At 69.7% G+C, this 55,761-nt stretch carries 54 protein-coding genes and 1 riboswitch (2 of these 55 running past the window's edge); of the genes, 29 read left to right on the forward strand and 25 right to left on the reverse strand.

The features are described from left to right. The 3 genes in view from AB0F56_RS07515 to AB0F56_RS07525 are tightly spaced (each overlapping or abutting the next) and all read right to left on the reverse strand, a layout consistent with a single transcriptional unit that may run on beyond the window. On the reverse strand, positions 1-359 hold the start of the coding sequence (locus tag AB0F56_RS07515) for an ABC transporter ATP-binding protein (protein WP_362005239.1). Its footprint begins 553 nt before the window's first position; 359 of the gene's 912 nt are visible here — the first part of the coding sequence; the start codon lies at positions 357-359; its stop codon lies beyond the left edge, outside the window. Further along, positions 356-1,252, reverse strand: a complete 897-nt coding sequence (locus AB0F56_RS07520) for an ABC transporter permease (RefSeq protein ID WP_362005241.1) — start codon at positions 1,250-1,252, stop codon at positions 356-358. The genes AB0F56_RS07515 and AB0F56_RS07520 overlap by 4 nt, the downstream gene beginning before the upstream one ends. Beyond that, a complete protein-coding gene (locus tag AB0F56_RS07525) occupies positions 1,249-2,217 on the reverse strand; it encodes an ABC transporter ATP-binding protein (protein WP_362006098.1) in 969 nt (322 codons plus the stop codon). The genes AB0F56_RS07520 and AB0F56_RS07525 overlap by 4 nt, the downstream gene beginning before the upstream one ends. Positions 2,218-2,466: 249 nt before the next feature. Between AB0F56_RS07525 and AB0F56_RS07530 the strand changes: the two genes are divergently transcribed. From AB0F56_RS07530 to AB0F56_RS07560, 7 genes are all read left to right on the forward strand, one after another. Further along, on the forward strand, positions 2,467-3,315 hold the full coding sequence (locus tag AB0F56_RS07530; protein WP_362005244.1) for a M24 family metallopeptidase: 849 nt from the start codon (positions 2,467-2,469) through the stop codon (positions 3,313-3,315). A gap of 2 nt (positions 3,316-3,317) precedes the next feature. After that, positions 3,318-5,093 (forward strand): SDR family oxidoreductase, encoded by a 1,776-nt coding sequence (locus AB0F56_RS07535; RefSeq protein ID WP_362006100.1) that lies wholly within the window; start codon positions 3,318-3,320, stop codon positions 5,091-5,093. Positions 5,094-5,192: 99 nt separating this feature from the next. After that, positions 5,193-6,167, forward strand: coding sequence for a MerR family transcriptional regulator (locus tag AB0F56_RS07540; protein ID WP_362005246.1), 975 nt, complete (start codon positions 5,193-5,195; stop codon positions 6,165-6,167). A 146-nt stretch (positions 6,168-6,313) separates the two neighbouring features. After that, positions 6,314-6,856: an RNA 2'-phosphotransferase gene (locus AB0F56_RS07545; RefSeq protein ID WP_362006103.1), complete on the forward strand. Its 543-nt coding sequence runs from the start codon at positions 6,314-6,316 to the stop codon at positions 6,854-6,856. A 105-nt stretch (positions 6,857-6,961) separates the two neighbouring features. Beyond that, entirely contained in the window at positions 6,962-7,414 is a 453-nt protein-coding gene (locus tag AB0F56_RS07550; RefSeq protein ID WP_362005249.1) for a hypothetical protein, read from the forward strand. Between the two features lie 106 nt (positions 7,415-7,520). Then, positions 7,521-8,423: an LLM class flavin-dependent oxidoreductase gene (locus AB0F56_RS07555; protein WP_362005252.1), complete on the forward strand. Its 903-nt coding sequence runs from the start codon at positions 7,521-7,523 to the stop codon at positions 8,421-8,423. Positions 8,424-8,526: 103 nt separating this feature from the next. Continuing rightward, positions 8,527-9,384, forward strand: a complete 858-nt coding sequence (locus AB0F56_RS07560; protein ID WP_362005255.1) for a Cof-type HAD-IIB family hydrolase — start codon at positions 8,527-8,529, stop codon at positions 9,382-9,384. Between the two features lie 37 nt (positions 9,385-9,421). Here AB0F56_RS07560 and AB0F56_RS07565 read toward each other — a convergent pair whose 3' ends face one another. The 4 genes from AB0F56_RS07565 to AB0F56_RS07580 are packed head-to-tail and all read right to left on the reverse strand — an operon-like array spanning position 9,422 to position 17,361. Further along, complete coding sequence (locus AB0F56_RS07565; protein WP_362005257.1) at positions 9,422-11,134, reverse strand: GAF domain-containing protein; 1,713 nt, start codon at positions 11,132-11,134, stop codon at positions 9,422-9,424. A 20-nt stretch (positions 11,135-11,154) separates the two neighbouring features. Further along, positions 11,155-14,811 carry a thiol reductant ABC exporter subunit CydD gene (gene cydD / locus AB0F56_RS07570; RefSeq protein WP_362005260.1) on the reverse strand — a complete coding sequence of 1,219 codons (3,657 nt, stop codon included), beginning with the start codon at positions 14,809-14,811 and terminating at the stop codon, positions 11,155-11,157. A 15-nt stretch (positions 14,812-14,826) separates the two neighbouring features. Continuing rightward, complete coding sequence (cydB, locus tag AB0F56_RS07575; protein ID WP_362005262.1) at positions 14,827-15,834, reverse strand: cytochrome d ubiquinol oxidase subunit II; 1,008 nt, start codon at positions 15,832-15,834, stop codon at positions 14,827-14,829. A gap of 18 nt (positions 15,835-15,852) precedes the next feature. Beyond that, positions 15,853-17,361 carry a cytochrome ubiquinol oxidase subunit I gene (locus AB0F56_RS07580; protein ID WP_362005265.1) on the reverse strand — a complete coding sequence of 503 codons (1,509 nt, stop codon included), beginning with the start codon at positions 17,359-17,361 and terminating at the stop codon, positions 15,853-15,855. A gap of 206 nt (positions 17,362-17,567) precedes the next feature. Here AB0F56_RS07580 and AB0F56_RS07585 point away from each other — a divergent pair, with 206 nt between their 5' ends. Next, on the forward strand, positions 17,568-17,948 hold the full coding sequence (locus tag AB0F56_RS07585; RefSeq protein WP_362005268.1) for a cyclophilin-like fold protein: 381 nt from the start codon (positions 17,568-17,570) through the stop codon (positions 17,946-17,948). Positions 17,949-18,055: 107 nt separating this feature from the next. On the opposite strand, the gene hisC is transcribed toward AB0F56_RS07585, so the two are convergent. Continuing rightward, positions 18,056-19,153, reverse strand: a complete 1,098-nt coding sequence (hisC, locus tag AB0F56_RS07590) for a histidinol-phosphate transaminase (protein WP_362006106.1) — start codon at positions 19,151-19,153, stop codon at positions 18,056-18,058. A gap of 396 nt (positions 19,154-19,549) precedes the next feature. On the opposite strand from hisC, the gene AB0F56_RS07595 reads away from it, so the two are divergent. The 3 genes from AB0F56_RS07595 to AB0F56_RS07605 all read left to right on the forward strand — a co-directional run bounded on the left by AB0F56_RS07595 (position 19,550) and on the right by AB0F56_RS07605 (position 23,139). After that, positions 19,550-20,656, forward strand: a complete 1,107-nt coding sequence (locus tag AB0F56_RS07595; protein WP_315894917.1) for a LacI family DNA-binding transcriptional regulator — start codon at positions 19,550-19,552, stop codon at positions 20,654-20,656. 225 nt (positions 20,657-20,881) lie between these two features. Next, positions 20,882-22,105, forward strand: coding sequence for a metallophosphoesterase (locus AB0F56_RS07600; RefSeq protein WP_362006108.1), 1,224 nt, complete (start codon positions 20,882-20,884; stop codon positions 22,103-22,105). Between the two features lie 161 nt (positions 22,106-22,266). Further along, complete coding sequence (locus tag AB0F56_RS07605) at positions 22,267-23,139, forward strand: hypothetical protein (RefSeq protein WP_362005271.1); 873 nt, start codon at positions 22,267-22,269, stop codon at positions 23,137-23,139. Positions 23,140-23,250: 111 nt separating this feature from the next. Here the strand turns inward: AB0F56_RS07605 and thiC are convergent, their stop codons facing one another. Continuing rightward, entirely contained in the window at positions 23,251-25,041 is a 1,791-nt protein-coding gene (gene thiC / locus AB0F56_RS07610) for a phosphomethylpyrimidine synthase ThiC (RefSeq protein ID WP_362005273.1), read from the reverse strand. After that, positions 25,035-25,182: riboswitch (TPP riboswitch) on the reverse strand. (Overlaps the previous gene by 7 nt.) A gap of 71 nt (positions 25,183-25,253) precedes the next feature. On the opposite strand from thiC, the gene AB0F56_RS07615 reads away from it, so the two are divergent. After that, positions 25,254-26,657: a YibE/F family protein gene (locus AB0F56_RS07615; protein WP_362005275.1), complete on the forward strand. Its 1,404-nt coding sequence runs from the start codon at positions 25,254-25,256 to the stop codon at positions 26,655-26,657. Between the two features lie 4 nt (positions 26,658-26,661). Here the strand turns inward: AB0F56_RS07615 and AB0F56_RS07620 are convergent, their stop codons facing one another. The 4 genes from AB0F56_RS07620 to AB0F56_RS07635 all read right to left on the reverse strand — a co-directional run bounded on the left by AB0F56_RS07620 (position 26,662) and on the right by AB0F56_RS07635 (position 28,949). After that, on the reverse strand, positions 26,662-27,096 hold the full coding sequence (locus AB0F56_RS07620) for an SsgA family sporulation/cell division regulator (protein WP_315894956.1): 435 nt from the start codon (positions 27,094-27,096) through the stop codon (positions 26,662-26,664). 138 nt (positions 27,097-27,234) lie between these two features. Continuing rightward, positions 27,235-28,005, reverse strand: a complete 771-nt coding sequence (locus AB0F56_RS07625; RefSeq protein WP_362005278.1) for a helix-turn-helix domain-containing protein — start codon at positions 28,003-28,005, stop codon at positions 27,235-27,237. Between the two features lie 276 nt (positions 28,006-28,281). Beyond that, positions 28,282-28,500, reverse strand: coding sequence for a DUF5326 family protein (locus AB0F56_RS07630; protein WP_362005281.1), 219 nt, complete (start codon positions 28,498-28,500; stop codon positions 28,282-28,284). A gap of 131 nt (positions 28,501-28,631) precedes the next feature. Beyond that, positions 28,632-28,949 (reverse strand): cupin domain-containing protein, encoded by a 318-nt coding sequence (locus AB0F56_RS07635; protein ID WP_362005284.1) that lies wholly within the window; start codon positions 28,947-28,949, stop codon positions 28,632-28,634. Between the two features lie 51 nt (positions 28,950-29,000). Between AB0F56_RS07635 and AB0F56_RS07640 the strand changes: the two genes are divergently transcribed. The 5 genes from AB0F56_RS07640 (at position 29,001) to AB0F56_RS07660 (ending at position 32,691) form a co-directional block, all read left to right on the forward strand. After that, the gene (locus tag AB0F56_RS07640; protein WP_362005286.1) at positions 29,001-29,378 is read left to right on the forward strand and encodes a phage holin family protein; all 378 of its coding nucleotides are present in this window, start codon (positions 29,001-29,003) and stop codon (positions 29,376-29,378) included. A 9-nt stretch (positions 29,379-29,387) separates the two neighbouring features. Continuing rightward, positions 29,388-29,876 carry a low molecular weight protein-tyrosine-phosphatase gene (locus tag AB0F56_RS07645; protein WP_362006111.1) on the forward strand — a complete coding sequence of 163 codons (489 nt, stop codon included), beginning with the start codon at positions 29,388-29,390 and terminating at the stop codon, positions 29,874-29,876. Between the two features lie 38 nt (positions 29,877-29,914). Next, positions 29,915-31,057 (forward strand): cystathionine gamma-lyase, encoded by a 1,143-nt coding sequence (locus tag AB0F56_RS07650; RefSeq protein ID WP_362006114.1) that lies wholly within the window; start codon positions 29,915-29,917, stop codon positions 31,055-31,057. Positions 31,058-31,279: 222 nt separating this feature from the next. Further along, positions 31,280-32,176 carry a LysR family transcriptional regulator gene (locus AB0F56_RS07655; RefSeq protein WP_362005289.1) on the forward strand — a complete coding sequence of 299 codons (897 nt, stop codon included), beginning with the start codon at positions 31,280-31,282 and terminating at the stop codon, positions 32,174-32,176. A gap of 35 nt (positions 32,177-32,211) precedes the next feature. Further along, entirely contained in the window at positions 32,212-32,691 is a 480-nt protein-coding gene (locus tag AB0F56_RS07660) for an NUDIX hydrolase (protein WP_362005292.1), read from the forward strand. 69 nt (positions 32,692-32,760) lie between these two features. Here the strand turns inward: AB0F56_RS07660 and AB0F56_RS07665 are convergent, their stop codons facing one another. Together AB0F56_RS07665 and AB0F56_RS07670 are read right to left on the reverse strand one after the other, a co-directional pair. Continuing rightward, positions 32,761-33,921 carry a globin domain-containing protein gene (locus AB0F56_RS07665; protein ID WP_362005295.1) on the reverse strand — a complete coding sequence of 387 codons (1,161 nt, stop codon included), beginning with the start codon at positions 33,919-33,921 and terminating at the stop codon, positions 32,761-32,763. 107 nt (positions 33,922-34,028) lie between these two features. Then, complete coding sequence (locus tag AB0F56_RS07670; RefSeq protein WP_362005298.1) at positions 34,029-34,682, reverse strand: HAD-IB family phosphatase; 654 nt, start codon at positions 34,680-34,682, stop codon at positions 34,029-34,031. A 77-nt stretch (positions 34,683-34,759) separates the two neighbouring features. Between AB0F56_RS07670 and AB0F56_RS07675 the strand changes: the two genes are divergently transcribed. From AB0F56_RS07675 to AB0F56_RS07690, 4 genes are all read left to right on the forward strand, one after another. Further along, a complete protein-coding gene (locus AB0F56_RS07675; RefSeq protein ID WP_362005301.1) occupies positions 34,760-35,287 on the forward strand; it encodes a DUF2269 domain-containing protein in 528 nt (175 codons plus the stop codon). Positions 35,288-35,292: 5 nt separating this feature from the next. Next, positions 35,293-36,156: a GNAT family N-acetyltransferase gene (locus AB0F56_RS07680; protein ID WP_362005302.1), complete on the forward strand. Its 864-nt coding sequence runs from the start codon at positions 35,293-35,295 to the stop codon at positions 36,154-36,156. Between the two features lie 121 nt (positions 36,157-36,277). Continuing rightward, entirely contained in the window at positions 36,278-36,736 is a 459-nt protein-coding gene (locus AB0F56_RS07685; RefSeq protein WP_362005305.1) for a MarR family transcriptional regulator, read from the forward strand. A 62-nt stretch (positions 36,737-36,798) separates the two neighbouring features. Further along, the gene (locus AB0F56_RS07690) at positions 36,799-37,251 is read left to right on the forward strand and encodes a GNAT family N-acetyltransferase (protein ID WP_362005308.1); all 453 of its coding nucleotides are present in this window, start codon (positions 36,799-36,801) and stop codon (positions 37,249-37,251) included. A gap of 66 nt (positions 37,252-37,317) precedes the next feature. Here the strand turns inward: AB0F56_RS07690 and AB0F56_RS07695 are convergent, their stop codons facing one another. Beyond that, positions 37,318-38,700: a serine hydrolase domain-containing protein gene (locus AB0F56_RS07695; RefSeq protein ID WP_362005311.1), complete on the reverse strand. Its 1,383-nt coding sequence runs from the start codon at positions 38,698-38,700 to the stop codon at positions 37,318-37,320. Between the two features lie 265 nt (positions 38,701-38,965). Here AB0F56_RS07695 and AB0F56_RS07700 point away from each other — a divergent pair, with 265 nt between their 5' ends. After that, a complete protein-coding gene (locus tag AB0F56_RS07700; protein WP_362005314.1) occupies positions 38,966-39,643 on the forward strand; it encodes a DUF4232 domain-containing protein in 678 nt (225 codons plus the stop codon). 72 nt (positions 39,644-39,715) lie between these two features. On the opposite strand, the gene AB0F56_RS07705 is transcribed toward AB0F56_RS07700, so the two are convergent. Both AB0F56_RS07705 and dnaB read right to left on the reverse strand, forming a co-directional pair. Continuing rightward, positions 39,716-40,219, reverse strand: a complete 504-nt coding sequence (locus AB0F56_RS07705; protein ID WP_362005317.1) for an HAD domain-containing protein — start codon at positions 40,217-40,219, stop codon at positions 39,716-39,718. Between the two features lie 11 nt (positions 40,220-40,230). Next, positions 40,231-41,718: a replicative DNA helicase gene (dnaB, locus tag AB0F56_RS07710; RefSeq protein WP_362005318.1), complete on the reverse strand. Its 1,488-nt coding sequence runs from the start codon at positions 41,716-41,718 to the stop codon at positions 40,231-40,233. A 424-nt stretch (positions 41,719-42,142) separates the two neighbouring features. On the opposite strand from dnaB, the gene AB0F56_RS07715 reads away from it, so the two are divergent. Continuing rightward, the gene (locus AB0F56_RS07715) at positions 42,143-43,480 is read left to right on the forward strand and encodes an MATE family efflux transporter (RefSeq protein ID WP_362005320.1); all 1,338 of its coding nucleotides are present in this window, start codon (positions 42,143-42,145) and stop codon (positions 43,478-43,480) included. Between the two features lie 89 nt (positions 43,481-43,569). Here AB0F56_RS07715 and rplI read toward each other — a convergent pair whose 3' ends face one another. The 4 genes from rplI to rpsF form a co-directional block, all read right to left on the reverse strand. Next, the gene (gene rplI, locus AB0F56_RS07720; protein ID WP_158988579.1) at positions 43,570-44,016 is read right to left on the reverse strand and encodes a 50S ribosomal protein L9; all 447 of its coding nucleotides are present in this window, start codon (positions 44,014-44,016) and stop codon (positions 43,570-43,572) included. 18 nt (positions 44,017-44,034) lie between these two features. Beyond that, entirely contained in the window at positions 44,035-44,271 is a 237-nt protein-coding gene (rpsR, locus tag AB0F56_RS07725; protein ID WP_005315025.1) for a 30S ribosomal protein S18, read from the reverse strand. 58 nt (positions 44,272-44,329) lie between these two features. Continuing rightward, complete coding sequence (locus tag AB0F56_RS07730; RefSeq protein ID WP_362005323.1) at positions 44,330-44,917, reverse strand: single-stranded DNA-binding protein; 588 nt, start codon at positions 44,915-44,917, stop codon at positions 44,330-44,332. A 74-nt stretch (positions 44,918-44,991) separates the two neighbouring features. Next, positions 44,992-45,282 (reverse strand): 30S ribosomal protein S6, encoded by a 291-nt coding sequence (gene rpsF, locus AB0F56_RS07735; protein WP_004950685.1) that lies wholly within the window; start codon positions 45,280-45,282, stop codon positions 44,992-44,994. A gap of 285 nt (positions 45,283-45,567) precedes the next feature. On the opposite strand from rpsF, the gene AB0F56_RS07740 reads away from it, so the two are divergent. From AB0F56_RS07740 to AB0F56_RS07750, 3 genes are all read left to right on the forward strand, one after another. After that, positions 45,568-45,867, forward strand: coding sequence for a hypothetical protein (locus AB0F56_RS07740; protein ID WP_362005326.1), 300 nt, complete (start codon positions 45,568-45,570; stop codon positions 45,865-45,867). Positions 45,868-45,995: 128 nt separating this feature from the next. Beyond that, on the forward strand, positions 45,996-47,114 hold the full coding sequence (locus AB0F56_RS07745; protein ID WP_362005329.1) for a peptidoglycan bridge formation glycyltransferase FemA/FemB family protein: 1,119 nt from the start codon (positions 45,996-45,998) through the stop codon (positions 47,112-47,114). 97 nt (positions 47,115-47,211) lie between these two features. Beyond that, a complete protein-coding gene (locus tag AB0F56_RS07750; RefSeq protein WP_362005331.1) occupies positions 47,212-48,243 on the forward strand; it encodes an alanine racemase in 1,032 nt (343 codons plus the stop codon). Here AB0F56_RS07750 and AB0F56_RS07755 read toward each other — a convergent pair. The 3 genes from AB0F56_RS07755 to AB0F56_RS07765 form a co-directional block, all read right to left on the reverse strand. Then, on the reverse strand, positions 48,240-49,766 hold the full coding sequence (locus AB0F56_RS07755) for a glycosyltransferase 87 family protein (protein WP_362005334.1): 1,527 nt from the start codon (positions 49,764-49,766) through the stop codon (positions 48,240-48,242). The two genes, AB0F56_RS07750 and AB0F56_RS07755, sit on opposite strands and share 4 nt — an antisense overlap. A gap of 124 nt (positions 49,767-49,890) precedes the next feature. Next, positions 49,891-52,263 carry a transglycosylase domain-containing protein gene (locus AB0F56_RS07760; protein WP_362006117.1) on the reverse strand — a complete coding sequence of 791 codons (2,373 nt, stop codon included), beginning with the start codon at positions 52,261-52,263 and terminating at the stop codon, positions 49,891-49,893. Continuing rightward, complete coding sequence (locus AB0F56_RS07765; protein WP_362006191.1) at positions 52,260-52,439, reverse strand: hypothetical protein; 180 nt, start codon at positions 52,437-52,439, stop codon at positions 52,260-52,262. Before AB0F56_RS07765 ends, AB0F56_RS07760 begins: the two co-directional genes overlap by 4 nt. A 534-nt stretch (positions 52,440-52,973) precedes the next feature. Here AB0F56_RS07765 and AB0F56_RS07770 point away from each other — a divergent pair. The 3 genes from AB0F56_RS07770 to AB0F56_RS07780 all read left to right on the forward strand — a co-directional run. Then, positions 52,974-53,654: a helix-turn-helix transcriptional regulator gene (locus tag AB0F56_RS07770; protein ID WP_362005335.1), complete on the forward strand. Its 681-nt coding sequence runs from the start codon at positions 52,974-52,976 to the stop codon at positions 53,652-53,654. A gap of 48 nt (positions 53,655-53,702) precedes the next feature. Then, complete coding sequence (locus AB0F56_RS07775; protein WP_362005338.1) at positions 53,703-54,785, forward strand: inositol-3-phosphate synthase; 1,083 nt, start codon at positions 53,703-53,705, stop codon at positions 54,783-54,785. 77 nt (positions 54,786-54,862) lie between these two features. Continuing rightward, positions 54,863-55,761, forward strand: the 5' portion of a protein-coding gene (locus AB0F56_RS07780; RefSeq protein ID WP_362005341.1) for an MFS transporter. Its footprint extends 361 nt past the window's final position; 899 of the gene's 1,260 nt are visible here — the first part of the coding sequence; it begins with the start codon at positions 54,863-54,865; its stop codon lies beyond the right edge, outside the window.

A 55,761-nucleotide genomic window follows, 5' to 3' on the forward strand; every position in this document is an offset into this window, starting at 1 on the left:
TACTCCATCTCGACCGTGGCGAGCGCGTGCTGGGCCTCCTTGGCGCCCAGGCCGTGCAACTCTGCGTTGGCGATGACGAATTCGCGGCCGGTGAGGAAGTCGTACATCGCTTCCCGCTCCGGTACGACGCCGATCTGCGTGTAGACGGACTCGTTCTTCCAGATCGGCTGCCCGTCGAGGGTGACGGTGCCCGTGGAGGGGGCGAGGAAGCCGCCCATCATGTTGATGAGGGTGGACTTTCCGGCGCCGTTGGGGCCGAGGAGTCCGGTGACACCGGGGCCGATCGTCATCGTCACGTCGTTGACGGCGACGACGTTGCCGAACCACCGAGAGGTGTGGTCGATGTTCAGGACAGTCACAGCCCGACCTTTCGGTAGCGGCGCATCAGCACTCCGTACGAGCCGGCGATGAGCGCGAGGACGACCAGCAGATAGACGACTCCGACGCCGGCGCCCGGCCCGACGCCTTCCCCTCCGGGGAAGGCGGTGCTGGCGCCGAGGAACGCGGTCTGCACGCCGTCGATCAGGGTGATCGGGGAGAACAGGCCCAGCCACTGGATGGCGTCGGCGTTGTCCGTGCTGTACGCGATGCCCTGGAGGGTCGAGACGGCGCCGTAGGAGATCACGAGGGTGGCGATGACGGCGGCGACGCCGAAGCCGCGGCGCGGGGTCAGCGCGGCCATGACCAGGCCGATGCCGCCGAAGAGCACCGAGAGCAGGGCGACGGAGACCAGGCCCTGGCCGAACTCGGCCGTCTGGTCGGCGAAGTTCATCTTCGCGAGCAGGGAGCCGATCCAGAGGATCAGCAGCGGGATCGCGGTCAGGACGAAGAGCGCCGAGGCCATCGCGCCGTACTTGGCGAGGACGTAGTCGACGCGCTCGATGGGGCGCGAGAAGTACAGCGGGACGGTCTTGAAGCGCAGGTCTCGGGAGACGGATTGGGGCGCCTGGGAGGCCAGGAAGAGCCCGATCACCGCCTGCATGATGATCGCGTACCGGGTGTAGTCGACCGGCAGGTCCTTGCTCTTCATGGTGACCGCGACAGCGACGATGATCAGCGCCGGGACGCACATCACAGTGAAGAGGATCATCGGCAGCACCTTGGACTTGGCGCTGCGGCCGAGTCCGTAGGAGCCGCGCAGGGACTGCGAGAAGAGTGCCCGGCGCGCGTAGGCGCGGCCGAAGCGGGGGCCGTCGTAGTTGCGGTACCCGATGTTGTGGATCTGTGTGGTCTCGGGGGCCGGGGTGCTCATCGCGCCGACACCTCCTCCTGCTTCTGCGACTGCGCGTCGGGCCGGAAGACCTCGGCGATGTGGTGGCGGCGCTGTTCCATCCGGACCAGGCCGAGACCGAGGTCGGCGACGGTGTCGCGGACCAGGTCGTACGTCTCCTCGCCGGCCGCCTCCACGAGGAGGATGTGGCCGGCACCGGGCAGACCCTCCTCCTCGCTCGCGTGGAGCGTGACACCCGCCGAGGCGAGGGCCGTGCGGAGCGCGGCCGTGCCGTCGGGGTGGGTGTCGGAGTCGGTGACCTCGACCGCCAGGGTCGTGGTGATCTGCGTGAAGTCACTGGTGGAGCTGGAGCGCAGCAGGGTCCCGCCGTCGATGACGACGACGTGGTCGCAGGTCCGCTCCAGCTCGCCGAGGAGGTGGGAGGTGACGAGGACGGAGATGCCGAAGTCGGTCCAGACCCGGCGGATCAGGCCGAGCATCTCGTCGCGGCCCACCGGGTCGAGGCCGTTGGTCGGCTCGTCGAGGAGGACCAGCTGCGGGTCGTGGACCAGCGCCTGGGCCAGCTTCACCCGCTGCTTCATGCCCGTCGAGTAGCCGCCGATGGGGCGGTAGCGCTCCTCGTACAGGCCGACGTGGCGCAGGGTGTCGGCGGTCCGCTCGCGGGCGGCGTCGGCCGGCAGGCCGGACATCCGCGCCATGTGGACGACGAACTCGGTGGCCGAGACGTCCGGCGGGAGGCAGTCGTGCTCCGGCATGTAGCCGACGCGCTCACGGATCTGGGCGCCGGACGTGGCGACGTCGAGACCCAGGACCTCGGCGCGGCCCTCCGTGGCGGGGGACAGACCGAGCAGGATCTTGATCATCGTGGACTTGCCGGCTCCGTTGGCACCCACAAGTCCGGTCACACCGGGCCCGATGTCCAGGGAGAGCCGGTCAAGAGCGGTCACCCGGGGGAACCGCTTGCTGAGGCTTTCGGTAGCGATCACAGTCACATTTCGAAGGTAGTGGTCTGCGCCACAGCAGTCGTCAGCCCAACGGCTCGATCCGTATCCGACTCCAGACGTACAAGCCCGTAGGGGAGTCGAGACCAAAGTCTTTCGCCGGACCCCGCGCGGCGAGTTTTCCACAGGGGCTCATGCACACCCCTTGACGCAGCCGCCAGGCATTGTCACATTCATCAGTGTCACGTTACGGGCACGTAGCGCACACGGATGTTCACGGGACGGACGGGTGGCATGACCTCAGCAGTGGCAAGCGAACTGACCGCGGAACTGCGCGGGTTCAGAGAAGTGCAGCGCCTGTCGTACGCGTGCGCGGAAGCCGTCGCGGCGCAGCTGCGACCGGGCGTGACCGAGCGCGAGGCCGCGAAGATGCAGCGCGACTGGCTGCACGAGCGGGGTGTGCGGGACTGGTTCCACCGGCCCTTCGCCTGGTTCGGCGACCGCACGGCCTTCGTCGACTTCAAGATCCCGCTGCAGTTCTTCCCCACGAACCGGCGCCTCGAAGCGGGGATGCCCTTCATCCTCGACATGGCGCCCGTCTTCAAGGGCTACACCTCGGACATCGGCTACTCCGGCTGCCTGGGCCTCAACCCGGTCCACGACAAGCTGCTCGCCGATCTGCGGGCCCACCGGGAGCTGATCCTGACCGAGGTGCGTGAGCGCCGCTCGCTGCGCGAGATCTACGAGGACGTGGACCGGCTCATGGTCCGCCAGGGGTACGCCAACCGGCACCGCGCGTATCCGTTCGGCGTGATCGCCCACAAGATCGACCGGGTCAGGGAGCGCCGTTGGTCGCCCACGCTCTTCGGCTTCGGCACCCAGTCGCTGAAGGGTCTGGCGAGCGACGCGATCCACGGCCACCGCGACGGCTGGTCGCCGCTCTGGTCGCCGTACACGTTCTCCGACCACCCGCCCCAGCCGGGCCTGTGGGCGGTCGAACCGCACCTCGGGTTCCGGGGTACGGGCGCGAAGTTCGAGGAGATCCTCGTGGTCACCGACTCGAAGGACCCGCAGCAGAGCGCTTTCTGGCTGGACGACGACCTGCCGCACGTGCGGCGCTGGAACGAGGAGGGGGCGGCATGAGCGTGGGACTGACGGGGGCGCGGGAGCGCTGGGTCCGTACGGGCGGGATCGAGCTGTGCGTGGCCGAGCTGGGCGACGCCGACCGGCCGACGGTCCTCCTGGTGCACGGGTACCCGGACTCCAAGGAGGTCTGGTCGGAGGTCGCCCACCGGCTCGCGGAGCGGTTCCACGTCGTGCTGTACGACGTCCGGGGCCACGGCCGGTCCACGGCGCCGACGCCGCTGCGGGGCGGGTTCACGCTGGAGAAGCTGACGGACGACTTCCTGGCCGTCGCCGACGCGGTGAGCCCGGACCGGCCGGTGCACCTGGTCGGACACGACTGGGGCTCGGTGCAGTCCTGGGAGTTCGTGACCGTGCCCCGCACCGAGGGTCGCATCGCCTCCTTCACCTCGATGTCCGGCCCCTCCCTCGACCACTTCGGGCACTGGATCAAGCAGCGCATGACGAGGCCCACCCCGCGCAGGGTCGGCCAGCTCCTCGGCCAGGGCGCCAAGTCCTGGTACGTGTACATGCTGCACACCCCCGTCCTGCCCGAGCTGGCCTGGCGCGGACCGCTCGGCAAGCGGTGGCCGAAGCTCCTGGAGCGGGTCGAGAAGGTCCCGGCCGGCGACTATCCGACGCCGTCGCTGCCGAACGACGCGGCGCACGGAGCCTGGCTCTACCGCGACAACGTCCGCCCGCGGCTGAGCCGGCCGCGCGCCGACGCCTACGCCCACGCGCCCGTGCAGCTGATCACGCCCACCGGCGACGCGTTCCTGTCCGAGCGGCTCTACGACGACCTCGCCACCTGGGTCCCCGAGCTGACCCGGCGCTCCCTGCCGGCCAAGCACTGGGTCCCGCGCACCAGGCCCGACCAGCTGGCCGCCTGGATCGGCGAGTTCGTCCGGGCGAACGAGGACCCGGCGACCAAGGCCCCGGTCACGGCCGCGAAGAGCACGGCCGACCCGGTGTACGCGGAGCGGTTCGGCGGCCAGTTGGTGCTGGTCACGGGAGCGGCCAGCGGCATCGGCCGGGCCACCGCCTTCGCCTTCGCCGAGGCGGGCGCGCGGGTCGTCGCGGTCGACCGGGACGGCGAGGGCGCGGCGCGCACGGCCGAGATGGCCCGGCTGATCGGCGCACCGGAGGCCTGGGGGGAGACCGTCGACGTCAGCGACGAGCAGGCCATGGAGAAGCTGGCGGCGAAGGTCGCGAGCGAGTACGGCATCGTGGACGTCCTCGTCAACAACGCGGGGATCGGCCTCTCGGGCTCGTTCTTCGCGACGACGAGCGAGGACTGGAAGAAGGTCCTCGACGTCAATCTCTGGGGCGTCATCCACGGTTGCCGGATCTTCGGCGGTCAGATGGCCGAGCGCGGCCAGGGCGGCCACATCGTCAACACCGCCTCCGCCGCCGCCTTCCAGCCGTCCCGCGCCCTGCCCGCGTACAGCACGTCCAAGGCGGCCGTGCTGATGCTGAGCGAGTGCCTGCGCGCCGAGCTGGCCGGCCAGGGCATCGGCGTCTCGGCGATCTGCCCGGGCATCGTGAACACCAACATCACGGCGACGGCCAAGTTCGCCGGAGCCGGCGAGGAGGAGCAGAGCCGCCGCCAGAAGAAGGCCTCCCGGCTGTACGGGCTGCGCAACTACCCGCCGGAGAAGGTCGCGGACGCGATCCTGCGCGCCGTCGTGCGCGACGAGGCCGTCGTCCCTGTCACCCCCGAGGCACGCGGCGCCCACGTCCTGTCCCGCCTCGCGCCCAGGGCCCTGCGGGCGATAGCCCGCCTCGAGCCGCCCGCGTGAGGGTCGTACGGGCGGTGTAGGGACCGTACGATCCCTGGCGGGCGGCCCCGGGTGTGAGAGACGCGATCGGGCGGCAGGAGCGAGCGGGTGGGAGCGGACGTGACGGAGCAGACGGCACAGGGGGCGCCTTCGGCGCAGACCTCCCCGGTGGAGTACCGGATCGAGGACCTCGCCCACCACAGCGGTGCCACGGTCCGCACGATCCGCGCCTACCAGGACCGCGGCCTGCTCCCCCGCCCCGAGCGCCGGGGCAGGTCCAATGTGTACGGGGACACCCATCTGGCCCGGCTCCGGCAGATCGCCGACCTGCTGGACCGCGGCTACACCCTGGCTTCGATCAAGGAGCTGCTGGAGGCCTGGGACGCGGGCCGCGGGCTCGGCGGCGTCCTGGGTCTGGTCGCCGAGGTCGACGGGCCGTGGACGGACGAGAAGGCCGACCGGATCTCCCGCGCGGAGCTGGACGCCACGTTCGGCGGCAAGCCCGACGAGGACGCCATCAGGGAGGCGATCGAGCTCGGCGTCCTGGAGCGAATCCCGGACCGCGAGGACGAGTTCCTGGTGCCGAGCCCCCAAGAGCTCGCGGTGGCGGCCGAGTTGTACGAGGCGGGTGTTCCGCTGACCGCGATCTCCGGACATCTGAGGGAACTTCGCGTCCAGGTCGAGCACATCGCCTCGCGCTTCCTGGAGTTCACGACCGAGCACGTCTTCGCCCGCTATCTGGAGCACCGGCCGCCGACGGACGCCGACGCCTCCGAGGCGGCGGCGATGGTGCGCCGTCTTCGACCGCTCGCCCAGCAGACCGTGGACGCGGAACTCGCGCGCGCGATGCGCCTGTTCGCCACCCGGCACCTCCAGCACCACCTGTCGCCCGAGCCTCCGCCTCTCCGCGAGAACGACCCGCGCCCGGTGGTGCTCCCGTCCGGAACGATTCGGGCCGTACAGCGGCTGGTTGGCGCGGAGAACGTGGCGGCGTTCGTCGCTGCGGCCGCTGAACGGGAGGTACAGACGCGGACATTGGACACCCTTGCGTCAAATCACGCAGAAATCAGCGAAATAGATCAAGTCATCCGATAGCGCAAGGATGTTGTCCACAGAATCGCCAAATCCCCTGTGGATAACTCAAGTTGGCTGTGGATCAAACATCCGAGCCGAATTCATCCGAACCGAAATCAATGGCCGCCCGATCCGAGCTCCGTCATGCTGGCGCCATGAACGGACCCATGGACGAGAGACGCACTGTGAAGGTGTCCAAGTACCTCTCGAAACACCTGCGGCACCAACCCGAGCGGATCGGCCTGGTCCTCGATCCGAACGGCTGGACCGAGATCGACGCCCTCCTGCGCGCGGCCCGCGAGCACGGCTTCCCGATCACCCGCGCCGAGCTGGACCACGTCGTCGCCGCCAACGACAAGAAGCGCTTCGCCATCGACGGCAGCCGGATCAGGGCCAGCCAGGGCCACACCGTCCAGGTCGACCTCGACCTGCCACCCGCGCAGCCGCCCGCGTACCTCTACCACGGTACGGTCGCCGCCAGTCTGGACGGCATCCGAGCCGAGGGCCTGCGCCCCATGGCCCGCCACCACGTCCACCTCTCCCCCGACCGGGAGACCGCGACCCGCGTCGGAGCACGCCGGGGCCGTCCCGTGGTCCTCAGCGTGGACGCGGGCGCGATGCACCGGGCCGGCCACGTCTTCCACGTCAGCGCCAACGGCGTCTGGCTGACCGACGCCGTACCCCCGGAGTTCCTCCGCTTCCCCGGCTGATCCCCAAGCTGATCCCTGACCGATCCCTGGCTGATCCCTGACCAGTCCCTGACTGATCCCCGGTCGACCCAGCCGGAACCGGTCCCCTCGGGCATGATCGATCCCATGGCACATCCGCACCTGCCCACCACCGAATCGGCCGTCACCGTGCTCCGCGAGATCGCCCGCGAGTTCAACCTGGAGATGACGGTCACCGACGACATCGGTGCCGACCAGACATCCCGCCGGATCTCCTCCGGCGCCTTCGCCGTTCTCGACGCGGACGGCACGCTCCCGCACGAGGCCTTCGTCGAACTCGGCGGCAGCCCGGCGGTGACCGTCCAGCTCTTCCCGGAGGACGACGCGAAGATCGATGTCGACGGCGTGGAGTTCGCGGACGTCCCCCGCGACGCCGTCCCCGCCTTCGTACACTCCGTCCACGGCGGGCTCGCGTACGTGAAAGGCAAGTTCTTCCCGCCCGGCTGGTGGCTGGTCGTGCCCGTTCCCGGCGACGAGACGTACAAGGAGCTCGTCCTGCGCGGCACGCTGACCCCCTGGATGAGCCGACAGGTCCGCTGACGGGACCGGGCTGGGCCGCGCCCCCACCGGCGCCCGCCTCCTGGGCGCCTGTGCGGCGTCTCCGCCGCCCTGCGAGCTGCCCGGGCCCCGCCGTAGGCTCGTGGGCATGACCTTGCGCCTGAGCACCGTGATCCTTCCCGTCCACCGCTGGCACGACGGCGGCCGCGAGCGCTGGCAGCGTGCCGAGGAGCTCGGCTTCCACGCCGGCTACACCTACGACCACCTGTCCTGGCGGACCTTCCGCGACGGCCCCTGGTTCGGCGCCCTGCCCACGCTCACCGCCGCCGCGACGGCCACCGAGCGGCTCCGCCTCGGCACCCTGGTCACCTCGCCCAACTTCCGCCACCCGGTGACGCTCGCCAAGGAGCTGATCTCCCTCGACGACATCTCGGACGGCCGGGTCACGCTCGGCATCGGGGCCGGCGGCGACGGCTTCGACGCGACCGTGCTCGGGCAGGACAAGTGGACGCCGAAGGAGCGGGCCGACCACTTCGGCGAGTTCCTGCCCCTGCTCGACCGGCTGCTCACCGAGGACGCCGTGACCGAGCGGGGGACGCACTACTCGGCCGACGAGGCCCGCAACATCCCCGGCTGCGTCCAGCGTCCGCGCCTGCCCTTCGCCGTCGCGGCGACCGGGCCGCGCGGCCTGAAGCTCGCCGCCCGGTACGGCCAGGCCTGGGTGACGACCGGTGACCCGAAGCTGTACGAGAACGGCACGCCCGAGGAGTCCGTCGCGGCCATCCGGGGCCAGGTCGAGAAGCTCGGCAAGGCGTGCGCGGAGATCGGCCGGGACGTGGCCGAGCTGGACAAGATCCTGCTCACCGGCTTCACCCCGGACCGGAGCCGGCCTCTGGAGTCCGTGGGCGCCTTCGTCGACTTCGCCGGACGGCACAAGGAGCTCGGCTTCACCGAGATCGTGATCCACTGGCCGATCCCCGACTCGGACTTCGCCGCCGACCAGCGCGTCTTCGAGCAGATCGCCACCGAGGCCCTCGCCCAGCTCGTGTGACGAGCGGCCGCACCCGTCACGCGCATCTGAGAGGGCCCGGTCCGGCCCTCTCAGATGTGCGCCCCTTCGCACGCCCGTGCACAGAGTGCGGAACAATGGATCGGTGACCTCACCCCACTCCGCGCGCAGCGCCGCCCCGGCCCCCCGACTCATCGCCACCGACCTCGACGGCACCCTGCTGCGCGACGACAAGTCCGTGTCGGAGCGCACGGTCGCCGCGCTCGCCGCCGCGGAGCGGGCTGGCATCGAGGTCTTCTTCGTCACCGGGCGCCCGGCCCGCTGGATGGACGTCGTCAGCGACCACGTCCACGGCCACGGCCTCGCGATCTGCGCCAACGGCGCCGCCGTCGTCGACCTGCACTCCGGGGGCACGTTCGTGGAGGTGCGCCCGCTGGCACGGGAGATCGCGCTCGACGTCGTGGCGACGCTGCGCGCCGCGGCCCCCGGCACGTCCTTCGCCGTCGAGCTGACCACCGGAATCCACTACGAGCCGCAGTACCCGCCGTTCTTCCTCGACCCGGGCGCCACCGTCGCCTCCGCCGAGAAGCTGCTCTTCGAGGAGGTGCCGGGCGCCGCCGCCCCGGTCCTCAAGCTCCTCGCCCAGCACCCGGACCTCGACCCCGACGCCTTCCTCGCCACCGCCAAGGCGGCCGCGGGCACGCTGGCCTCGTTCACCCGGTCCAGCCCGACGGCCCTCCTGGAGATCAGCGGCCCCGATGTCTCCAAGGCCTCCACCCTGGCCCTCTGCTGCGCCGAGCGCGGCATCTCCGCCGAGGAGGTCGTCGCCTTCGGTGACATGCCCAACGACATCGAGATGCTCAGCTGGGCCGGCCGTTCCTACGCGATGGGCAACGCGCACCCGGACGTGATCGCCGCAGCCTCCGGCCGCACGGTCGCCAACAACGAGGACGGCGTGGCCGCCGTCATCGAGCGGATCCTCGCGGGCACGCTCGACGACTGAGCGGCAGCCTCCTGGCAAGGGCGCCGGCAGGGGCCGCCTACAGCGGCGCCTGCCACACCACCGTCGTACCGCCGCCGTCCTCGCCGATGCCCGGTCCGCACCAGCTCGAACCGCCCAACGACTCCGCGCGTCGGGCGAGGTTGCGCAGTCCGCTGCGCCGCCCGCCCTCCGGGATGCCGACGCCGTCGTCCGCGACCGAGAGCCGGACACCGGGGGTGCCGTCCGGAAGTTCGACGCCCGAGTCGACCACCACCTCGATCCTGGTGGCGTGCGCGTGCCGGAAGGCGTTGGAGAGGGCCTCGCGCAGGGCCGCGATGAGGTTCTTGCCGGTGAGTTCGCCGACCGTCGAGTCGATCACGCCGAGGAAGCGGTGCGCGGGCTTGAAGCCGAGTGGCACGGCGGCCATGTTGATCTCCCGCAGCACGCGGGTGCGCAGCCCGGAGGGCGCCTCGGCGGGCCCCTGCTGGAGGGCGAAGATCGCGGTACGGATCTCCTGGATGGTCACGTCGAGTTCGTCGACCGCCTTGCCGACGCCCTCGCGCACCGCGGGCACGATCGACTTCCGCTGGGCGCTCTCCAGCATCATCCCGGTGGCGAAGAGCCGCTGGATGACCAGATCGTGCAGGTCACGGGCGATCCGGTCGCGGTCCTCGTAGACGGCGAGCCGCTCCCGGTCGCGCTGGGCCTCGGCCATCATCAGGGCGAGCGCCGCCTGCGAGGCGAACTGCGTCCCGAGCGTCCGCTCGGCCTCCGTGAACGGCCGGGCGCCACGCGCGCGTGGCGTGGCGAGCGCGCCGAGCACCCGTCCGCCGCTCTGCAGGGGCAGCAGCATGCTGGGTCCGTACTCGGCGGCGACGCGGCTGACCATGCGCGGGTCGGTGGAGGCGTCCTCCACGAACACCGCCTCGCCCTCCAGGAGTCGGTCCACCACGGCGCTCTCGGGCGGGATCACCACGCCCAGCGACTTGGTCGGTGCGTCGGAGGAGACGGCGACGATCTCCAGGCCGCCGTCCTCGGCCGGCAGCAGGACGATCCCGGCCGCCGCGTCCGCGAGCCTGCGGGCCTGCTCGGCGACCACGGTCAGGGCGTCGTCCGCGTCGCCGCCGGAGAGCAGGGCGGTGGTGACGGCCACGGAACCGTCGATCCAGCGCTCGCGCTGCCGGGCCGCCTCGTAGAGCCGGGCGTTGCCGATGGCGATGCCCGCCTCGGTCGCCAGGACCCGGACCATGTGGACGTCGTAGTCGTTGAACTCGCCGCCGTCGGTCTTCTCCGCCAGGTAGAGATTGCCGAAGATCTCGCCCTGGACCCGGATCGGGACCCCGAGGAAGGTCCGCATCGGAGGGTGGCCGGGCGGGAATCCGGCGGAGCGCGGATCGGTGGACAGATCGGCGAGCCGGATCGTCTGGGGGTCCCGGATCAGCGCCCCGAGCAGCCCCGCGTGCCCGTCGGGGCGCCGCCCGATCCGGCGCGCGACCTCCTCGTCGACACCGAAGGTGACGAAGTCGGAGAGGCCCTTGCCCTCCTCGTCGACGACTCCGATCGCCGCGTAGCGGGAGCCGGCGAGTTCGGCCGCCGTCTCGCAGATGCGGTCGAGCGTGGAGTGCAGTTCGAGCCCGGTGCCGACCGAGCGCATGGCCTCCAGGAGCTGCGGCACGCGCGCGGTGAGCTCCGTGGAGAGCCCCTGGAGGCTGCGGGTGGCCTGGGTGGCGGCTTCCAGGGGGTCCGGGAGATCGGGCACGGCGGCGGTCATGGGCTTGAGCCTAGTAAGTCCTATTTGGCGAGAAAAGTCGGGCGCTCCGATGTCGCACCCGCCGCCTGCCCCGGGGTCTGTCCCAATGCCCCCGAAGCCCGCCCCTCAGGTCCTCCGACAGGCCCTCCTGGAGTCCGTCCCACCGGTCCTCCCGGCGCGACCAGCAGGTCCGTCTCGCGCTCCTGCTCCAGCATCCGCCGCAGCGGCCCCTCGGCCCGCGCCAACTCCGCGTACGTTCCGCGCTGCACCGTACGGCCCTCGGCCAGGACCACCACCTCGTCGACCGCGTCGAGGCCGTGCAGCCGGTGGGTGATGAGGACCGTCGTACGGCCCTCGGTGGCCCGCAGCAGGTCGTCGGTGAGCGCGTCCGCCGTGGCCAGGTCGAGGTGCTCGGCCGGCTCGTCCAGGACGAGGACCGGGAAGTCGGCGAGGAGCGCGCGGGCGAGCGCGAGGCGCTGCCGCTGCCCGCCGGAGAGCCGCGAGCCGTGCTCGCCGACCAGCGTGTCGAGACCGTCCGGCAGGCCCTCCACCCAGCCCAGGAGCCGCGCCCGGCCCAGGGCCGCCCGCAGCTCGTCGTCGCTCGCGCCGGTACGGGCCAGCCGGAGGTTCTCGCGGATGGAGCTGTCGAAGATGTGGGCGTCCTGCGCGCAGAGCCCGACGAGGCGGCGGACGTCGTCGCCGTCGAGATCGGTCGCCTCCACTCCGCCGATCCGGTACGAACCCGACTCGGCGTCCAGGAAGCGGAGCAGCACCTGCGCGAGCGTGGTCTTGCCCGAGCCGGACGCCCCGACGACGGCGACGCGCCGCCCGGCCTCCAGGGTCAGGGCGAAGCCGCTGAGCGCCTCGGCCTGTTGCCCCGCGTGGCGCGCGGAGAGACCGGCGACCTCCAGCGGGAAGGGGTTCGCCGGCGGTGCGGCGGGCCGCTCGGGCTCGCGCACGGGGACGGGGGCGTCCAGGACCTCGTACACCCGCTCGGCGCTGCGCTTGACCCGCTGGCGGTACTGGACGGCGAGCGGCAGCCCGGTGACGGCCTCGAAGGCGGCGAGCGGGGTCAGGACGACGACGGCGAGCGTCACACCGTCGAGGCGGCCGTCGCGCACCGCCTGGACACCGACGAACGCGGCCGCGGCCACCGTCAGACCGCAGGCGAGCGCGGAGAGCCCGGCCCCGATCGCGGTCGCGGCGGCCTGCCGGGAGGCGATGGAGGTGAGCGTACGGTCGGCCCCGCGGGCCCGGTCGATACGGCCCTTCAACGCTCCGGCGACCGTCAGTTCGGCGCACCCGCGCAGCAGGTCGACGACCGTGACGGTGAGGGCGCCCCGGGCGGGGGCGAGCTGACGCTCGGCACGACGGGCGATCGCCCCGCTCAGCAGCGGTACGGCCACACCGGCGGCGAGCAGGCCCACGGCGAGGACGGCCCCGGCCTCGGGCAGCAGCCAGGCGGTGAACCCGACGGAACCGACACCCACGACGAGGGCCGCGACCGCGGGCAGCAGCCAGCGCAGCCAGTAGTCCTGGAGCGCGTCGACGTCCTGGACGAGCCGCGACAACAGGTCACCGCGCCGGCTGCGCCGCAGCCCGGCGGGGGCGATGCGCTCCAGGCGCCGGTAGACGGCGACCCGCAGCTCCGCGAGCATCCGCAGCACGGCGTCGTGCGACACGATCCGCTCGGCGTACCGGAACACGGCCCTGCCGATGCCGAACGCCCGCGTCGCCGTGACGGCCATCATCAGATAGAGCACCGGGGGCTGTTCGGAGGCCCGGGAGATGAGCCACCCGGACACCGCCATGAGCCCCACGGCCGAACCAAGGGCAAGACTGGCGAGCAGGAGGGCAAGCCCCATCCGCCCGCGCAGCTCCCCGGCCATGGCACGGACCCGCCCGAAGACCGAACGCGCGCCACGCGCGCCCGCCCCGTCGCCGGGGCCACCTGCGGCGGACACCTCGGCATCGACAGAACCGGCGGGACCGGCTGAACCGGTAGCAGCGGCAGGCGCGTCCTCATCGCCCCGCTCGGGCTCCCGCAGCTCCTCCGGACCACCCGCACGCCCCAGTTCGACCACCCGGTCCGCGACCGCGAGGAGGGCCGGGCGGTGGACGACCAGCAGGACCGTGCGGCCGGCCGTGAGTCGGCGGACCGCGTCGACCACGGCCGCCTCGGTCTCGCCGTCCAGCGCCGCCGTGGGCTCGTCCAGGAGCAGCAACGGCCGGTCGGCCAGGAACGCGCGGGCCAGAGCGAGCCGTTGCCGCTGACCGGCCGAGAGACCCGCGCCGTCCTCGCCGAGCAGGGTGTCCACGCCCTCCGGCAGAGACCCGACGAACCCGTCCGCACCGGCGTCCCGCAGGGCCTCCCCTACCGCCTCGTCGGAGGCGTCCGGGCGGGCCAGCCGGATGTTCTCGGCGATGGTGCCCGCGAAGAGGTACGGCCGTTGCGGCACCCAGGCGATCCGCGACCGCCACTCCTCCACGTCCAGCGAGCCGAGCTCCAGGCCCCCGACGCGGACCGAACCGCCCGCCTCAGGTGCGGCGAACCCCAGCACGACATCGAGGAGCGTCGACTTGCCGACGCCGCTCGGCCCCACCAGGGCGACCGTCTCACCGGGCTCCACCACCAGCGAGGCCCGGTCCAACGAGGCCTCGGAGCGTCCCGTGTGACGAACGGTCACGTTCTCCAGCTCGAGACGGGTCGAGGACGGCACCGCGCTCGAGCCGTGCTCGGGCGCCGGGTTCTCCAGTACCTCGAAGATCTCCTCGGCAGCCGCCAACCCCTCCGCCGCCGCGTGGTACTGCGCCCCCACCTGGCGGATGGGCAGGTAGGCCTCGGGCGCCAGCACCAGGATGACCAGACCCGTGTACAGGTCGAGCTCACCGTGGACCAGCCGCATGCCGATCGTGACGGCGACCAGTGCCACCGAGAGCGTCGCGAGGAGTTCCAGGGCGAAGGAGGAGAGGAAGGCGATGCGCAGCGTCTTCATCGTCGCCCGCCGGTACTCCGACGTGATGGCGCGGATCGACTCGGCCTGCGCCTTGGCGCGGCCGAAGACCTTGAGCGTCGGAAGCCCCGCCACCACGTCGAGGAAGTGACCCGAAAGACGTGACAGCAGCTTCCACTGCCGGTCCATCCGGGCCTGGGTGTACCAGCCGATGAGGACCATGAAGAGCGGGATGAGCGGCAGGGTGACGACGATGATCGCCGCCGAGATCCAGTCCTCCGTGACGATCCGCGCCAGGACCGCCACCGGCACGACCACCGCGAGGCCCAGCTGCGGGAGATAGCGCGAGAAGTAGTCGTCGAGCGCGTCGACTCCGCGCGTCGCGAGGGCGGCGAGCGAGCCGGCCTTCTGGCCGCTGAGCCATCCCGGCCCCAGCGCGGCCGCCCGGGCCAGCAGCCGGCCCCGCAGTTCGGACTTGACCGCCGCGCTGGCCCTATGGGCGGCCAGCTCGGTCAGCCAGGAGACCAGGCCACGCCCCGCAGCCACTCCGGCGAGCAGCAGCAGGGGCGTGGTCAGGTCGGAAACCGACAGGCCCTTCTGGAAGGCGCCCACCACCACTTCGGCGATGAGCATGGCCTGGGCGACGACCAGCGCCGCCCCAGCCAGGCCGAGCGCCACGACCGCTCCGAGGAAGAAGCGGGTGGCCCTGGCGTACCGGAGCAGACGCGGATCGATCGGTTTCACGTGAAACATCCCCCACTAGTGAGCGGCGTCGGGCGCGATGTGCTGCGCCCCGATCCGCTTACGGAACACCCAGTACGTCCAGCCCTGGTAGAGCAGCACCAGCGGGGTGGCGATCGCGGCACACCAGGTCATGATCTTCAGGGTGTACGGGCTCGACGACGCGTTCGTCACGGTAAGACTCCACTCGGGGTTGAGCGAAGACGGCATGACGTTCGGGAAGAGCGTGAAGAAGAGCATCGCCACTGCGGCGGCGATCGTGATGCCCGAGAGCGCGAACGACCAGCCCTCGCGCCCCACCTTGATCGCCCCGATGGCACCGACCAGCGCCACCACCGCGACGAGCATGGCACCCAGGCTCCAGCCGTCGCCCTTGTCCGCCTGGGTCCAGATCAGGAAGCCCAGCGCGAGGACGGCCGTGACCAGACCCAGCTTCAGCGCGAGCGAGCGGGCCCTGGCCCGGATGTCCCCCACCGTCTTGAGCGCGGCGAAGACCGTGCCGTGGAAGGTGAAGAGGGCGAGCGTGACCAGGCCGCCGAGGATCGCGTACGGGTTGAGCAGGTCGAAGAAGGTGCCGACGTACTCCTTCTCCGCGTCGATCTTCACCCCGCGCACGATGTTGCCGAAGGCGACGCCCCACAGCACGGCGGGGATCAGGGAGGTCCAGAAGATGGCCTCCTCCCAGTTGCGCTGCCAGTTCTCCTCGGGCCGCTTCGCCCGGTACTCGAAGGCGACACCGCGGACGATCAGACAGACCAGGATGATCAGCAGCGGCAGGTAGAAGCCGGAGAAGAGCGTCGCGTACCAGTCGGGGAAAGCGGCGAAGGTCGCGCCGCCCGCGGTCAGCAGCCACACCTCGTTGCCGTCCCAGACGGGCCCGATGGTGTTGATCAGGACCCGCTTCTCCGTGCGGTCGCGGGCGAGCAGCTTCGTGAGGACGCCGACCCCGAAGTCGAATCCCTCCAGGAAGAAGTAGCCGATCCAGAGGACGGCGATGAGTACGAACCAGACGTTGTGGAGTTCCATGCCTCGATCTCCTGAGCCTCAGTACGAGAAGGCCATGGGCCGGTCGGGGTCACGGTCGTCCCCGCCGATCTTGGTGGGCGGGTTGAGGTCGGCCTCGGTGAGCTCGGGCGGTCCGGCCTTGACGTACTTCACCAGCAGCTTGACCTCGATCACGGCGAGGACCGCGTAGAGCAGGGTGAAGATGATCATGGAGGTCAGGACCTCGCCCTGCGAGACACCGGGGGAGACCGCGTCCCGGGTGCGCAGCACGCCGTAGACGACCCAGGGCTGCCGGCCCATCTCGGTGAAGATCCAGCCCCACGAGTTGGCGATGAGCGGGAAGGCCATGGTCCAGAGGGCGACGATCCAGTACCACTTGGTGAACCGTGGGCTGAGCGCCTTCCGCTTGAACAGGACGAGGTTCGGCACCTCGTCCTCACCGGTCCGCATCCCCGGCGCCAGCATGAACTTCTTCCTGGTCAGCCAGAGGCCGACCATGCCGATGGCCAGCGAGGCCATGCCGAAGCCGATCATCCAGCGGAAGCCCCAGTACGCGACGGGGATGTTGGGCCGGTAGTCGCCGGGGCCGAACTTCTCCTGCTCGGCCTTGTTGATGTCGTTGATGCCCGGGACGTACGAGCTGAAGTCGTCGTTCGCCAGGAACGACAGCAGCCCGGGAATCTCTATGGCCACCTTGTTGTGACCCTTGTCGACATCGCCGTAGGCGAAGATCGAGAAGGGAGCGGGTGCCTCGCCGTCCCACAGCGCCTCGGCGGCGGCCATCTTCATCGGCTGCTGCTTGAACATGACCTTGCCGAGCAGGTCGCCGCTGATGGCCGTGCCGAGTCCGGCGATGATCAGGGTGATCAGGCCGAGTCGCAGCGAGGTCCGCATGACCGGGACGTGCTTCTTGCGGGCCAGGTGGAAGGCGGAGATGCCCACCATGAACGCGCCACCGACCAGGAACGCGGCCGTCATGGTGTGGAAGAACTGGGTGAGCGCGGTGTTCTGCGTCAGGACCAGCCAGAAGTCGGTGAGCTCGGCCCGCCCGCGCTCCTCGTTGATCCGGTAGCCGACCGGGTGCTGCATCCAGGAGTTGGCTGCGAGGATGAAGTACGCGGAGAGGATGGTGCCGATCGAGACCATCCACATGCAGGCCAGGTGGATCCTCTTCGGCAGCTTGTCCCAGCCGAAGATCCACAGGCCGATGAACGTGGACTCGAAGAAGAACGCGATCAGCGCCTCGAAGGCGAGCGGCGCGCCGAAGATGTCTCCGACGAAGCGCGAGTAGTCGGACCAGTTCATGCCGAACTGGAACTCCTGGACGATGCCGGTGACGACACCCATCGCGATGTTGATCAGGAAGAGCTTGCCCCAGAACTTCGTCGCCCTGAGGTACTTCTCCTTCTCCGTCCGCACCCAGGCCGTCTGGAGACCGGCGGTGAGCGCGGCGAGAGAGATCGTCAGAGGGACGAAGAGAAAGTGGTAGACGGTGGTGATGCCGAACTGCCATCGCGCCAGAGTCTCTGGCGCCAGAGCTAGGTCCACGTCGTCAATCTCCTTACATCGCCGTGGTCACAACGGCAGTTTGCCCCTTTAATCCCACCTATTACGGGAGGAATAGAGACACGCTTGTGAACGCGTTCACATTCACAAGCATTATGGCTCATACGAAATCCGTACGTAAGACCGGGGTACCCCTACTCGAAGGTCACCCCTTCCCCAGGCCTTCAACATATTGTTGAATCTGGGGCATGACCTTTCGGATCCGCATCTCATGGCCCGCCGGACACACCACGGCGACCCTCGAAGAAACCCCCACGAGCACGGCGCTCGCGGGGGCACTCCCGATCGTCTCCACCGCCCGCACCTGGGGCGAGGAGGTCTACTTCGACACTCCGGTCTCCACCGCCGTCGAGGCCGGCGCGCGGCAGGTGGTGGAGCCGGGCACTGTCGCGTTCTGGACGGAGGGCGACGCCCTCGCGCTCCCCTACGGCCCCACCCCGATATCCCTGGGTGACGAATGCCGGCTCGCCAGCCCGTGCAACGTGCTGGGCGCGCTCGACGGCGACCCCCGCGTCCTGGCCACTGTCAGGGACGGCGACCCGATCCGCGTGGAGCGCGCCGAGGCCTGACCGCACCGACCGGCCGACCGGCCGACCGGCCGACCGCCTGACCCGAGCCGACCGGCCAACCCCAGCCGGCACGCTCCCCAGCCGGCACGCTCCCGAGCCGACCCCTGTCAGACGTCCCTGCGGAAGCCCTCCGCCGTCTTCAGAAACAGGTCGTTCGCCTCACTCTCACCGATCGTGACGCGCACGCCCTCCCCCGCGAACGGCCGCACCACCACGCCGTGCCGTTCGCACTCCGCCGCGAAGTCCAGCGTCCGCTCACCGAGCCGCAGCCAGACGAAGTTCGCCTGGGTGTCCGGCACGGTCCAGCCCTGGGCCACGAGCCCCGCGTGGACCCGCTCGCGCTCGGCCACCAACGAGCCCACCCGTCCGAGCAGTTCGTCCTCGGCCCGCAGCGAGGCCACCGCCGCGTCCTGCGCCAGCTGACTCACGCCGAACGGCACCGCCGTCTTGCGCAGCGCCGCCGCCACCGGCTCATGGGCGATCGCGAAGCCGACCCGCAGCCCCGCCAGGCCGTACGCCTTGGAGAAGGTGCGCAGCACCGCCACGTTCGGACGGTCGCGGTACAGCTCGATGCCGTCCGGGATCTCCGTGTCCCGGACGAACTCGCGGTACGCCTCGTCGATGACCACCAGGACGTCGGAGGGCACCCGGTCCAGGAACCGCTCCAGCTCGGCCCTGCGGACCGCGGTGCCCGTGGGGTTGTTCGGGTTGCACACGAAGATCAGCCGGGTGCGGTCGGTGATCGCCTCGGCCATCGCGTCGAGGTCGTGCACCTCGCCGTCGGTCAGCGGCACCTGCACCGAGGTCGCCCCGCTGATCTGCGTGATGATCGGGTACGCCTCGAAGGACCGCCAGGCGTAGATGACCTCGTCGCCCGGGCCCGAGGTGGCCTGGATCAGCGACTGGGCGACGCCCACCGAGCCCGTGCCGGTGGCCAGGTGCGCGAGCGGCACCCCGAAGCGGTCCGCGAGCTCGTTCATCAGGCCGGTGCAGGCCATGTCCGGGTACCGGTTGAAGGCACCGGCGGCGGCCACCGCGCTCTCCATCACACCGGGCAGCGGCGGGTACGGGTTCTCGTTGGAGGACAGCTTGAAGGCGACCGGACCGCCCGCGGCGGCCGGCTTGCCCGGCTTGTAGGTGGGGATGCCGTCCAGCACGGAGCGCAGCTTCGGGCCGCCCTCGCCCGTCCCGTCCGTACCGCCCACTCCTGCGGTGTCGCTCACTGCGCTCACTGTGGTCCTCCTCGACCGTCCGTACCACCAATGCTCCTCACCTTATGAGGATTCGCCTCCGCTGCGAATGGGCTGTGGACAACGGATGGCGGATGCTGTGGACAACTGGGGGAGCGCGCGATCGGGTGGCGCGCGCTGGTGGCGGGCGCCGTGGCGCGCGTCGCCCGTAGAGGTGAGTTGAGACCTCTTCGAGACATGGGCTCCCTGGCAGGCCCATACGGGTCGACAACCATAGATCGCACGCGAGACCCCTTAACCCCCTTTCCTTCGAAGGCAATTGAGGGTTCTCGATCATGCAGAAACGTGCCTGTCAACGAGTGAATATGCGAGCGTCCCAACCACCCGCCCTCGCCCTACTATCGGCTCGCCATGACAGCAGCAGGGAAGCACCAGGTGAGCCGGGCACAGACCCGGGGAAGCCGGCAGGGGCGAGCGGGCATCCGGGATGTGGCCGCCGCCGCCGGGGTCTCCATCACGACTGTCTCCGACGCGCTCAACGGCAAGGGCCGGCTCCCGGACGCCACCCGCCGCCACGTCCGCGAGGTCGCAGATCGGCTGGGCTACCGCCCATCCGCGGCGGCCCGCACGCTCCGCACCGGCAAGTCGGGCCTCATCGGCCTGACCGTGACCACATACGGGGATGAACCTTTCACCTTCACCGAATTCGCGTACTTCGCGGAGATGGCCAGAGCCGCCACATCGGCCGCGCTCGCCCGGGGCTACGCCCTGGTCATCCTGCCCGCGACCTCCCGCCATGACGTCTGGTCGAACGTCGCCCTCGACGGCACCGTCGTCATCGACCCCTCCGACCACGACCCGGTCGTCACCGAGCTCGTCCGCCAGGGCCTGCCTGTCGTCTCCGACGGACGCCCCGCCGGCACCCTCCCGGTGACCGCCTGGGTCGACAACGACCACGAAGCCGCCGTCCTCGACCTCCTCGACCACCTCGCCGACGCCGGCGCCCGCCGGATCGGCCTTCTCACCGGCACGACCACCGACACGTACACCCGCCTGTCCACCACCGCGTACCTCAACTGGTGCGAGCGGGTCGGCCAGGACCCCGTCTACGAGGCCTATCCGGCGCACGATCCGTGCGCGGGCGCCGTCGCGGCCGACCGGCTGCTCGCCCGCCCCGACCGTCCCGACGCCGTCTACGGCCTCTTCGACCCGAACGGAACCGATCTGCTGGCGGCCGCCCGCCGCTACGGACTGCGCGTACCGGACGATCTGCTGCTGGTCTGCTGCAGCGAGTCGACCGTCTACGCCAACACCGAACCGCCCATCACGACCCTCTCGCTCAAACCGCGCCGGATCGGCACGGCCGTCGTCCAGCTCCTCATCGACGCCATCGAGGGGATCGACACCGACGGACCGGTCGAGCAGGTGATACCGACCGAACTCATCGTCCGGACGTCCTCCCAGAGGCGTTCGCCGCGAACGACGGTCAGCCCGCCCCGGTCTCCCGCGAAGGACTGAAAGGGTCGGCTTTGGGGCCGTGCCGGACACAAACTCCGGCCCGGCCCTGCTCCGACCCCGGACCGGACCTTCTCAATTCGGGCGAAACAACCGGTGAACCCGGAGTGGACCCGGATTCACCACCCCTGGTGCGTCACACAGGCGGACCCTCATTCCTATGATGGGCGCACGACACCGCGGACCACCCCGACCAGGCCGGTCCGCGATGTGCAGGGCATCGCGACGGTGGTGGAGGGGTCGATGACTCAGGGGGCCGGGCAGGAACCCGTGGTGCGCACGGCGACATTGCGTGACTTCCGCGTACCGCCGTACGCCCGCGTGCCCGTGCAGGGCCAACCCCTGGAGCCCCCCGCGGGGCATCCCGTCGTCCCCGACGAGATCGTCCGGCCCGTCGCGGACCCGACCCTCCACCTCGGCCTCGGCGCCTCCGCCCTGTCCTCCCTCACGCCCCCGGTCTCGCTCTCCTCGGCCCTTCCCGGCCACCCCGGGAACGCCTTCCCGGACGACGAGCTGCCCGAGGGCTACACCCCCACCGAGCGCGACCTCCCGGTGATCAACCGGGGAGACACCGTCCAGGTCCGCGTGGACCCGGTCCCGTCCCCCGCGCCCGCCCCGGCCGCCGGCGAGGGCCCCGGACCGCTCTACGTGGTCGGCGACGTCCACGGCTACCTCGACGAACTCGTCGCCGCCCTGCGCGAGCAGGGACTCATCGACGAGGCCGGCGCCTGGTCCGCGGGCAACGCCCGCCTCTGGTTCCTCGGCGACTTCACGGACCGCGGTCCCGACGGCATCGGGGTCATCGACCTCGTCATGCGCCTGTCCGCGGAGGCCGCCGCCGCCGGTGGCTACTGCAAGGCCCTGATGGGCAACCACGAGCTGCTCCTGATCGGCGCCAAGCGCTTCGGGGACACCCCCGTCAACTCCGGGGCCGGCACCGCCACCTTCCAGGCCGCCTGGCTGCTCAACGGCGGCCAGAAGCACGACATGGACCGGCTCCAGGACGTCCACATGCAGTGGATGGCCCGGCTCGACGCCGTGGTGGAGGAGGACGGGCATCTGCTCATGCACTCCGACACCACCGCCTACCTCGAGTACGGCAGCACCATCGAGGACGTCAACGAGACCGTCCACGAGATCCTCAACCGGAACGACGCGGACGAGGTCTGGGACGTGTTCCGCAAGTTCACCAAGCGCTTCGCCTTCCGCGACGACGCCGGCCCCCAGGCCGTCCAGGAGCTCCTCTCCACCTACGGTGGCAGCCGCGTCGTGCACGGCCACAGCCCCATCCCGTACCTCCTGGGCCAGGTCGGCACCGAGGACGGCGAGGGCGGCTCGGGCCCGGGCGTCGACGGTCCGCACGTGTACGCGGACGGACTGGCGATCGCCATGGACGGCGGCGTGACCATGGCCGGAAAGCTGCTGGTCGTCCAACTCCCCCTGCATGGCTGACGCATAACGCTGCGCATCCGGGGAAGTCGATTTCAGGAAACCCCCTGTCACCCTGTGCCATAACCGCAATACCATCGGATCATCCGTAGCAGGCTCTCCTCCGTTTCCGCCCAACCGGCCGTAAATCCCACGGTCAACGCGGCCCTACGGAGCATCGGGGGATGCACATGAACGTGGCTCCGCACCTGCTGACCGAGGATCGTGCCGAGTACGAGCGCCTCCTCGACGACGCACTGCGCAACGCGTACGACCATCCAGATCTCGCCGAGATCGGGAAACGGCTCACGGCCGGCCAACTGCGCACGATGGCGCTGAGCGCGACGGCCCTGATCACCGCCGCGGCGGCGATCGAGTACGACCACTTCGTGAAAGTCCGCGAAGAGGTCCGCTCACCGAGCGGTACGAGCGTGATGGACGCCGTCCTGACGGCGGACGGCGACGGGGCGAGCGGCGGCCCGGGAGCGGGCATCGTCGCGATCGTCACCGTCCTCGCGCCGGTCCTCGCCGGGCCGGCCGCTCTGATATTCCTGCTGGTCGGCGCCGTGCTGAAGGTGCTCGCACCCACGCTCACCGTCGCCGACACCCTGCTGACCGCGGGCTGGTTCTTCGGGGCCGTCGCCGCCGCCGGCCTCTTCTGCGCCGCCGTCGGGCTGCTGGTCACGGCGCTGCGCAACCGCTCCACGGAAGTGGCCGCGAGCGACCCACCCCGTACGGAAGCGGACGACGAGCTGTCCCGGGCCCGGGAGGCCTGGCGCCGCGCCCTGCTGGAACGGGGCATCCTGCCGTTCCTCCGCGAGGCCCTGGCCGCCCCCGGACCGCCGGACCCACCGTCCGTGCCACCGCCGCGCACCGACCGCATAGCCAAATTCGGCTACAGCGGACCGGACTTCTCCAGCCCGAACGAAGGCTCGTCCGGAACGCGCCCCACCTTCACGAGCCCCGACTACACCGGGCCCGAGTTCACGAGCCCGGACTTCACCGGCCCCGGCCACACCGGCCCGGAGATCGGCCCTTCGGAACACCGACCGGACTGAGCCGGAGCCCCAGGAGCGGCACGGCCACCTTGTTCGCGCGGACGGGGCCCCGGGAACCGGCGGCGGCGCCCAAGGGCCCGCGATCCCCCCGTGGATCGCGGGCCCTTCCGGTTACTGCTCCGCCAGCGGCAGGTAGACGCGGTTGCCGGCCGCCGCGAACTCCTTGGACTTCTCCGCCATACCGGCCGAGATCTCGTCCGCCTTGAGGTCGCCGCCGTGCTCCCGGCGGATGTCCTGCGAGATCTTCATCGAGCAGAACTTCGGACCGCACATCGAGCAGAAGTGCGCGGTCTTCGCGGGCTCCGCCGGAAGCGTCTCGTCGTGGAACTCACGGGCCGTGTCCGGGTCGAGCGCCAGGTTGAACTGGTCCTCCCAGCGGAACTCGAACCGCGCGTCCGACAGCGCGTCGTCCCACTCCTGCGCCCCCGGGTGCCCCTTGGCCAGGTCCGCGGCGTGCGCCGCGATCTTGTACGTGATGACGCCGGTCTTCACGTCGTCACGGTTGGGCAGGCCCAGGTGCTCCTTCGGCGTGACGTAGCAGAGCATCGCCGTGCCCCACCAGGCGATCATCGCGGCGCCGATGCCCGAGGTGATGTGGTCGTACGCGGGCGCGACGTCCGTGGTCAGCGGGCCGAGGGTGTAGAACGGCGCCTCCTCGCAGATCTCCTGCTGGAGGTCGATGTTCTCCTTGATCTTGTGCATCGGGACGTGCCCGGGGCCCTCGATCATCGTCTGCACGTTGTGCCGCTTGGCGATCGTGTTCAGCTCGCCGAGCGTGCGCAGTTCGGCGAACTGCGCCTCGTCGTTGGCGTCCGCGATCGAGCCGGGCCGCAGGCCGTCGCCGAGCGAGTACGTGACGTCGTACGTCGCGAGGATCTCGCAGAGTTCCTCGAAGTTCGTGTAGAGGAAGTTCTCCTTGTGGTGCGCGAGGCACCAGGCGGCCATGATCGAGCCGCCGCGCGAGACGATGCCGGTCTTGCGACGGGCGGTCAGCGGGACGTACGGCAGCAGGACTCCGGCGTGGACCGTCATGTAGTCGACGCCCTGCTCGGCCTGCTCGATGACCGTGTCCTTGTAGATCTCCCAGGTCAGCTCCTCGGCCTTCCCGTCGACCTTCTCCAGGGCCTGGTAGAGCGGCACGGTGCCGATCGGCACGGGAGAGTTGCGCAGCACCCACTCGCGCGTGGTGTGGATGTTGCGGCCGGTGGACAGGTCCATGACCGTGTCGGCGCCCCACTTGGTCGCCCAGGTCATCTTCTCCACCTCCTCCTCGATGGAGGAGGTGACGGCGGAGTTGCCGATGTTGGCGTTGACCTTCACCAGGAACCGCTTGCCGATGATCATCGGCTCGATCTCCGGGTGGTTGACGTTGGCCGGCAGTACGGCACGCCCCGCCGCGATCTCCTCCCGTACGACCTCGGGAGAAACGTTCTCTCGGATCGCGACGTACTCCATCTCCGGGGTGATCTCGCCCCGGCGGGCGTACGCGAGCTGGGTCACGGCCTCGCCGCCGCGGCCCCGGCGGGGCAGGCGCGGACGGCCGGGGAAGACGGCGTCGAGGTTCTTCAGCCCACCGCCGCGCGGCGAGGTGTGCTTGATGCCGTCGTCCTCGGGACGGACCGGGCGGCCCGCGTACTCCTCGGTGTCGCCCCGCCCGATGATCCAGTTCTCGCGCAGCGGCGGCAGGCCCCGCCGTACGTCGGTGTCGATGGTGGGGTCGGTGTACGGACCGGACGTGTCGTACAGCGTCACGTCCTTGCCGTTGGTGAGGTGCACCTGCCGGACGGGCACGCGGAGGTCGGGGCGCGAGCCCTCGACGTACCCCTTGTGCCAACCCGGCTTGCGCTCGTCCTGGCCGGCGTTCTCGCTGGTGGCAGGCGTGCGTGCATCCTGAATGGTCATGAGACCGATCTCCCTACGCCGGCATTACCCGGTAACAGGTTCGGCGGTCGGCGCAGCCTCCTCCCGTACGTACATTCAGTACGCGCGTACGGTGATCAGCGCCCTCTCAGCCCGGTGCTCCGAGCTCCCGCGTGTGCAAAGGTGTCACCACGCTAGCGTCAATCCGGCCGTGCTGAACAGTGGGCCCCCGCCGTTCTTGCGATGATCGGTCGGTGACTTCCTCGCAGCAGACCCCTGAACCCGACGGTCATGACGGCCCTGGCGCCCATGGCGACGCGGGCCACGGGCACGGCCATTCGCACAGCCATGGGCCGGCCGCGCCCGTCTCCCGGCACCTGCGCAGGGTCATCGCCGCTGTCCTGATCCCGTTCGCCGCGGCGGTCGTGGTCGGGCTGGTGGTGCTGTGGCCGGGCGGCGCCCCGGAGCACGAGCGCACCGGCGTCGGCTTCGACCGGCAGACGTACCAGGGCAAGGTCGTCTCGGTGGAGCAGGTCGACTGCAAGGACGTGAACGCCGCTCAGGTCCCGCCGACCGGCGACACTTCGACGCCCGAGGGGCGCGAGGCGGCCAACGCCCAGCAGGGGGAGTGCGAGAAGGCGACGATCGAGGTCACGAGCGGTCCGGACAAGGGCCGTACGTTCGTCGAGATCGTGCAGCCGGACGCGCCGCGCCAACTCGACGAGGGCCAGGGCGTGGTGGTGGCGTACGCGCCGGACGCGCCGCGCGACCTGCAGTACTCGGTGACGGACGTGAATCGCAAGGTGCCGCTGGCGGTGCTCGGCCTGATCTTCGCCGTGGCGGTCGTGCTGGTCGGCCGGATGCGTGGCGTGATGGCGCTGATCGCGCTCGCCGTGAGCTTCATGATCCTGACCTTCTTCATCCTCCCGGCGATCCTTCAGGGGTCGAATCCGCTGGTGGTGGCGGTGGTCGGGTCGAGCGCGATCATGCTGATCGCGCTCTACATGTGCCACGGCCTGTCCGCCCGCACCTCGGTCGCGGTGCTCGGCACCCTGATCTCGCTGCTGCTGATCGGTCTGCTCGGCTCGTTCTTCATCAGCTGGGCCTCGCTGAGCGGCAACACGGACGACAACACCGGTCTGATCCACGGGCTCTACCCGGACATCGACATGTCCGGTCTGCTGCTCGCGGGCATCATCATCGGCTCGCTCGGCGTCCTCGACGATGTGACGGTGACGCAGACCTCGGCGGTGTGGGAGCTGCACCAGGCCGATCCCCGGCTCGGGCCGCGCGGTCTCTACCGGGCGGGCATCAGGATCGGCCGCGACCACATCGCGTCCGTGGTGAACACGCTGGTCCTCGCGTACGCCGGCGCGGCCCTGCCCCTGCTGCTGCTCTTCTCCATCGCGCAGAGCAGCGTGGGGACGGTGGCCAACAGCGAACTCGTCGCGGAGGAGATCGTCCGCACGCTGGTCGGTTCGATCGGTCTTGTCGCCTCCGTTCCGGTCACGACCGTTCTCGCCGCGCTCGTGGTCTCGGCGGACCGGCCGGGGGGAGCGGCAGCGGCCGGCGGGGCGGGCGGAGCCGGCTCGCCGGGCTCGCTGGAGAAGCGTTCATCCAGGCCCTCCGGACGCGGGCGGCGCCGCCGCGCGAAGTGACCGGTCAGCCGGCGTTCTCCTCCGCGAGGATCCGGCCGAGCGCCGCCTCCAGGTTGTCCTCGAAGTCGCCCAGTGTCCGTTCCTGACCGAGTGGAACCAGCTTGTCCGTCCGGTCGAGGAAGGCGACGAGCGGCGGCGCGCTGGCCCGGAACAGGGCCCGGTCGCTGCCGACCTGGAGCCGGATGGCGACGTCCGAGAGGCCCTCGGGGTCGGTCGGCGCGATGTGCACATCGCCGTCGCCGCTCGGTCGGTTGATGCCGTCGAGCAGCAGCTCCCGGCCGAACGCCCAGGTCACGGGCGCGTCTCCGGGAAGGTGGAACGTCATCCGCACCGCGTAGGGATCCCGGGTCTCGTACCGCAGTTCCACCGGGATCCTGAAGGAGAGCTCCTCGGAGACGAGGAAGCTCATCAGGACCTCGGCCTGAACCGACTCTCGCATCATGTACCCCGCAGTCGATGGAGCAGTTGTGTAAACACGGCTGCTGAAAGCTGTTATCAAAACGGCCAGGAATGATCCCCCATGGCCCTCTTGACGCAATCGTGCTGGAAGGGCTAGCAGATCACAAGGAGTGATTTTTCAGATACTGATAGAGAAAGCGAAGGAACTGAGGAGCCTTCCGATCTCATTGCGTAGCCGATCGACTGCGGGCAGCAACCGTTCTTCCTGGTGAAGGGGGAGGGAAATGGCCATGGCGGCCGCCGTGGACCCCGCTGTGATGGGGATCGCGGCACAAACTGTGCCGAGCGCATATTCCTGACGCTCCACCAGGGGCTCCATTCGCCCCATTCCGCCCAAACGCTCCAAAAGCGCACTCTGGTTACGCACCGTGTACGGAGTGATGGCTTCCACCGGATGGCGGTCGAGGTGGTCTTGACGACTCTTCAAATCCAGTTGGCTGAGCAGGCACTGCCCGATCGCGTGCGCGTGCCCCGTCTCGCGGAAGTCGGCCCACTCGTCCACGGCGGGGGCGGCGGGGGTGTCGGCGACGGCGACGAGTTCGATCTCGCCCTCGCGGTAGATCGCGAAGTAGACGGGGACCCCGATCTCGTCGCGCCAGTGCGCGAGGGAGTCTTCGATCTTGGTGCGACGATTCTGCAGAACTCCGCCACCAGCGAGACGACCTGCTGCGTCGCCGAAGACGAACACACCCTTCTCGCGGCGTAGATAGCCCTCGTGCGTCAGGGTGCGGAGCAGGTGGTACGCGGTGGGCAGCGGAAGTCCCGCCTCACGCGCCAGTTGCTTGGCAGGGGCCCCGTCCTCGTGGGAGCCCACGGCCTCCAAGAGTCTCAGCGCCCGCTGCACCGAGCCGATCAGCGTAGGAACGGCGGACTGCGTAGCCGTGGCCAAAGGTCACCCCCAGGCGTGACGACGGGTGCCGTACACCCGCCCGCGGGGGCCGCCCCCGCGCCCGCCGCGGCCTGGGAACCGGTGGGGTCCGGTGGCGGACCCGCCCGAGACACGTGGACACCCGCGGATCAGCGCGGAAGGTTGGCCTGTTTTCCCCGGGGCGGCAGAGATTTTCCACTCTAATGGCAGCTCCAAGGCCTGACCCCGGTTTCCAGGGCGGCGTCCCTCGGCCGGGCTAACGCCCGGCCGACGCCCCGTACCGGCGGGTAGATCGTGCTACCAATCCTCGCGCGAGGTCGAGGAGGACATGAACTTCCGTACGACGTAGATCAGTCCACCGACCAGGGCGACGAAGACCAGCACCTTGAAGAGCAGACCGATCACGATGGACGCGATGCTCATGATCAGGCCACCGAAGACGAACAGGGCGATGACGGGTATGGCGACCCACTTCACCCACCAGGGCATCCCCGCGAGAATCTCTTGTACCGCCATCGCGCCTACCTCATCTCCCGAAGAGTCCGTCCCGCGCACTCTGCGCCGGGCACCTTCGATGCTAGGTGCGGCACCTGCGCCGCGGGGGCCTCGGAGCCCTTGCTCTCCCCTGATCGACCCCCTAGGGGAATTCAGCCCTCCGGCGGCGAGAAGACCACCATGACCCGCAGGTCCTCGGTGATGTGGTGGAACTTGTGGGCCACCCCGGCCGGCACGTAGACGACACTGCCCCGCGCCACCTGCGTCGTCTCCATGCCCACCGTGATCGCGGCCCGCCCGCTCACGACGAAGTACACCTCGTCCTGGCTGTGAGGCTGTTGGGGGTCGAGCGCGCCGGCGTCGAGCGCGTACAGACCGACGGACATGTTCCGCTCGCGCAGGAACTGGAGGTACGCACCGTCGTTCGCGGCGCGCTCCGCCTCGAGTTCGTCCAGCCGGAATGATTTCATCGTGCTTTTGCCCCTGCCATTGGCCCGATCATGTCTGCCACGATCAGACACATGAAGAATTTTGTAGTCAAGACGCTCGCGAACGCGGGCGCCCTGGGAGTGGCCGTCTGGCTGGTCCCGGACATCGACCTGACCGGTGACAGCACTCCCGACAAGGCCTGGACGCTGATCCTCGTGGCCCTGGTTTTCGGGCTGGTGAACTTCTTGGTGAAGCCGATCGTCAAGCTGATCTCGCTTCCCCTTTTCATCCTCACGCTCGGCCTGATCACGCTGGTCATCAACGCGCTGATGCTGCTGCTGACCTCTTGGCTGGCCGACACACTCGGCCTGGACTTCCACGTCGACGGCTTCTGGACGGCGGTCCTCGGCGGCCTGATCATCTCCGTCGTCTCCTGGGCACTCAACGTCGTGCTCCCCGACGGGGACTGAGTGCGCACGATGACCTACCGCGTCTGTTTCGTCTGCACGGGCAACATCTGCCGCTCGCCGATGGCCGAGTCCGTCTTCCGTGCCCGCGTGGAGGAGGCCGGCCTGGCGGACACCGTCGAGGTGGACAGCGCGGGCACCGGCGGCTGGCACGAGGGCCACGCCGCCGACCCGCGTACCGTCGCCGTCCTGGAGGACCACGGCTACGCCTCGGGGCACACCGCCCGCCAGTTCCGCGCTTCGTGGTTCCCCGCGCTCGACCTGGTCATCGCCCTCGACGACGGGCACGTCCGCGAACTGCGGCGGCTCGCCCCGACGCCCGAGGACGCGGCGAAGGTGCGGCTGCTGCGCTCGTACGACCCGGCGGCCGACGACCTCGACGTGCCGGACCCGTACTACGGCGGGACGGACGGCTTCCAGGAGTGCCTGGAGATGGTGGAGGCGGCGAGCGAAGGACTGCTGGCCGCCGTACGGAAGAGTGCGGAGGAGCGGGCGGTATGAGCACGGACGCGTATGACGGCGCCGAGGACCTCGGCGGCATGGACGACATCGGCGCCGTCGGCGACGGGACACGGGCGGTACGGGCGGGGCTTCCCGAGCCGGTGAAATGCGAACCGACGCTGCCGGGACCGGTCTTCGCCGCCCACTTCCATCTGCCGGGGGACCCCACCGGCCCCTACACGTACGGGCGGGACGAGAACCCCACCTGGACCCATCTGGAACGCGCCATCGGCGAGCTCGAGGCGCCGGAGGAGCCGGGCGTCGAGACGCTCGTCTTCGCCTCGGGCATGGCCGCCATCTCCGCCGTCCTCTTCTCCCAGTTGAAGACGGGCGACACGGTCGTCATGCCGACGGACGGCTACCAGGCGCTGCCGCTGCTCCACGAGCAGCTCAGGGCGTACGGGATCGAGGTCCGCACCGCGCCGACCGGCGGCGACGCCCAGTTGTCCGTACTGGAGGGCGCGCGGCTGCTGTGGATCGAGACGCCCTCCAACCCGGGGCTGGACGTCTGCGACATCCGCCGCCTGGTGCGCGCGGCACACGAGGGCGGGGCGCTGGTCGCCGTCGACAACACCCTCGCCACCCCGCTCGGCCAGCGGCCCCTGGAGCTCGGCGCGGACTTCTCCGTCGCGAGCGACACCAAGGGCATGACCGGCCACGGCGACATCCTCCTCGGCCATGTCAGCTGCCGCGATCCGCGGCGCGCGGCGGAGGTACGGCGCTGGCGCAAGGTCGTCGGCGCGATCCCGGGCCCCATGGAGGCCTGGCTCGCCCACCGCTCCCTCGCCACGCTCCAGCTCCGCATCGACCGCCAGTGCGCCTCCGCGCTGGCGCTCGCCGAGGCCCTGGCCAAGCGGGACGAGGTCACCGGGCTGCGGTATCCCGGGCTGCCGGACGATCCCTCGCACACGGTGGCGGCCGCGCAGATGCGGCGCTTCGGGCCGGTGGTCTCGTTCGTGCTCCCCGACCGGGACCGGGCCGAGCGGTTCCTCGACGGGCTGCGGATCGTGGACGACGCGACCAGCTTCGGCGGGGTGCGCTCGACGGCCGAGCGGCGCGGGAGGTGGGGCGGCGACGCCGTGCCGGAGGGCTTCATCCGCTTCTCCGTCGGGGCGGAGGACCCCGAGGACCTGATCGCGGACGTGCTGCGCGCCCTCGACGCGGCGGACGCCGCCGGCTGACGCACGCGGAGTCGGGGCGCTCCGAGCCTCCCCCCTCATGGCTCGGAACGCCCCGACTCATTTGCGCGGAGAACCGCCTGACCAAGGCTAGTTGACTCTGCGTCAGTGTCCAATCACGGTAGCGACAGAGACCTATCGACTTATTTATAGTTGGACGGTCCTGAGGCGCCGTCAGCCGACCGCCTGAGTCGAACGGCCGCACCGGCCGGGAGGGGGGCGGACATGGATCTCGCCCTGCTGCGCACCTTCGTCGCGGTGCACCGGGCCGGCTCCTTCACCCGCGCGGCGGCGCTGCTCGGGCTCTCCCAGCCCGCGGTGACCAGCCAGATCCGCACCCTGGAGCGGCAACTGGGCCGGCCGCTCTTCCTCAGACAGGCCCGTGGGGTCACCCCCACCACGATCGGCGACGAGCTCGCCCACCGCGCCGCCCCGCACCTGGACGCGCTCGTGGAGATCGCCGAGACCGGTCTGGACGAGCAGAACGGGGTCCGCACCCTCCATCTCGCCGGGCCTCCCGAGTTCACCTCGGCGCGCGCCCTGCCCGCCCTCACCCCGCTGGTCTCCCAGGGGCTCGCCGTACGGGCCGCCTTCCCCGCCACGACGGAGGAGATCCTCGACGGGCTGGCCGCCGGCCACCACGATCTCGCCATCGCCACCGCCCGCCCACGCGGCGGGCTCTTCGGCTCCACACCGCTCTGCGACGAGGAACACGTGCTGGTCGCAGCGCCGCGCTGGGCCGCCCGACTGGCACCCGACATGCTGCTGCGCAAGGGCGCGGTGGTCCTGGAACAGCTGCCGGTGGTGGAGGTGCACGAGTCGCTGCCCTTCGTGTCCCGCTACTGGGCGGCCGTCTTCGAGACCAAGCCGGCCGCGGCCGCCACCGTCGTGGCTCCCGATCTGCGGGCCGTCCTGGAATCGGCCGCCGCCGGGGCGGGCCTGGCCGTCCTGCCGCGCTATCTGTGCGAGGAGGCGTTGGAGCAGGGCCGCCTCGTGGCGCTGCTCGATCCGCCGGTGCCTCCGCTGCGGACCTACTTCCTGGTCGTCCGCGCCGGAACGCTCGCGCTGCCGCATCTCGCGAGGGCCCACGAGTGGCTCCTGCGGGCCTCCGGAGCCTGGTGAGTTTCAGGACACCTGTGGCGGGCCATTTTCTTCCCATGACCGAACGTCCTGTGGTCAAGCGCACCGCACGCGCCATCCTGCTCGATGGAAACGACCTCATCCTCATCAAGCGCACGAAGCCGGGGGTCGATCCCTACTGGGTGACCCCGGGCGGCGGGGTCGAATCCTCCGACACCACCGTCGTCGAGGCCCTGCACCGCGAGGTGCACGAGGAACTCGGCGCCAAGATCACCGATGTGGTCCCCTGCTTCGTCGACACCGTCGAGCACATCGTCGACGGCGGTGTCTCGGGAGTGAAGGTCCAGCACTTCTTCGTCTGCCGGCTCGAATCCATGGACCCTTCGCTGCGGCACGGGCCCGAGATGGACGAGCCGGTGGGCGAGTACGAGATCGTCCGGGTGCCGTTCACCCGGATCGGCATCGCGGCCGTCCACCTCGTGCCGCTCTCCCTGCGTCACTACCTGGACGGCAACATCGAGGGCGTCCGCGCGATGCACGCGCCGGACCTGGGGTAGCGGCGGGCGGCCCGTCTGCGGGCTCTGGAGCCTCGGCGGCCCGTCCGCGGGCCCCGGAGCCTCGGCCGGCTAGGAGGCGAGGTCCGCCAGGAAGTCGTGGCGGATCCGCTCCGCCGGAATGCCGATCCCCCGCAGGGTGTCCACCCCGCGCCGGACCATTCCGGGCGGGCCCGACAGGTAGGCCTCGTACTCGTTCCACGGGCCGTACCGACGCACGGCGTCCGGCAGTTGCCCCTGGTCCTCGGTGATCGGCCGCACCGACAGCCAGGGGAACGTCTTCTGGAGCCGCATCATCGTGTCGATGTCGTACAGGTCGTGGTCGCTGCGCGCCCCGTAGAACACCTCCATGGGGCGCCGGTCCCCGTGCTCGGCGACATCCTCGACCAGCGCCTTGATGGGGGCTATGCCGGTGCCGCCGCCCAGACAGAGCAGGCCGTTGTCCGTGGAGTGGTCGACGGTCATCGACCCGGCGGGCGGGCCGAGGCGCAGGACGTCGCCGGGGCGCGCGTGGTGCACCAGGGCGTTCGAGACCCAACCCGCCGGCACCGCCTTGACGTGGAGCGAGAGCAGCCCGTCGGGTCGGGGCGCCGAGGCGAAGGAGTAGTGCCGCCAGATGCGCGGCCACCAGGGGGTCTCCAGAGTCGTGTACTGCCCGGCCAGGAAGGAGTACGGCTGGTCGGGGCGGAGGGTGATCACGGCGATGTCCGGCGTGCGCAGATCGTGGGAGACGACCTCGGCGTGCCACCAGGCGGGTGCGTGGAGCTCGTTCTCGGCCGCCGCGTCGATCATGATCTGGGAGATCGTGGTGTACGTCCGTACCCAGGCGGCCTCGGTCTCCTCGTCCCAGGTGAGGGTGGCGTACCGGACCAGAGCGCCGATCAACGCCTCGCCGACGGCCGGATAGTGGGTCGACTGTGTCCCGTACTTGCGGTGCCCACGGCCCAGGTTCTGGAGGTACTCGGTGAGGACGGGGGCGTTGTCCATGTGCTCGGCCGCGGTCAGCAGCGCCTTGAGCAGGCGGTCGCGCTGGGTGTTCATGGCCGCGGGGAACATCGCTCGCAGCTCGGGGTGGTGGACGAAGAGCAACGCGTAGAAGTAGGAGGTCACCTTGTCGGCGACAGGCGCGATCTCGGCCAGGGTGCGGCGGATGAGGATCGCGTCGGGGGAGGGTCTCGGTCCTGGGGCTATCCGGGGCGGTGCTTCGCCGTCGTCGTGCACGGCCTCTTCCATCGTGTGCCTCGCCTCACGCCTGCGGCTCTTGTCGTCGCAGCTTGACAGCTTCGACAACCGGTTCGGACAGAAAGTGGAATTCTCGGGCATTCACCCCGCGACTGCGGCTAGGCTGCGTCCTTTCGGACCAGGTCGTACGCCTCCCGCAGATCGCTCCCCGCGTAGGCATGGCGCGACAGACCGGCCAGGTGGTGGTCGGCGTTGACCGCCACGGCGACCGGCACGGCGGCGAAGAGCTGCGCGTCGGACATCGAGTCGCCGTACGCCACACAGTCGGCCAGGCTCAATCCGTACTCCGCACAGAGACGGCGCGCGATAGCCACCTTCGCAGCCGCGTCGAGGATGCCCGGCCGGTGGATGGGCTCGGTGAACGGCACCGACGGCCAGCGGGAGCCGTGGGCCGCATCGGCCCCCCAGTCGAGCAGCCGCTCGACGAAGAAGTCCGGCGACAGCGAGATGACGGCGCAACGCCCGCCTTCGGCGTGGATGTCCGCCCAGACCTCGCGAAAGCCGGCCAACCAGGGGGCGCCCTCGAAGGCAGCCGTGACCTGCTCCGGCGTGAGGGCGGACCAGAGGGCGTGGGCCTGGACCGCGAACTCGTCGGGGGTCATCCCGTTCACCAGGAAGCCCTGCTCCAAGGCGGCGATCTCCTCGGTCAGTCCGAGCTGGCGTGAGATCTCCACCGCGGCCGCCGACCCGCGGATCAGCGTGCCGTCGAGATCGAAGAGGTGCAGCCTGCCTCGGCCCATGGAACTCGTCATGTACGCCGAGGCTAGTACGTGCGGTTACTCCCGTCGTCAGACGCGGGACGAGGGGGCAGGGCGGCACGGTGTTTCACGTGAAACATCTCCAGCGGCCCGTCCGGCGGGCTCTCCTCGTCGTCCATGTCTCCGTCTCCGTGGCGTGGCTCGGGCTCAGCGTGGGACTGCTGACGCTCGGCATCACGGCCTATACGACGGGCGACCCCTCGCTCACCGCAGCGGCCTACCGTGCGATGAAGGTGTTCGCCGACTGGCTGCTCGCTCCGATCGCCGTGGCGACCCTGGTGAGTGGCCTGGTGCTCTCTCTGGGCACTCCATGGGGTCTGGCCCGGCACCGCTGGGTCTGGATCAAGTTCTGGATCACCCTGGCCACGGCAGCCGCGACCGTCTTCGCCCTGCGGCCGGAGATCGTGCACGCGGCGACGGCCGGCGTGCGCGACCCCAGTCTGGTGGCGGCGCCCACCGTGTCAACGGCGGCCTACCTCTTCATGACCGCGATCTCGGTGCTGAAGCCCTGGGGGCTGACCCGCCGAGGCCGCCGTCTCCGGGCATCGGTCACTTCCCGTAAAACGGTGGACGGACGATCACTGGGTCGGACAGCCTGAGCGTCATGCCGATGTCGCCCGCACCGCTCGACGAGCTCCCCATCCGGATCCTCACCCCCGAAGACGTCACCGTCTGCGCCGACCTCTCCGAGGACCGGGGGTGGCCCCGCGAGGAACACAAGTGGAACCTCCTGCTGACCGCAGGGACCGGCTACGGCATCGACGACCCCGGCGGCAAGGGGCTCGCTGCGGCCAGCGTCGTCACCTCGTACGGGCCCGGGCTCGCCGCGATCGGCATGGTGCTGGTCGCCGAGCGGTACGCCCGCCGGGGAGTGGGGCGCCGGATGATGCAGCACGTGATCGCGGGGGCCGGAGACACCCCGCTCACGCTCCACGCGACGCCGAACGGGCAGCCGCTCTACGAGCAGCTGGGGTTCGTCGAGACCGGCCGCGCCGAAATGCTCCGCGGCCACTTCACCGCGGCGGAGCCGGCCCCGGAGGTCTCGACCCGCGCCGCCACCGCCGAGGACCTCCAGACGATCCTCCGCCTGGACAGCGAGGTCTTCGGCCTGGACCGCACGCACATGCTCACCCGTCTGCCGGCCTTCGCGGACCACCTCCGCGTCGCCGAGGAGGGCGGCGAGATCACCGGCTACGCGGCGGCCTGGCCGAACATGGACACCCATGTCATCGGCCCCCTGATCGCCCGGGACACGGCCACCGCCCAGGCCCTCGTCGCCGCCCTGGCCGCTGCCACGGACCGCCCGCTCCGCACGGACATCGACGTACGCCACGAGGCCTTGGTGAGCTGGCTCAAGGCGAACGGGCTCGCCCCGGTCGCGTTCAACGCGGTCATGGTGCGCTCCGTGCCCGACCTGCCGGGCGACTGGCGCCGCAGGTTCGCCCCTCTGAGCGTCGCGGCGGGGTAGAGCCGGGAGGAGGCCGGGCAGAGCCGGGACGGAGTCGAGGGGCAGCCCGAGTAATTGCACACGCGGGCTTTTGCATTCTTCGTCTACCCTGGGAGGAGCCGCTCCGGACCGAGGAGAGACCATGACCGCGACCGACCCCGCTCTCACCGCCCTCTCCCAGGGCTGGTGTGCTCTCTCTCTGCTGCACGGCAGGATCGAGTCCCACATCGAGCGCGCCCTGGAGTCCGGGCACGGGCTGAGCGTGCGCGAGTACTCGCTGCTCGATGTCCTCAGCCGCCAGCACAGCGGGCCGGGCGGGCACCTCCAGATGAAGCAGGTCGCGGACGCCGTCGTCCTCAGCCAGAGTGCCACCACACGCCTGGTGACCCGCCTGGAGGACCGAGGCCTCCTCACCCGCTACCTGTGCGCCACCGACCGGCGCGGCATCTACACCGATGTCACCGAGTCCGGCATGAAGCTGCTCGCGGAGGCCCGCCCCACCAACGACGGAGCCCTGCGCGAGGCCCTCGACGAAGCGGCGAAGAACCCGGAGCTGGCCCCCCTGGTCCGCGTCGTCGAAGGCCTTCACGTACCCGCCTGAGCCGCCCCCGACCGACACCTCTTCCCGTCGACCGACGGGCGGCGAGGCGTACGCTGCGCCCCATGAGCGATCTTGAGATACGGCCCGCCACCACGGACGACCTGCCGGACATCGTCGCGATGCTCGCCGACGACCCCCTCGGCGCCCAGCGGGAGTCCCCCGACGACCTCACTCCGTACACTGCCGCGTTCGAGCGGCTGGCCCAGGACCCCCATCAGCACCTGGTGGTGGCCGTGCGCGGGGCCATGGTGGTCGGCACGCTCCAGCTCACCGTCATCCCCGGACTCTCCCGTCGCGGATCCACACGGTCGGTCATCGAAGGCGTGCGGATCCACGCACAGGAGCGGGGCAGCGGCCTGGGAACGCAGCTCATCGAGTGGGCCATCGAGGAGTCCCGCCGCCAGGACTGCCAACTCGTCCAGCTGACCTCCGACACCACGCGCACGGATGCCCACCGCTTCTACGAGCGGCTCGGGTTCGAGGCCACCCATCTGGGCTTCAAGATGAACCTCTGACCCTGGACGGGCCGTAGCGCCGGGGATGTGATGCTCGGCCTCGGTGTTTCACGTGAAACATCCGACTCAGAGGCCGCGCCACCCCGCTTCGTCCACTCCCCCCGGTACGGCGTCACCCTGCTCGTACGGCTCGCGTGTGAAGACGAAGGACCCCAGGTCGAGATGGCTCACCGAGCCGTCCGATCGCCGCACCGCCCGGAGGGTCTCGCCCAGGTAGTAGCCGTTGAGGCCGACCCAGCCCCCCTTGGGCAGGGCCCGGAACGTCGCGCGCCGCCCAGGACCGCGCAGTGGTTCGAGGGTCACACTCCGATCCGGCCCGAGACGCAGCCCGAACACGTGAGTCCCCCAGTACCAGGGGCCGGTCAGCTCCAGCAGCTCCTGGTCCACCTCCGCCGCGGGGAGCGGCCGCCAGGGCTCGGGGAAGCGGGGCTCGGCCTCCGCCACGATCTGTACGAGTTCACCGGCTACGGCCGCCATGGACGGCCCGGACGTGGCGTTGGCGAGCGTGACCGCCGCGACCCCGTCCTCGACGCTCACCCAGAGGCACGCGACGAAGCCCGGCAGCGATCCGGTGTGGCCGATCAGCATCCGGTCGTCCCAGCGCAGCAGTTGGACGCCCAGACCGTAGCCCCCCTCCTTGTCCCCGGCCCCGGGTGCCACCGCCGGCGTACGCATCTCCGCGACCGAGGCGGCGCCGAGAACCCGGTCGTCGCCCTGGGCGAGGAAGCCGGCGAAGCGGCAGAGGTCCTCGGCCGTCGACCAGAGCTGGCCGGCGGGCGCCATCAGCCCGAGGTCCTCGGAGGGCTCGGGGAGCATCACGTCGGCCCACGGGTGCACGGCCCAGCCACCGGCGTACGGGGCGACCGGCTGCACGCTCGTCCGGGTCAGGCCCAGCGGCTCCAGGATCTCGCCGCGCAGCGCCTCCTCCCAGGAGACCCCGCGCACCGCCTCGACCAGCGAACCGAGCAGCGTGTACCCGGGGTTGGAGTAGTGGAAGTGACGCCCCACCGGGTGACGGAACGCCTCCTCGCCGAGGACATCGGCCAACTCGGGCCGTACCGCACCCGGTGTCCGCTCCCACCACGGCGCCGGGGCCTCCGCCGCGAGCCCGGAGCTGTGCCCGAGGAGTTGAGCGATGGTCACCTCACCGACGCCCGTGCCCGAAAGGTGCTTCTCCAGCGGGTCGTTCAGGTCGAGCAGCCCCTCGTCGCGGAGGCGCATCACCAGGACGGCGGTGAACACCTTGGTGAGGGAGCCGATCCGGTACTGCGTGTCGGCGTCCGGGTCGTGCCCGTCGACACAGCTGCGGGCTCCGCTCCACACCATCTTCCCGTCACGGGCGACGGCTCCGACGAACGAGGGCGCGCGGCCCTCGGACTGAGCGACGGCGATGCGGTGCAGCAGGGCGCGTTCGGTACTGGGAAGCAGAGCTTCGGAGGGTGAGGTCATGAACCGATCCAACGCCGAGTGCGGTCGAGAGTCGACAACATTTCCCGTCGCATGCCGATCCCTTCACACCGAAGGGCTCCACCGCATCCCATCACCACGTCCCAGGCAACGACATCCCCGCAGGTCAGACCCTCCTTGGCATCCCAACGTCCCTGATGCCTCGCCACCGCTTGCCCCCACCTTCCTGGAACGGATTCTCTGTAGCCGAGCCGGACGGGAACGCCGACCGGCCGCGGATCACACCAGTCTCAGCACGGGGGAACCCATGAAGCTCACGCACGCCACCAAGACGCTCCTCGCCGGCCTCACGCTCGTCAGCACCCTCTCCCTGACCGCCTGCAACGGCGACACCACCCCCTCGAAGGCAACGCCGGCAACCTCCTCCTCCAGCACGTCGACGACCCCCACGGGCGACTCGGCCAAGCCCTCACCCACCACCACGGCTTCGGGCAGCAGCACCGGTGGGGCGAGCAAGGGCGGCACCACCGCAGGCAACGGTTCGACCACCGGTTCGACCGGCAACTCTGCCGGGATCTGCCGGAGCGACGAGCTGGAGGTCACCGCGGTCGACAACACGATCGGCCAGGACGAGGAGGGCGTCGTCACCGTCCAGTTCAAGAACGGCGGCGGCCGTGACTGCACCATCAAGGGCTTCGCCGGTGTCGACCTCAAGACGGCGGCGGGCGACACCGTGTCAGTGCCCCGCAACGGCGACAAGCCCCGCTCGGCGGTCATCAAGAACGGCGAGTCCGCCGCCTTCAACATCATGTTCCCGGTCAACACGAGCGGCGGCTCGGGCATCCGCGTGTCGAAGCTCCTGGTCACGCCTCCGAACGAGACGAAGACCATCACCCTCGACTGGCCAGCGGGCACCCTCCCGGTGGACAACCACGACGCCCCGAAGCACACCCTCGAGATCACGCCCCTCGGCAAGGTCGGCTGACCCCTCCACCCACCCCCTGCGGCCGGCAACGCCCGGTCACAGGGGGCTGCGGCGCTTCTCGCCGACCGAGTGTCAGAACGCCTGCCCCAGCCACGCCTCAAGCACGGCGAAGTCGCCGTCGGTCAGCCCGCGCCGAGGGTCGACACGATGGAGCAGGGCGCGACCCGGGTGATGGTCGGCGACCCAGGCCCGATCAACATCGGTGACCTCGTCGTCGACCCAGACGAACGGCCGCCTCGCAGCCCACGCAACGATGCCCCGCGTCTTCCAATGCAGTCCGTTCCGCTCGTCCTCCGCATCGACGGCGGACGGCTCCGGCCAGTCCACAACGGCCAGCGGTGGAAGACCGATCCGAGGCGCCACGCACTCGTTCGCGTCGGCCATCCAGGTCGTAGCCCAGACCACCTCGCACGGCAGCGCCGCCAGCCGGGGCCCGTGCGCAGGATTGATCCTGATCAAGAGCGGATTCGTGCTCGCGTCGAGCGGTTCAGGACCCATCGGATAGGTCGGATGGGCTTCCGCGCCGAACGGGATCAGCGGCCCATCGACATCGAGAAACAGGAGAGGAACCCGCACAGGGGGAACCGTCACGTCTGTGCCATGTCCACGAAGCGGGAGTAGTGGCCCTGGAAGGCGACCGTGATCGTCGCCGTCGGGCCGTTACGGTGCTTGCCGACGATGATGTCCGCCTCGCCCGCGCGTGGTGACTCCTTCTCGTAGGCGTCCTCGCGGTGCAGCAGGATGACCATGTCCGCGTCCTGCTCGATCGAGCCGGATTCACGGAGGTCGGAGACCATCGGCTTCTTGTCGGTGCGCTGCTCGGGGCCACGGTTCAGCTGGGAGAGCGCGATCACCGGCAGTTCGAGCTCCTTCGCCAGGAGCTTGAGGTTTCGCGACATGTCCGAGACTTCCTGCTGCCGGCTCTCGGACCGCTTGGAACCGCCGGACTGCATCAGCTGCAGATAGTCGATGACCACGAGCTTGAGCCCGGCGCGCTGCTTGAGCCGGCGGCACTTCGCACGGATCTCCATCATCGACAGGTTCGGGGAGTCGTCGATGTACAGCGGGGCCTGGGAGACGTCCGGCATGCGTCGCGCGAGCCGGGTCCAGTCCTCGTCGGTCATGGTGCCGGAGCGCATGTGGTGCAGGGCGACCCGGGCCTCCGCCGAGAGCAGGCGCATCGCGATCTCGTTGCGGCCCATTTCGAGGGAGAAGATGACGCTGGGGAGGTTGTGCTTGATGGAGCAGGCCCGCGCGAAGTCCAGGGCGAGCGTCGACTTACCCATGGCGGGTCGGGCCGCGATGATGATCATCTGGCCCGGGTGCAGCCCGTTGGTGAGCTGGTCGAGATCGGTGAAGCCGGTCGGCACACCGGTCATCTCGCCGCTGCGCGAGCCGATCGCCTCGATCTCGTCGAGCGCGCCCTCCATGATGTCGCCGAGCGGCAGATAGTCCTCGGTCGTGCGCTGCTCGGTGACCGCGTAGATCTCGGCCTGCGCCGAGTTCACGATCTCGTCGACATCGCCGTCGGCCGCGTATCCCATCTGCGTGATCTTGGTGCCGGCCTCCACGAGACGGCGCAGCACGGCGCGCTCGTGGACGATCTCCGCGTAGTACGCCGCGTTGGCCGCGGTCGGCACGGACTGGACGAGCGTGTGCAGATACGAGGCGCCGCCGACGCGGGTGATCTCGCCGCGCTTGGTGAGCTCCGCGCCGACCGTGATCGGGTCGGCCGGCTCCCCCTTCGCATACAGGTCGAGGATGGCCGCGTAGACCGTCTCGTGGGCGGGCTTGTAGAAGTCGTGGCCCTTGATGATCTCCACGACGTCCGCGATGGCGTCCTTGGAGAGCAGCATGCCGCCGAGGACGGACTGCTCGGCGTCGAGGTCCTGCGGAGGGACCCGCTCGAAGCCGGTCAGGCCGCCGTCCCACGGACCGCTGTCGCTGCCCCGGTCGTGCTGGTCGTCACGGCCCCGTCCACGCCCACGGCCCTCGCCGCGGGGGCGGGCGACGGGGAGCCGCTCACTCGGTCCGCTGTCGGCCCAGGGGTCGTCCAAGGGCTCGGGAATGCTCACCCAGCCACCTCTTCCCGTCCGCTCCGCGGACCTCGCCGTGCCACTCTTTCTTACGCCACGGCTCTGACAAACAAGAGGCTTTGACTCCGCTTCTGGCGCGTCGGGCGCCGGACCACGGTAGGCCCGCGGGCACCGTCAGCCAATCTGGTTATCCACAGGGCCTGTGGGTGAACGACCAGATGCTGTGGAGAACCCCGCCGAACCTGTGCACGGACCGGGGGACAGTCATGTGGACAAACTCATAGCGGACCCCACAGCACCGCTCTGACCTGGATGTTTTCCATCCACGGGCTGTGGGGGAGAAAAACTTTTCCTTCCGGATCAAGATCAGAACAAACGGCGCACACCCGAGGCCGCACACCGCACTCAGGTAAGGATCACAGGTGCATTGCATCTCTTACCTGTGGAAGATTAGATTTGATCCATGACCCAGGCTCCCCCGACCCCCAAAGCCGTCCGTCGGCAGCACGACCGTGAGATCGTCTCCCTCGCGCTGCCGGCCTTCGGCGCACTCGTCGCCGAGCCACTCTTCCTCATGGTCGACAGTGCCATTGTCGGCCATCTCGGCACGCCCCAACTCGCCGGTCTCGCCATCGCCGCCGCTCTGCTCACCACGGCCGTCAGCGTCTTCGTCTTCCTCGCCTACGCGACCACGGCCGCTGTGGCCCGCCGCGTAGGAGCCGGTGACCTCAAGGCGGCCATCCGGCAGGGCATGGACGGCATCTGGCTCGCGCTCCTCCTCGGAGCCGCGGTCGTCGCCGCCACGCTGCCCACGGCCCCCTGGCTGGTCGACATCTTCGGGGCCTCCGACACAGCCGCCCCGTACGCCATCACGTATCTGCGGATCTCCATCCTGGGCATCCCCGCCATGCTCGTGGTCCTGGCCGCCACCGGTGTCCTCCGCGGCCTCCAGGACACCCGCACACCGCTGTACGTGGCCATCGGCGGCTTCACCGCCAACGCGCTCCTCAACGTGGGCCTCGTGTACGGCGCCGGAATGGGCATCGCGGGCTCGGCCTGGGGCACGGTCATCGCCCAGTTCGCCATGGCCGCCGCGTACCTCGTCGTGGTCGTCAGGGGAGCACGGCGCCACGGCGCCTCCCTGCGCCCCGACGCGGCCGGCATACGCACCAGCGCCCAGGCGGGCGTCCCCCTTCTCGTCCGTACGCTCTCCCTGCGCGCGGTCCTGATGATCGCCACCGCCGTCGCGGCCCGCATGGGCGATGCCGAGGTCGCCGCTCACCAGATCATCCTGTCCCTGTGGAGCCTGATGGCCTTCGCGCTGGACGCGATCGCCATCGCCGGCCAGGCCATCATCGGCCGGTACCTCGGCGCCGACGACGCCGACGGGGCCAGACAGGTCTGCCGCCGCATGGTCCAGTGGGGTGCGGTGTCCGGCGTCGTCCTGGGCGCACTCCTCATCCTGGCCCGGCCACTCTTCATCCCGCTCTTCACCGGCGACACGATGGTCCAGGACACCCTGCTCCCGGCCCTGCTCGTCGTCGCGGTCTCCCAGCCGATCGCCGGAGTGGTCTTCGTCCTGGACGGCGTCCTGATGGGCGCGGGCGACGGTCCATATCTGGCCTGGGCCATGCTGCTCACCCTCGCCGTCTTCGCTCCGGTCGCACTCCTCGTCCCCGCTCTCGGCGGCGGGCTGACGGCGCTCTGGTGGGCGATGACGCTGATGATGACCGTCCGCCTGCTGACCCTCTGGCTGCGCTCGCGCTCCGGCCACTGGATCGTCACCGGTGCCACGCGGTGAATGTTTCACGTGAAACGCCGTGTTTCACGTGAAACGGCGGAAGGGCCGCACCCGAGGGGTGCGGCCCTTCCGTACTGCTGAGAGCAGCGTTACGCGGCGACGACCTCGACGCCGAGCTTCGCGGCAACCTCGGGGTGCAGACGCACAGACACCTGGTGCGAGCCCAGGGTCTTGATCGGCGAACCGAGCTCGACGCGACGCTTGTCAACGTCGGGGCCACCCGCGGACTTGATCGCCGTGGCGATGTCGGCCGGGGTCACGGAGCCGAAGAGGCGGCCGGCGTCGCCGGAGCGAACGGCCAGACGCACCTTCACGCCCTCGAGCCGGGCCTTGATCTCGTTGGCCTGCTCGATGGTCGCGATCTCGTGGATCTTGCGGGCGCGGCGAATCTGCGCCACGTCCTTCTCGCCACCCTTGGTCCAGCGGATCGCGAAACCACGCGGGACCAGGTAGTTGCGAGCGTATCCGTCCTTGACGTCGACGACATCGCCGGCGGCACCGAGGCCAGAGACCTCGTGGGTGAGGATGATCTTCATTTTTCGGTCACCCTTCCCTTATCGCGCGGTGGACGTGTAGGGCAGCAGCGCCATCTCACGGCTGTTCTTCACGGCCGTGGCGACGTCACGCTGGTGCTGCGTGCAGTTGCCGGTCACGCGGCGGGCACGGATCTTGCCGCGGTCGGAAATGAACTTCCGCAGCATGTTCGTGTCCTTGTAGTCCACGTACGCGGTCTTGTCCTTGCAGAACGCGCAGACCTTCTTCTTAGGCTTGCGCACAGGCGGCTTCGCCATGGTGTTTCTCCTGTGTGATCAAGAAGTTTGGGTACGAGCTGCCTTCGAGGGGAGTGCCCTAGAAGGGGGGCTCGTCCGAGTAGCCGCCGCCGCTGGAGTTTCCACCCCAGCTGCCTCCGCCGCCCTGCTGCTGGCCGCCGCCGGCCGGCGCGCTGGTCGCCCAGGGGTCGTCGGCGGGAGCACCGCCACCACCCTGCTGGGCACCGCCGGAGTTTCCACCCCAGCTGCCACCGCCGCCGCCCTGCTGCTGACCGCCGCCGTAGCCACCCTGGCCACCGCGACCGGTGGTCTTGGTGACCTTGGCCGTGGCGTTCTTGAGGCTGGGGCCGACTTCCTCGACGTCCAGCTCGTAGACCGTGCGCTTCACGCCCTCGCGGTCCTCATAGGACCGCTGCTTCAGACGGCCCTGCACGACGACACGCATGCCGCGCTGGAGGGACTCGGCGACGTTCTCCGCCGCCTGACGCCAGACCGAGCAGGTCAGGAACAGGCTCTCGCCGTCCTTCCACTCATTGGTCTGACGGTCGAAGGTGCGGGGGGTGGACGCGATACGGAACTTCGCGACCGCCGCACCCGACGGGGTGAAGCGCAGCTCGGGGTCGTCGACAAGATTGCCGACGACCGTGATGACGGTCTCGCCTGCCATTGGATGAACCTCTCGGCGGGATTGCTTCTGGCTGCTTGCTGCTACTCGAACCCGATGACTTCTGAGCTAGATGCTCAGTGGGTCTCGGGACGGAGGACCTTGGTCCGGAGGACCGACTCGTTCAGGTTCATCTGTCGGTCGAGCTCCTTGACGACCGCAGGCTCGGCCTGCAGGTCGATGACCGAGTAGATGCCCTCGGGCTTCTTCTTGATCTCGTAGGCGAGACGACGACGGCCCCAGGTGTCGACCTTCTCGACCTTTCCGTTGCCCTCACGGACGACAGAAAGGAAGTTCTCGATCAGCGGGGAGACAGCGCGCTCCTCGAGATCGGGGTCGAGGATGACCATCACCTCGTAGTGACGCATGTGGAACCCACCTCCTTTGGACTCAGCGGCCACGGTCGTTCCGTGGCAGGAGGGTCGTGATGCGTAAGCAACGGTATCGGCCGCCACTGACAATCACCCTCGACGAGCGAGGGAGACCGTCGGGGTCCGGGAGGGACCTGGGCAGACACCGGTGCAGACCGTACAGAGTACCCGCACACCGGCTTCCGGTTGAAATCCACTGGTGAGGGGACGCAATCTGTACACAACGGATGTCGGCGGCGCTACCATGCGCCGCCGTCCGGCAGGCACGCCAGGAGGTGCCCCATGGCACAGGCAATGCAACCCGACCCCGGACACTCCCTCCTCGCCACCGACGGCAAGCCTCACGTCCTCCAGGACACCCTGGTGGCGGTGACGCTCGTGCTCGGCGCGGTGGCCTTCATCACCGCGATGTTCCACCACCTGCACGTGCTGAGCTCCTGGGCAGGGCTGCTCGGGATCCTCACGGGTGCCTTCGGACAGTTCATCTCCGTGACGACCCGGGAGCGCTTCGCGCTGATCGTCGGGCTCGGCGCCTCGGCGGTGGGCTTCTACCTCGGCATGTTCTTCGGCGGCCTCGTCTGAGGCGTCCGGCTCGCACGCCGGCCCGAGGGACACACGTCCCATCGGGGCGCTCCCCGGTCACAGTAGGCTTCGGCGCGAGAGCCGGAGCCCCTGACCGATGGGGACACACCTGCCGAGGAGCGCCCCGCATGAGCCTGACCCTGAGGACCATCAGCCGTGAGCAGCATCTGGCATTCATCCAGAGCCAGCCCGCGGCGAGCCACTGCCAGGTCCCGGCGTGGGCTGATGTGAAGACCGAGTGGCGCTCGGAGAACCTGGGTTGGTTCGACAAGTCCGGCGAACTCGTCGGCACGGGCCTGGTCCTGTACCGCCAGCTGCCGAAGATCAAGCGCTACTTGGCGTATCTCCCCGAGGGCCCGGTCATCAACTGGTACGCCCCGAACCTCGACGACTGGCTGCAGCCGATGCTCGCGCATCTCAAGCAGCAGGGCGCCTTCTCCGTGAAGATGGGCCCGCCGGTCGTCATCCGGCGCTGGGACTCCGCCGCCATCAAGTCCGGCATCCAGGACCCGGACGTGAAGCGTCTGAAGGACGTCGAGGCCACGCACATCGAGCCGCGTGCCTTCGAAGTCGCCGACCGGCTGCGGAAGATGGGCTGGCAGCAGGCCGAGGACGGCGGCGCCGGCTTCGGTGACGTCCAGCCCCGCTATGTCTTCCAGGTGCCGCTGGCGAACCGTTCGCTCGACGACGTCCTCAAGGGCTTCAACCAGCTGTGGCGCCGCAACATCAAGAAGGCCGACAAGGCCGGTGTCGAGGTCGTCCAGGGCGGCTACGAGGACCTCGCCGAGTGGCAGCGGCTGTACGAGATCACGGCCGTCCGCGACCACTTCCGCCCGCGCCCGCTCTCGTACTTCCAGCGCATGTGGACCGTCCTCAACAACGAGGACCCCAACCGCATGCGGCTGTACTTCGCCCGCCACGACGGCGTGAACCTCTCCGCGGCGACCATGCTCGTCGTCGGCGGTCACGTCTGGTACTCGTACGGAGCATCCGACAACATCGGCCGTGAGGTCCGGCCCTCGAACGCGATGCAGTGGCGGATGCTGCGCGACGCCTACGCGATGGGCGCGACCGTCTACGACCTCCGCGGCATCTCCGACTCGCTCGACGAGACCGATCACCTCTTCGGCCTCATCCAGTTCAAGGTCGGCACGGGCGGCGAGGCCGTGGAGTACGTCGGCGAGTGGGACTTCCCGCTCAACAAGCTCCTGCACAAGGCGCTCGACATCTACATGTCGCGCCGCTGACGGCCCGGGCGTCCCGCCCGTAAAGTCGTACGTAATCTCGTAGGTCTCGTACATACCTTTGATACACCGCAGCCACCAGAAAGGTTCCGGGCCGGCCATGGCGCTCTCCCTCTACGTCGACACCGCTCGTTGGCGGGCGCACCAGAAGTCCGTGATCGACCAGTTCCCCGGCCTGATCCCGGTCTGCAAGGGCAATGGCTACGGCTTCGGCCACGAACGGCTGGCCGACGAGGTCACCCGGTTCGGCTCGGACATGCTGGCCGTGGGCACCACGTACGAGGCCGCGAAGATCAAGGACTGGTTCGGCGGCGACCTGCTCGTCCTCACCCCGTTCCGGCGGGGCGAGGAGCCGGTGCCGCTGCCGGACCGGGTGATCCGCTCCGTGTCGTCCGTGGACGGCGTGCACGCCCTCGTGGGCGCCCGTGTGGTCATCGAGTGCATGAGCTCGATGAAGCGCCACGGCATCCTCGAAGAGGACCTGGGACGGCTGCACGCGGCCATCGAGGACGTCCGGCTGGAGGGCTTCGCCCTCCACCTGCCCCTGGACCGCACCGACGGCACCGACGCGGTCGAGGAGGTCATCGGCTGGATGGACCGGCTGCGGGCCGCCCGCCTGCCGCTGCACACCATGTTCGTCAGCCACCTGCGGGCGGAGGAGCAGGCCCGGCTCCAGCAGCAGTTCCCGCAGACCCGGTTCCGCGCCCGGATCGGCACCCGGCTCTGGCTGGGCGACCACGAGGCCACCGAGTACCGGGGCTCCGTCCTGGACGTCACCCGTGTGGCCAAAGGCGACCGCTTCGGCTACCGCCAGCAGAAGGCGGCCTCCGACGGCTGGCTGGTGGTCGTGGCGGGCGGTACGTCGCACGGTGTGGGCCTCGAGGCCCCCAAGGCGATGCACGGCGTCATGCCGCGCGCCAAGGGCGTGGCCCGCGCCGGCCTGGCGACCGTGAACCGGAACCTCTCCCCGTTCGTCTGGGCCGGCAAGCAGCGCTGGTTCGCCGAGCCCCCGCACATGCAGGTGTCGATCCTGTTCGTGCCGTCCGACGCCCAGGAGCCGAAGGTCGGCGACGAGCTGGTGGCCCACCTGCGGCACACCACCACGCAGTTCGACCGCCTCGTCGAGCGCTAGGACCTGCCGGACGGCCCCTGGCCGCCCTCCCCCTGGGGTACTCCCCACTGCACGCGCGGCCCCTCCATCGCCGGGGCGACCGCGTGCCGGGCGGGGTGGGCCGCCCTGCCGCGTACGAAGACGTCCTCGGCGCCGTCCAGGACGCCTCCGGAGGGGTCGTCCGAGCCGTCCTGCCGGACCACGTCCCGTTCGGGCGCCAGGATGTCGCGTACGACCATGACGCACAGGTACAGCGTGCCGAGCAGGTGCAGGACGATCGCGAAGTGGTAGCCGTCCGTCGGCAGCCCCTGCTTGTTGCCGCTGGTCGTGAAGGCCAGGTACATCCAGATGCCGAGGAAGTACATGACCTCGCACGCCTGCCAGATGAGGAAGTCCCGCCAGCGCGGCCGCGCGAGCGCCGCGAGGGGGATGAGCCACAGCACGTACTGCGGCGAGTACACCTTGTTGGTCAACACGAACGCGGCCACGATCAGGAACGCGAGCTGCACGAACCGGGGCCTGCGGGGCGCCGTCAGCGCCAGGACGGCGAGGCCCACGCCGACGACCGCCATCAGCAGCATCGTGTAAGTGTTCGCGCTGGCAGGCGTGATCTGCTCACCGGAGCGCTGGCTGATCAGCAGCCAGAGGGAGCCGAAGTCGACGTTCCGCTCTTCGTTGAACGTGTAGAACTGCTTCCACCCCTCGGGCGCGAGCAGCATGACCGGCAGGTTCACCACGAGCCACGCGCCGGCCGCGCCGATCAGCGCCGTACCGAACTCCCGCCACCGCCCCGCGCGCCAGCACAGCAGGAGCACCGGCCAGAGGATCAGGAACGGATAGAACTTGGCGGCGATCGCGAGGCCGAGCAGCACACCGAAGGCGAGCGGGCGGCCGCGTGACCACATGAGCACGGCCACGGACGTCAGCGCCACGGCCAGCAGGTCCCAGTTGATGGTGGCCGTGAGCGCGAACGCGGGGGCCAGGGCCACCAGGAGCGCGTCCCAGGGCCGCCTGCGGTGCGTACGGGCCACGGCGACGGCCATGACGGCCGCGCAGACCATCAGCATGCCCGCGTTGACCATCCAGTAGACCTGCTCGCGGTGCACCAGGTCGCCGCCACCGGGCGTGAGCCAGGCCGCGACCTCCATGAACAGCCCGGTCAGGACCGGGTACTCCAGGAACTCTATGTCGCCGCGCAGCCGGTCGAAGTACGGCACCAGGCCCTCGGAGAACCCGCGTCCGACGAAGAGGTGCGGGATGTCGGAGTAGCAGGCGTGGGTGTACTGGGACGTCGTGCCCCGGAACCAGGCCCAGTCGTAACAGGGGATCTTCTGCACCATGCCGAGCGCAAACATCCCGATGGCCACCAGTGCGATCACCCGCACCGGAGTGAGCGCCCCGCTCCCGAGCAGGGCCCGGCGGCCGATGGGCCCGCCGATCAGTGCGCTGCCCGCCGCGGCGACCTCGTCACGACGGGTGGGGCACACCAGCGCGGGGTCCTGCGGCCGGTCCTGCTGCGGACTCGTCTTGTGGAGGCTCGGCATGGGGGACATCCTGCCGTACCTCCCTGAGAAACGGTGAGGGCCGCCGTACCCGGCGCCGTACATGTGAGTACGGGTCGGATACGACGGCCCTCAAGGCCTTACCGGACGGGTTCCGGCCGCCGGGTCAGTCGCTGCCCAGCCAGCCGTTTCCGCCGCCATTGGGTCTGCCGGTGGCGGTGTCCGTCGGCGTCGGTGACGTCGGTGTCGTCGGGGTCGACGGTGTCCCGGTCGGGCCTCCGTCGTTGCCGCCGTTCTGCCCGCCGTTGTCGTTGCACGGCCAGTCCCACACGTCACAGGTCTTGCCCGGGTCCGGGGTGCCGCTGGGCGTCCGCGACGGCGTCTGCGAGGGGGTCACGGTCGCCGACGGCGTCTGCGACGGGGTCTCCGTCGGAGTCGGGGTCGGGCTGACCGCGCCACCACCGAAGACGGGCTCCGCGTCGAGGTCCTCGGGCTCCGGGAAGGACTCCTTGTCCATGCCGTCCAGCGCGTCGGTCATGTAGTCCTTCCAGATCTGCGAGGGGAAGGACGAACCGTGGATCTTGGGCTGGGCGCCGGTGCCGAACATCGACTCGAACTTGCGACCCTGCTTGGTCTCGTCGTCGTCGAAGCGGTACATGTCGATCGCCGTCGACAGGGTCGGCGTGTAGCCGACGAACCAGGCGGAGTTGTTGCCGTCAGTGGTACCGGTCTTGCCGGCCACGTCCCACCCCGGGATGGCGGCCTTCCGGCCGGTGCCCTTCGGGTTCTCGACGACATCACGCAGGACGTCGGTCACGTTGCTGGCGATCGCCGAGGAGAAGGCGCGCTCGCCCTTCCCCTCGTGCTTGTAGATGGGCGTGCTCCCCTGCTTCACCTCCGTCACCGAGAACGGCTCGAAGCGCTCGCCGTTGTTGGCGAAGGTCGCGTACGCCCCGGCCATGCGGATGGCACTGGGGTCGGAGATACCGAGGGAGAACGAGGGCACATTGGCCTTGACCAGCGAGCTGTCGCGCAGACCGGCCTTGACGGCAGTCTCACGGACCTGGTTGATACCGACGTCCATGCCGAGCTGAACGTAAGGCGAGTTGGCCGAGCGGATCATCGCCTCGCGCAGGCTCATGGGGCCGTAGTTCGCGTCGTCGTCGTTGACCTGCAGCCACTCCTTGCCCTGCTGGTCCTCCCAGATCGTGCCGTCGTAGTTCTTGATCTTCAGCTTGTTCTTGCCGGAGTAGCGGCTCTTGTTCGGGTCGACGATCGTGCGGGTGGACGCGTCCTGTTCCACAGGCCCCTTCGGGTCCCGCACGCCGTACTGCATGGCCGCGGCCAGGACGAACGGCTTGAACGTCGATCCGACCTGCGCACCGGTCTGGTCAGCGTTGTTGGTGAAGTGCTTGGTGGCGTCCGCACCGCCGTAGATGGCGACGATCGCACCCGTCTTCGGGTTGACCGAGGCGCCGCCGAACTGGACGTGCGTGTCCGTCTTCGGCCGCTTCTTCGGGTCGATGTGCTCGTCGTAGACCTTCTTGATGGAGTCTTCGAGCGCCTTGACCTTCTTCTTGTCGAAGGTCGTCTTGATCGTGTACCCGCCCCGGGCGAGCTGCTTCTCGTCCATCCCAGGGTAGTTGTTGATGAAGTTGGCCTTGGCCGTGCTCACCAGATAGCCGATCTGACCGGTCAGCTGGGCGTTCTTCTTCGGCGGCAGCACCGTGGGGAAGGTCGGGTACTTGGCCCGCTCCGCTGCCGGGAGCCGGTTGTCCTTGACCATCTCCCCGAGGATCCAGTTCCAGCGCTCGGTGGCCCGCTCCAGGTTCGCCTTCGGCGTCGCCGCGGGGTCGATCTCGGTGGAGCCCGCGGGGTCGTAGTAGGTCGCGCCCTTGAGGAGCGAAGCGAGGAAGGCACACTCGCTCGGGTTCAAGGCTTTGGAGTCCTTCTGGAAGTACGTCCGGGCCGCGGCCTGGATACCGTACGCACCGCGTCCGTAGTACGCGGTGTTCAGATAGCCCTCCATGATCTCGGGCTTGTCCATCTCCGTACCGACCTTCATGGAGATGAACAGCTCCTTGACCTTGCGGGACAAGGTCTGCGACTGGTCGTTGAGCAGGCTGTTCTTGACATACTGCTGGGTGATGGTCGAGCCACCCTGCGTCTGACCACCCTTGGCCATGTTCCAGACGGCGCGCCCGATGCCCATCGGGTCGATGCCCTTGTCCGCGTAGAACGTCTTGTTCTCCGCCGAGATCACCGCGTTCTGCATCGCCTCGGGAATCTCGCCGATGCCCACGATCTGCCGGTTGACCTCGCCACCGGTCGCGGCCATCTGGGACCCGTCGGACCAGAGGTAGACGTTGTTCTGCGCCGTGGCGGCCTCGTCGACCTTCGGAATGACCACCTGGGAGTACGCGAAAGTCGCCGCACCCATCAGAAGGCCGAGGAACGCCAGACACAGACCCGAGACGAGCTTCCACGACGGCACCCAGCGGCGCCAGCCGTACTTGTTGTGGCGCGGGTAGTCGATCAGCCGCTTCTTGCCGGGCGGACGGCCACCACCACGGCCACGACCCGGGCCACCGTCCTGTCCGCCGCTCCCGCCGCCGCGCCGGCCACCACCGTGACCGCCGTGACCGCCCGCGCCGCCGTCGGGTGCACGTCGTCGGCCACCGCGCTGGGCAGCGCGGCGAGCCTCGGCACGCCCAACGTAGGGGCGCTCCTCTTCTCCGTACCCCGACGAAGGGGAGCCGGTGCTGGCGTCCCGTCCCTGGGCCGACCTGCGGCCCGTGGGCTGCTGGGCGGCGCGCCGGGCCGCCGCGCGGCCGCCACTCGGCGGCTGCGACTGCGGCATTTTGCGACGATGCTCGCTCATCGAACGACTACTCCTCGGGCAGGCGCGTACGCCTGGAAGCGGCAGTTGAGTTCCGGTCCCCCCGAAATGCGCACGGCCGGACCTCATCGGAGGCCCCTCCGTTCCGCAGCCGATCACCCAGAGCACTGACGCCCTGGGGCGTCGCGCGGTTCCCGGTGGTCTGCATGCCGCAAGACTACGCACGGCCAAAACCCACCTAGGGCCGAAGTTCACCCCAAATCAGGCAAGTCGATTGCTGTGAATTGACGATGTGACGCCGGTCACCGTGGCCCCACTTGTCGCAGCAGTTCGGCCGTTCTATCGTCTGGATGTATCGAGTCGATACATCAGTACGGCATAGGGCACCCGCCAGCAGAGGAGGGCGACGGATGAGCAGACGCTCGGGGATCCTCGAGTTCGCCGTCCTCGGCCTGCTCCGTGAAGCGCCGATGCACGGGTACGAGCTGCGGAAGCGGCTCAATACGTCGCTGGGCATCTTCCGGGCGTTCAGCTACGGGACTCTCTACCCGTGCCTCAAGACGCTCGTCGCAAGCGGGTGGTTGATCGAAGAGCCGGGCAGCGCCCCCGAGGACGCTCTCGCCGCTTCACTCGCAGGACGCCGCGCCAAGATCGTCTACCGGTTGACGGCCGAAGGTAAGGAGCACTTCGAGGAGCTCCTCTCCCACACCGGCCCGGACACCTGGGAGGACGAACACTTCGCCGCCCGCTTCGCCTTCTTCGGTCAGACCGAGCGCGAAGTGCGGATGCGAGTACTGGAAGGCCGCCGCAGTCGGCTGGAGGAGCGCCTGGAGAAGATGCGCGCCTCTCTGGCTCGCACGCGCGAACGCCTCGACGACTACACACTTGAGCTGCAGCGCCACGGAATGGAGTCCGTGGAGCGCGAAGTGCGCTGGCTGAACGAGCTCATCGAGAGCGAGCGGGCGGGACGGGATCAGCGATCCGGCCCCGACGCCCCCGCTCAGCACGGCAACGAATCTGGAGAAACGGGCGGCCTGCCCCGGCACGGGGGCAGTACCCGGCCGGATCCGTCCGACGACACCGCCAAGTGAATCCCTGCATCCCGCAGGGCTTCCACGATCACACAGGGAGCAACCGGAATGGGTTCGGTTCGCGTAGCCATCGTCGGCGTGGGCAACTGCGCCGCCTCGCTGGTTCAGGGCGTCGAGTACTACAAGGACGCCGACCCGGCGGCCAAGGTGCCCGGCCTGATGCACGTCCAGTTCGGCGACTACCACGTCGGTGACGTCGAGTTCGTCGCCGCCTTCGACGTCGACGCCAAGAAGGTCGGTCTCGACCTCTCGGACGCCATCGGCGCCAGCGAGAACAACACCATCAAGATCTGCGACGTCCCGAACACGGGCGTCACGGTCCAGCGCGGCCACACCCTGGACGGGCTCGGCAAGTACTACCGCATGACGATCGAGGAGTCCGCCGAGACCCCCGTCGACGTCGTGCAGGTCCTCAAGGACAAGCAGGTCGACGTGCTCGTCTGCTACCTGCCCGTGGGCTCCGAGGACGCCGCGAAGTTCTACGCGCAGTGCGCCATCGACGCCAAGGTCGCCTTCGTCAACGCCCTCCCGGTCTTCATCGCCGGCACCAAGGAGTGGGCGGACAAGTTCACCGAGGCCGGTGTCCCGATCGTCGGTGACGACATCAAGTCCCAGGTCGGCGCCACCATCACGCACCGCGTGATGGCGAAGCTGTTCGAGGACCGCGGTGTCCGTCTTGAGCGCACCATGCAGCTCAACGTCGGCGGCAACATGGACTTCAAGAACATGCTCGAGCGCGACCGCCTCGAGTCGAAGAAGATCTCGAAGACCCAGGCCGTGACCTCGCAGATCCCCGACCGCGAGCTGGGCGAGAAGAACGTCCACATCGGCCCGTCGGACTACGTGGCCTGGCTGGACGACCGCAAGTGGGCGTACGTCCGCCTCGAGGGCCGTGCCTTCGGTGACGTTCCGCTGAACCTGGAGTACAAGCTCGAGGTCTGGGACTCCCCGAACTCGGCCGGCGTCATCATCGACGCGCTGCGCGCCGCGAAGATCGCCAAGGACCGGGGCATCGGTGGCCCGATCCTCTCCGCGTCCTCGTACTTCATGAAGTCCCCGCCGGTGCAGTACTTCGACGACGAGGCCTTCGCCAACGTCGAGAAGTTCATCAAGGGCGAGGTCGAGCGCTAAGGCGCTGATCCACTTCGTCGATAGAGGGTCCCCGGTCATTCGCCCGGGGGCCCTCTTCGTATGTGAGTCTTGCTGCCATGCCCGTCGTACGTGATCTGCGCGTACTCCTGCGCCTGACGAACTTCCGCCGTCTCCTCGCCGTCCGCCTGCTCTCCCAGTGCGCCGACGGCGTCTACCAGGTGGCGCTGGCCACGTACGTCGTCTTCTCCCCCGAGAAGGAGACCTCTCCCGCGGCCATCGCCTCGGCCATGGCCGTGCTGCTCCTGCCGTACTCCCTCGTCGGCCCCTTCGCCGGCGTGCTCCTGGACCGCTGGCAGCGACGCCAGGTCTTCCTGTACGGAAACCTGCTGCGGACCCTCCTCGCCTGCAGCACGGCCGTACTGATGCTGGCTTCCGTGCCCGACTGGCTCTTCTACGCCTCCGCCCTGTCGGTGACGGCCGTCAACCGCTTCGTCCTCGCCGGGCTCTCGGCGGCGCTGCCACGGGTCGTGGACGACGAGCGGCTGGTCGTCGCCAATTCCCTCTCCCCGACCGCCGGCACCGTGGCCGCGACCGTGGGCGGTGGCCTCGCCTTCGGGATCCGGCTCCTCTCCGAGGACTCCGACTCCGCGGTCGTCCTCTTCGGCGCTCTCCTCTATCTCTGCTCCGCGCTGGCCTCCCTGCGGATGCCCCGTGACCTCCTGGGCCCCGACCCCGAGGTGGTCCAGCCCCGACTGGGCGCCGCCCTCGCCTCGACGGCCCGTGGCCTCGTGGACGGGCTGCGCCATCTGGCCGAGCGGCGGCCCGCGGCCCGTGCGCTGGCAGCGGTGACGCTGATGCGCTTCTGCTACGGGGCCCTCACGGTGACCGTGCTCATGCTCTGCCGCTACGCCTGGAGCTCCACGGAGTCCGAAGGGCTCGCGCTGCTGGGGCTCGCCGTCGCCGCATCCGGAGCCGGATTCTTCGTGGCCGCCCTCGTCTCCCCGTGGGCGATCGG

The organism is Streptomyces sp. NPDC026092, from assembly GCF_040638605.1.
Lineage (GTDB): Bacteria > Actinomycetota > Actinomycetes > Streptomycetales > Streptomycetaceae > Streptomyces.

Bases quoted from the DNA above. Each gene is read 5' to 3' on its own strand.
- AB0F56_RS07645 (WP_362006111.1), top strand. From the start codon at position 29,388: ATGACCTACCGCGTCTGTTTCGTCTGCACGGGCAACATCTGCCGCTCG.
- AB0F56_RS07665 (WP_362005295.1), bottom strand. From the start codon at position 33,921: ATGGAAGAGGCCGTGCACGACGACGGCGAAGCACCGCCCCGGATAGCC.
- AB0F56_RS07520 (WP_362005241.1), bottom strand. From the start codon at position 1,252: ATGAGCACCCCGGCCCCCGAGACCACACAGATCCACAACATCGGGTAC.
- rplI (WP_158988579.1), bottom strand. From the start codon at position 44,016: ATGAAGATCATCCTCACCCACGAGGTCTCTGGCCTCGGTGCCGCCGGC.
- AB0F56_RS07770 (WP_362005335.1), top strand. From the start codon at position 52,974: ATGAGCAGACGCTCGGGGATCCTCGAGTTCGCCGTCCTCGGCCTGCTC.
- AB0F56_RS07650 (WP_362006114.1), top strand. From the start codon at position 29,915: ATGGACGACATCGGCGCCGTCGGCGACGGGACACGGGCGGTACGGGCG.
- AB0F56_RS07595 (WP_315894917.1), top strand. From the start codon at position 19,550: ATGACAGCAGCAGGGAAGCACCAGGTGAGCCGGGCACAGACCCGGGGA.
- AB0F56_RS07775 (WP_362005338.1), top strand. From the start codon at position 53,703: ATGGGTTCGGTTCGCGTAGCCATCGTCGGCGTGGGCAACTGCGCCGCC.
- AB0F56_RS07745 (WP_362005329.1), top strand. From the start codon at position 45,996: ATGAGCCTGACCCTGAGGACCATCAGCCGTGAGCAGCATCTGGCATTC.
- AB0F56_RS07585 (WP_362005268.1), top strand. From the start codon at position 17,568: ATGACCTTTCGGATCCGCATCTCATGGCCCGCCGGACACACCACGGCG.
- AB0F56_RS07605 (WP_362005271.1), top strand. From the start codon at position 22,267: ATGCACATGAACGTGGCTCCGCACCTGCTGACCGAGGATCGTGCCGAG.
- AB0F56_RS07740 (WP_362005326.1), top strand. From the start codon at position 45,568: ATGGCACAGGCAATGCAACCCGACCCCGGACACTCCCTCCTCGCCACC.
- AB0F56_RS07690 (WP_362005308.1), top strand. From the start codon at position 36,799: ATGAGCGATCTTGAGATACGGCCCGCCACCACGGACGACCTGCCGGAC.
- AB0F56_RS07660 (WP_362005292.1), top strand. From the start codon at position 32,212: ATGACCGAACGTCCTGTGGTCAAGCGCACCGCACGCGCCATCCTGCTC.
- AB0F56_RS07680 (WP_362005302.1), top strand. From the start codon at position 35,293: ATGCCGATGTCGCCCGCACCGCTCGACGAGCTCCCCATCCGGATCCTC.
- AB0F56_RS07730 (WP_362005323.1), bottom strand. From the start codon at position 44,917: ATGGCAGGCGAGACCGTCATCACGGTCGTCGGCAATCTTGTCGACGAC.
- thiC (WP_362005273.1), bottom strand. From the start codon at position 25,041: ATGACCATTCAGGATGCACGCACGCCTGCCACCAGCGAGAACGCCGGC.
- AB0F56_RS07550 (WP_362005249.1), top strand. From the start codon at position 6,962: ATGGCACATCCGCACCTGCCCACCACCGAATCGGCCGTCACCGTGCTC.
- AB0F56_RS07545 (WP_362006103.1), top strand. From the start codon at position 6,314: ATGGACGAGAGACGCACTGTGAAGGTGTCCAAGTACCTCTCGAAACAC.
- AB0F56_RS07755 (WP_362005334.1), bottom strand. From the start codon at position 49,766: ATGCCGAGCCTCCACAAGACGAGTCCGCAGCAGGACCGGCCGCAGGAC.
- cydB (WP_362005262.1), bottom strand. From the start codon at position 15,834: ATGGAACTCCACAACGTCTGGTTCGTACTCATCGCCGTCCTCTGGATC.
- AB0F56_RS07635 (WP_362005284.1), bottom strand. From the start codon at position 28,949: ATGAAATCATTCCGGCTGGACGAACTCGAGGCGGAGCGCGCCGCGAAC.
- AB0F56_RS07565 (WP_362005257.1), bottom strand. From the start codon at position 11,134: ATGACCGCCGCCGTGCCCGATCTCCCGGACCCCCTGGAAGCCGCCACC.
- AB0F56_RS07630 (WP_362005281.1), bottom strand. From the start codon at position 28,500: ATGGCGGTACAAGAGATTCTCGCGGGGATGCCCTGGTGGGTGAAGTGG.
- AB0F56_RS07530 (WP_362005244.1), top strand. From the start codon at position 2,467: ATGACCTCAGCAGTGGCAAGCGAACTGACCGCGGAACTGCGCGGGTTC.
- AB0F56_RS07750 (WP_362005331.1), top strand. From the start codon at position 47,212: ATGGCGCTCTCCCTCTACGTCGACACCGCTCGTTGGCGGGCGCACCAG.
- rpsF (WP_004950685.1), bottom strand. From the start codon at position 45,282: ATGCGTCACTACGAGGTGATGGTCATCCTCGACCCCGATCTCGAGGAG.
- AB0F56_RS07700 (WP_362005314.1), top strand. From the start codon at position 38,966: ATGAAGCTCACGCACGCCACCAAGACGCTCCTCGCCGGCCTCACGCTC.
- AB0F56_RS07555 (WP_362005252.1), top strand. From the start codon at position 7,521: ATGACCTTGCGCCTGAGCACCGTGATCCTTCCCGTCCACCGCTGGCAC.
- AB0F56_RS07670 (WP_362005298.1), bottom strand. From the start codon at position 34,682: ATGACGAGTTCCATGGGCCGAGGCAGGCTGCACCTCTTCGATCTCGAC.
- AB0F56_RS07695 (WP_362005311.1), bottom strand. From the start codon at position 38,700: ATGACCTCACCCTCCGAAGCTCTGCTTCCCAGTACCGAACGCGCCCTG.
- AB0F56_RS07715 (WP_362005320.1), top strand. From the start codon at position 42,143: ATGACCCAGGCTCCCCCGACCCCCAAAGCCGTCCGTCGGCAGCACGAC.
- AB0F56_RS07640 (WP_362005286.1), top strand. From the start codon at position 29,001: ATGAAGAATTTTGTAGTCAAGACGCTCGCGAACGCGGGCGCCCTGGGA.
- AB0F56_RS07655 (WP_362005289.1), top strand. From the start codon at position 31,280: ATGGATCTCGCCCTGCTGCGCACCTTCGTCGCGGTGCACCGGGCCGGC.
- AB0F56_RS07620 (WP_315894956.1), bottom strand. From the start codon at position 27,096: ATGCGAGAGTCGGTTCAGGCCGAGGTCCTGATGAGCTTCCTCGTCTCC.
- AB0F56_RS07685 (WP_362005305.1), top strand. From the start codon at position 36,278: ATGACCGCGACCGACCCCGCTCTCACCGCCCTCTCCCAGGGCTGGTGT.
- rpsR (WP_005315025.1), bottom strand. From the start codon at position 44,271: ATGGCGAAGCCGCCTGTGCGCAAGCCTAAGAAGAAGGTCTGCGCGTTC.